The 47,894-nt window shown below is 36.6% G+C and carries 43 protein-coding genes and 1 pseudogene; 9 read left to right on the forward strand and 35 right to left on the reverse strand.

What is annotated here, in order from left to right; translation table 11 throughout:
- The 3 genes from FC46_RS10190 to FC46_RS05465 form a co-directional block, all read left to right on the forward strand.
- On the forward strand, positions 1-333 hold a 333-nt coding region (locus FC46_RS10190), incomplete at its 5' end, for a hypothetical protein (protein WP_162253138.1).
- A 145-nt stretch (positions 334-478) separates the two neighbouring features.
- Positions 479-919, forward strand: a complete 441-nt coding sequence (locus FC46_RS05460) for a hypothetical protein (RefSeq protein WP_057798637.1) — start codon at positions 479-481, stop codon at positions 917-919.
- A 162-nt stretch (positions 920-1,081) separates the two neighbouring features.
- The gene (locus FC46_RS05465; protein ID WP_057798639.1) at positions 1,082-3,097 is read left to right on the forward strand and encodes a KUP/HAK/KT family potassium transporter; all 2,016 of its coding nucleotides are present in this window, start codon (positions 1,082-1,084) and stop codon (positions 3,095-3,097) included.
- 71 nt (positions 3,098-3,168) lie between these two features.
- On the opposite strand, the gene FC46_RS05470 is transcribed toward FC46_RS05465, so the two are convergent.
- The 14 genes from FC46_RS05470 to FC46_RS05535 all read right to left on the reverse strand — a co-directional run bounded on the left by FC46_RS05470 (position 3,169) and on the right by FC46_RS05535 (position 19,666).
- Positions 3,169-3,417, reverse strand: a complete 249-nt coding sequence (locus FC46_RS05470; RefSeq protein WP_057798641.1) for a hypothetical protein — start codon at positions 3,415-3,417, stop codon at positions 3,169-3,171.
- A gap of 50 nt (positions 3,418-3,467) precedes the next feature.
- The gene (locus FC46_RS05475) at positions 3,468-3,665 is read right to left on the reverse strand and encodes a hypothetical protein (protein ID WP_057798642.1); all 198 of its coding nucleotides are present in this window, start codon (positions 3,663-3,665) and stop codon (positions 3,468-3,470) included.
- A gap of 131 nt (positions 3,666-3,796) precedes the next feature.
- Positions 3,797-4,627 (reverse strand): Rpn family recombination-promoting nuclease/putative transposase, encoded by an 831-nt coding sequence (locus tag FC46_RS05480; protein ID WP_057798644.1) that lies wholly within the window; start codon positions 4,625-4,627, stop codon positions 3,797-3,799.
- A 147-nt stretch (positions 4,628-4,774) separates the two neighbouring features.
- A complete protein-coding gene (locus tag FC46_RS05485) occupies positions 4,775-6,721 on the reverse strand; it encodes a M13 family metallopeptidase (RefSeq protein ID WP_057798646.1) in 1,947 nt (648 codons plus the stop codon).
- 65 nt (positions 6,722-6,786) lie between these two features.
- Positions 6,787-8,004 carry an MDR family MFS transporter gene (locus FC46_RS05490; protein WP_057798647.1) on the reverse strand — a complete coding sequence of 406 codons (1,218 nt, stop codon included), beginning with the start codon at positions 8,002-8,004 and terminating at the stop codon, positions 6,787-6,789.
- 92 nt (positions 8,005-8,096) lie between these two features.
- The gene (locus FC46_RS05495) at positions 8,097-9,362 is read right to left on the reverse strand and encodes a PAS domain-containing protein (protein ID WP_057798649.1); all 1,266 of its coding nucleotides are present in this window, start codon (positions 9,360-9,362) and stop codon (positions 8,097-8,099) included.
- A 44-nt stretch (positions 9,363-9,406) separates the two neighbouring features.
- Positions 9,407-10,609, reverse strand: a complete 1,203-nt coding sequence (locus tag FC46_RS05500; protein ID WP_057798651.1) for a DUF438 domain-containing protein — start codon at positions 10,607-10,609, stop codon at positions 9,407-9,409.
- An 8-nt stretch (positions 10,610-10,617) separates the two neighbouring features.
- Positions 10,618-11,199, reverse strand: coding sequence for an iron-sulfur cluster assembly protein (locus FC46_RS05505; RefSeq protein ID WP_057798654.1), 582 nt, complete (start codon positions 11,197-11,199; stop codon positions 10,618-10,620).
- Between the two features lie 61 nt (positions 11,200-11,260).
- Complete coding sequence (gene nrdG / locus FC46_RS05510) at positions 11,261-11,974, reverse strand: anaerobic ribonucleoside-triphosphate reductase activating protein (RefSeq protein WP_057798656.1); 714 nt, start codon at positions 11,972-11,974, stop codon at positions 11,261-11,263.
- Positions 11,958-14,168 (reverse strand): anaerobic ribonucleoside-triphosphate reductase, encoded by a 2,211-nt coding sequence (nrdD, locus tag FC46_RS05515; protein ID WP_057798658.1) that lies wholly within the window; start codon positions 14,166-14,168, stop codon positions 11,958-11,960. The genes nrdG and nrdD overlap by 17 nt, the downstream gene beginning before the upstream one ends.
- Positions 14,169-14,356: 188 nt before the next feature.
- Positions 14,357-15,664, reverse strand: a complete 1,308-nt coding sequence (locus FC46_RS05520) for a carboxylate--amine ligase (RefSeq protein WP_057798660.1) — start codon at positions 15,662-15,664, stop codon at positions 14,357-14,359.
- Positions 15,665-15,684: 20 nt separating this feature from the next.
- A complete protein-coding gene (asnB, locus tag FC46_RS05525; protein ID WP_057798662.1) occupies positions 15,685-17,634 on the reverse strand; it encodes an asparagine synthase (glutamine-hydrolyzing) in 1,950 nt (649 codons plus the stop codon).
- 130 nt (positions 17,635-17,764) lie between these two features.
- Complete coding sequence (locus FC46_RS05530; RefSeq protein WP_057798664.1) at positions 17,765-19,162, reverse strand: metallophosphoesterase family protein; 1,398 nt, start codon at positions 19,160-19,162, stop codon at positions 17,765-17,767.
- 18 nt (positions 19,163-19,180) lie between these two features.
- Positions 19,181-19,666: a hypothetical protein gene (locus FC46_RS05535; protein ID WP_057798666.1), complete on the reverse strand. Its 486-nt coding sequence runs from the start codon at positions 19,664-19,666 to the stop codon at positions 19,181-19,183.
- 171 nt (positions 19,667-19,837) lie between these two features.
- On the opposite strand from FC46_RS05535, the gene FC46_RS05540 reads away from it, so the two are divergent.
- Positions 19,838-20,416 (forward strand): DNA-3-methyladenine glycosylase I, encoded by a 579-nt coding sequence (locus tag FC46_RS05540; protein WP_057798668.1) that lies wholly within the window; start codon positions 19,838-19,840, stop codon positions 20,414-20,416.
- A gap of 54 nt (positions 20,417-20,470) precedes the next feature.
- Here the strand turns inward: FC46_RS05540 and phnE (FC46_RS05545) are convergent, their stop codons facing one another.
- The 6 genes and pseudogenes from phnE (FC46_RS05545) to FC46_RS05570 form a co-directional block, all read right to left on the reverse strand.
- On the reverse strand, positions 20,471-21,283 hold the full coding sequence (gene phnE, locus FC46_RS05545) for a phosphonate ABC transporter, permease protein PhnE (protein ID WP_057798670.1): 813 nt from the start codon (positions 21,281-21,283) through the stop codon (positions 20,471-20,473).
- Positions 21,283-22,083 (reverse strand): phosphonate ABC transporter, permease protein PhnE, encoded by an 801-nt coding sequence (gene phnE, locus FC46_RS05550; RefSeq protein ID WP_057798672.1) that lies wholly within the window; start codon positions 22,081-22,083, stop codon positions 21,283-21,285. Before phnE (FC46_RS05550) ends, phnE (FC46_RS05545) begins: the two co-directional genes overlap by 1 nt.
- A 1-nt stretch (position 22,084) precedes the next feature.
- Positions 22,085-22,859 (reverse strand): annotated as a pseudogene (gene phnC / locus FC46_RS05555) (phosphonate ABC transporter ATP-binding protein).
- Positions 22,860-22,887: 28 nt separating this feature from the next.
- Positions 22,888-23,817, reverse strand: a complete 930-nt coding sequence (locus tag FC46_RS05560) for a phosphate/phosphite/phosphonate ABC transporter substrate-binding protein (RefSeq protein WP_057798674.1) — start codon at positions 23,815-23,817, stop codon at positions 22,888-22,890.
- 20 nt (positions 23,818-23,837) lie between these two features.
- Positions 23,838-24,767 carry a phosphate/phosphite/phosphonate ABC transporter substrate-binding protein gene (locus FC46_RS05565; protein WP_057798676.1) on the reverse strand — a complete coding sequence of 310 codons (930 nt, stop codon included), beginning with the start codon at positions 24,765-24,767 and terminating at the stop codon, positions 23,838-23,840.
- A 351-nt stretch (positions 24,768-25,118) separates the two neighbouring features.
- Positions 25,119-25,610, reverse strand: a complete 492-nt coding sequence (locus tag FC46_RS05570) for a universal stress protein (RefSeq protein ID WP_157046785.1) — start codon at positions 25,608-25,610, stop codon at positions 25,119-25,121.
- A gap of 146 nt (positions 25,611-25,756) precedes the next feature.
- Here FC46_RS05570 and FC46_RS05575 point away from each other — a divergent pair, with 146 nt between their 5' ends.
- Positions 25,757-26,560, forward strand: coding sequence for a tyrosine-protein phosphatase (locus tag FC46_RS05575; RefSeq protein WP_057798679.1), 804 nt, complete (start codon positions 25,757-25,759; stop codon positions 26,558-26,560).
- 417 nt (positions 26,561-26,977) lie between these two features.
- Here the strand turns inward: FC46_RS05575 and FC46_RS05580 are convergent, their stop codons facing one another.
- Positions 26,978-27,460, reverse strand: coding sequence for a PTS sugar transporter subunit IIA (locus FC46_RS05580; protein ID WP_057798681.1), 483 nt, complete (start codon positions 27,458-27,460; stop codon positions 26,978-26,980).
- Between the two features lie 121 nt (positions 27,461-27,581).
- Here FC46_RS05580 and FC46_RS05585 point away from each other — a divergent pair, with 121 nt between their 5' ends.
- Positions 27,582-28,058 carry a nucleoside 2-deoxyribosyltransferase gene (locus FC46_RS05585; RefSeq protein ID WP_057798683.1) on the forward strand — a complete coding sequence of 159 codons (477 nt, stop codon included), beginning with the start codon at positions 27,582-27,584 and terminating at the stop codon, positions 28,056-28,058.
- A gap of 43 nt (positions 28,059-28,101) precedes the next feature.
- On the opposite strand, the gene FC46_RS05590 is transcribed toward FC46_RS05585, so the two are convergent.
- Both FC46_RS05590 and nagA read right to left on the reverse strand, forming a co-directional pair.
- The gene (locus FC46_RS05590) at positions 28,102-29,499 is read right to left on the reverse strand and encodes an ATP-binding protein (RefSeq protein WP_057798685.1); all 1,398 of its coding nucleotides are present in this window, start codon (positions 29,497-29,499) and stop codon (positions 28,102-28,104) included.
- A gap of 121 nt (positions 29,500-29,620) precedes the next feature.
- Entirely contained in the window at positions 29,621-30,775 is a 1,155-nt protein-coding gene (gene nagA / locus FC46_RS05595) for an N-acetylglucosamine-6-phosphate deacetylase (protein WP_057798687.1), read from the reverse strand.
- Positions 30,776-30,936: 161 nt separating this feature from the next.
- Here nagA and FC46_RS05600 point away from each other — a divergent pair, with 161 nt between their 5' ends.
- On the forward strand, positions 30,937-33,948 hold the full coding sequence (locus FC46_RS05600) for a TIM-barrel domain-containing protein (protein ID WP_057798690.1): 3,012 nt from the start codon (positions 30,937-30,939) through the stop codon (positions 33,946-33,948).
- A 65-nt stretch (positions 33,949-34,013) separates the two neighbouring features.
- On the opposite strand, the gene FC46_RS05605 is transcribed toward FC46_RS05600, so the two are convergent.
- The 5 genes from FC46_RS05605 to FC46_RS05625 all read right to left on the reverse strand — a co-directional run bounded on the left by FC46_RS05605 (position 34,014) and on the right by FC46_RS05625 (position 38,651).
- Positions 34,014-34,829 carry an alpha/beta hydrolase gene (locus FC46_RS05605; protein ID WP_057798692.1) on the reverse strand — a complete coding sequence of 272 codons (816 nt, stop codon included), beginning with the start codon at positions 34,827-34,829 and terminating at the stop codon, positions 34,014-34,016.
- Between the two features lies 1 nt (position 34,830).
- Positions 34,831-35,586 (reverse strand): YibE/F family protein, encoded by a 756-nt coding sequence (locus FC46_RS05610; RefSeq protein WP_057798694.1) that lies wholly within the window; start codon positions 35,584-35,586, stop codon positions 34,831-34,833.
- Positions 35,586-36,716: a YibE/F family protein gene (locus FC46_RS05615; RefSeq protein WP_057798696.1), complete on the reverse strand. Its 1,131-nt coding sequence runs from the start codon at positions 36,714-36,716 to the stop codon at positions 35,586-35,588. Before FC46_RS05615 ends, FC46_RS05610 begins: the two co-directional genes overlap by 1 nt.
- A gap of 77 nt (positions 36,717-36,793) precedes the next feature.
- Positions 36,794-37,543: a MerR family transcriptional regulator gene (locus FC46_RS05620; RefSeq protein WP_057798698.1), complete on the reverse strand. Its 750-nt coding sequence runs from the start codon at positions 37,541-37,543 to the stop codon at positions 36,794-36,796.
- Between the two features lie 25 nt (positions 37,544-37,568).
- A complete protein-coding gene (locus FC46_RS05625; RefSeq protein ID WP_057798700.1) occupies positions 37,569-38,651 on the reverse strand; it encodes a D-alanine--D-alanine ligase family protein in 1,083 nt (360 codons plus the stop codon).
- Between the two features lie 145 nt (positions 38,652-38,796).
- Here FC46_RS05625 and FC46_RS05630 point away from each other — a divergent pair, with 145 nt between their 5' ends.
- Complete coding sequence (locus tag FC46_RS05630; protein WP_057798703.1) at positions 38,797-40,023, forward strand: CAP domain-containing protein; 1,227 nt, start codon at positions 38,797-38,799, stop codon at positions 40,021-40,023.
- 69 nt (positions 40,024-40,092) lie between these two features.
- On the opposite strand, the gene FC46_RS05635 is transcribed toward FC46_RS05630, so the two are convergent.
- The 7 genes from FC46_RS05635 to FC46_RS05665 form a co-directional block, all read right to left on the reverse strand.
- Positions 40,093-40,833 carry an amino acid ABC transporter ATP-binding protein gene (locus FC46_RS05635; RefSeq protein ID WP_275452843.1) on the reverse strand — a complete coding sequence of 247 codons (741 nt, stop codon included), beginning with the start codon at positions 40,831-40,833 and terminating at the stop codon, positions 40,093-40,095.
- Positions 40,826-42,313, reverse strand: a complete 1,488-nt coding sequence (locus tag FC46_RS05640) for an ABC transporter substrate-binding protein/permease (protein ID WP_057798705.1) — start codon at positions 42,311-42,313, stop codon at positions 40,826-40,828. The genes FC46_RS05635 and FC46_RS05640 overlap by 8 nt, the downstream gene beginning before the upstream one ends.
- 113 nt (positions 42,314-42,426) lie before the next feature.
- Positions 42,427-43,260 (reverse strand): hypothetical protein, encoded by an 834-nt coding sequence (locus tag FC46_RS05645; RefSeq protein WP_057798707.1) that lies wholly within the window; start codon positions 43,258-43,260, stop codon positions 42,427-42,429.
- Positions 43,261-43,272: 12 nt separating this feature from the next.
- Positions 43,273-43,956 (reverse strand): TetR/AcrR family transcriptional regulator, encoded by a 684-nt coding sequence (locus FC46_RS05650; protein ID WP_057798709.1) that lies wholly within the window; start codon positions 43,954-43,956, stop codon positions 43,273-43,275.
- Between the two features lie 153 nt (positions 43,957-44,109).
- Positions 44,110-45,096 (reverse strand): ribose-phosphate diphosphokinase, encoded by a 987-nt coding sequence (locus FC46_RS05655; protein ID WP_057798722.1) that lies wholly within the window; start codon positions 45,094-45,096, stop codon positions 44,110-44,112.
- A gap of 142 nt (positions 45,097-45,238) precedes the next feature.
- Entirely contained in the window at positions 45,239-45,895 is a 657-nt protein-coding gene (locus FC46_RS05660; RefSeq protein WP_057798711.1) for an alpha/beta fold hydrolase, read from the reverse strand.
- Positions 45,879-46,736, reverse strand: coding sequence for a glycosyltransferase family 2 protein (locus FC46_RS05665; protein WP_057798713.1), 858 nt, complete (start codon positions 46,734-46,736; stop codon positions 45,879-45,881). Before FC46_RS05665 ends, FC46_RS05660 begins: the two co-directional genes overlap by 17 nt.
- Positions 46,737-46,897: 161 nt before the next feature.
- Between FC46_RS05665 and FC46_RS05670 the strand changes: the two genes are divergently transcribed.
- Complete coding sequence (locus tag FC46_RS05670) at positions 46,898-47,842, forward strand: DUF1002 domain-containing protein (protein WP_057798715.1); 945 nt, start codon at positions 46,898-46,900, stop codon at positions 47,840-47,842.
- The last annotated feature ends 52 nt before the right edge of the window (positions 47,843-47,894 follow it).

Consider the following 47,894-nt stretch of genomic DNA (forward strand, 5'->3'; position numbering starts at 1 on the left):
GGAACAAAAGGCGATGTTACGCCTGAGATGCAACAGTTTTTCGACCTGGAACTTGGCAATCTTAGTCAAAAAAATGATTATGCCATGCAGTTGCAGGAATCGATGATTGATTTTTCTAAAGATCCGGAGAGGGTGAAACAAATGATGACATTTGAAGACAAGCTTGAAGATGTACGATATGCAGACAGCGTTAAGAGATTGAAGAGTACTATCGTTATGCTTAAAGATTTAGGCATTAGCAATGAAAATATCAGGTCCAGGATGCATCAAGAATACAGTGATGTTTTATCCGACGAAGAAATCGATGAATACTTAGCTGTTTTAGATAAGTAGTACTAGATTATTAAAGTTAAATAGTCCTCTAGATGCACATCTTTTTAAGATGTGTTTTTTCTTATTAACTAATGTTTGCCTTTATTGGAGAAAGCCTGTAGAATTAGTATTGATTCTGTATTTTTATACAAAGGAGTGCCCTAAATTGACTGAAGAAGAAAAAAACACCAATCAAAAGGTCGAAGAAGAAGAAAAAGACGAAGAAAAGTCAGAATTTACTGTAGAAATGCCTGAAGCCAACCGTGTTGTCATGGAACCTGAAGTATTTAAGGAACAACCTGACTACCTTAAGGTGTTCGCTAACTTCTACATTGCTCAATTCGACCAAGATGACCTGGAAATCATCAACCTTTACGACAATAGCCACAATATGGTTGATATTAATAAGTACTTACTTAACAATATTCACTTCCCTCGTAAGACCTTGGTTGCTCATGCTCTTCAATACCATGACTACAACTTCAAGGCTATTCTTGATGAAATTGCTAAGGATGAAGATATCGATCCAACTACTATGAATACTTACGAAGATTGGGATTCATGGTACGAAAGACGTCGTAACAAGATCCAAAATTCTTTATCATAATACTTGATTTCAAAAAGCGGTCCAATTGGGTCGCTTTTTTTGATTATTAGGACTTGATTCCTAACTCCAAATAGACGAAAATATTATTGTTTATAGAATGTCGATTGGCATTCTTTTTTTATTAATAGATAGGAAAAATATTTTTCTTAAGGAAGTACTAGAATGACACAAAAATTGAAAAATAGAACATCCGCAGCAGGCTTGTTAATAGCCATTGGGATTGTCTACGGTGATATTGGTACTAGCCCTCTATATGTAATGAAATCAATCGTTGCTGGTAACGGCGGAATTGGTAATGTGAGCCGCGATTTTATCATCGGTTCTATTTCATTAGTATTGTGGACTGTGACACTGCTAACAACCTTGCAAACTGTTATCATCGCCTTGCGGGCAACCAACCACGGTGAAGGTGGTATCTTTGCTCTTTATGCTTTGATCAGAAAGCGGGCAAAATGGCTGGTCCTACCTGCCCTAATTGGTGGGGCTGCGATCTTAGCCGATGGTACCTTGACGCCAGCAGTTACTGTTACAACAGCAATTGAAGGACTGAAAGGCATGGAATTCGGTAAGGGTAACGTTCCTGTTAATACACAAACAGAAGTAATTATTATTACAGTAATAATTTTGCTGTTCCTGTTTGCAATTCAACGCATGGGGACCAGTATCATCGGTAAGGCTTTTGGACCAATCATGTTTATCTGGTTTACCTTCTTAGGTGTAATTGGCTTAATTAACATGAGCGGTGACTGGTCAATTTTGCAAGCAATTAATCCATACTATGCTTTTAAGTTATTGGTTAGCCCATACAACAAGCAAGGGATCTTTATTTTAGGTTCAATCTTCCTTGCTACTACTGGTGCCGAAGCACTTTATTCAGATGTCGGTCACGTTGGTAAGAGTAACATTGTTGGTTCTTGGCCATACGTTTTCGTATGTTTAGCTCTTAACTACTTTGGTCAAGGTGTTTGGATTTTACAAAATCCTAACTTCCATACGACTGGTGACTTCAACCCATTCTTTGAAATCATTCCAAACGATATCCGTTTGGCAGCCGTTGTTTTAGCAACAATTGCTGCCGTCATTGCTTCACAAGCTTTGATCACAGGTTCCTTTACTTTAGTTGCTGAAGCTAGTGGTCTTAAGTTCTTACCTAGAATGAACATTCACTATCCTTCAACTGAAAAAGGTCAAATTTACATCCCTGCCATCAACAAAATGCTCTGTATTGCAACTATTGCTTTGGTTTTATTCTTCCAAACTTCAGCTCATATGGAAGCAGCATATGGTTTGTCCATCACAATTTCAATGCTGATGACAACTATCATGCTTTATGAATGGCTCAGAAGTAGAAGTATCGCTTATCCTTGGTGCTTGATCTTCTTAGTATTCTTTGGTTTCTTGAATGTAATGTTCTTACTTTCAAGTTTGAGCAAGTTTACTCACGGTGGTTATGTATCATTAATCATCACTGGCTTCATCTTAGGTATTATGTACGTTTGGTTCTACGGTAATAAGATTCGTGATAAACGTGAAGCACGAAACGCTTATGTTCGTCTTGATGAATACACTGACATGCTTACTAATTTGAGTCACGATGAAGACTACCCAACTTACGCAACCAACTTGGTTTATATGGCTAAAGTTAAATACAATAAGTTCATCAAACGTGAAGTTCTGTATTCAATTCTAGACAAGCGACCTAAGCGTGCTAAAGCATATTGGTTCGTAACCGTTAACGTTACTAATGAACCATATACTGCAGAATACGCAGTTAATACTTATGGTACTAAGAACGTGATTAACGTTCAGCTCTATCTTGGATTCAAGAAGCAAACTAGCGTGAATGTCTACATCAGACAGATCGTTCATGACTTGATCAAGGATGGAACAATTGAGCCACAACCACAAGAATACACAACCACACCAGGTCGTAACGTTGGTGACTTCTCATTCGTTATTGTTAACGATGTAATTAGTCCACAAACACAATTGGTCGGTTGGGAGAAGTGGATGGTCGAAGCCAGAGTTGGTCTTCAGAACTTATCTTCAAACCCAGCTTCTTGGTTCGGTCTTGAATATGCCGATACGGTGGTTGAACGAGTTCCGCTTATCTTAGGTCAGGTAAACCCAGCTTATATTAAGCGAGTTGCTCCGAAGGACTATTCTAATTTGAAATAACTATTTAAGGCTGGATCGTAATGATCCGGTCTTTTTTTGTGCAAAAAAATAAGGTCCACATCTTGTGAATCTTACTTAGTCTCGGCAAACCATTTTTTTAAATCTGCATCTTTGATATCTGGGTATTCTTGTTTTATGAAAGTGAAGGCGACATCTTCTGCAATATTATTCATTTTAGTCATAGAGATCAATTTTTTGATGTTTTCAATTCTAGTCATTTTTAGGCCTTTTTTAAAGCCTTCTTCCCTAGCTCTATCAATTTTTTCTTGAATGAACACACTTCTTTGTGGCCATTCTGTTACATTTTTGAATTTTTCCATCTTTTGTCTCCTTGATTGCAATTAGAACTTTGTTGTGTCGGAAGTGTTTTTTATTTGGTTTCGGCAATAATGTGACTTAATTCTTCTTTAGAGAAATCATCACTATAAAATGTCATCAACTTACTTAGCACATCTGCTTCACTATTGCCATCTAAGCGAAGCATCTTAATTGATTTCTTAACATACTCAAGTCTAGTCTTCTTGATACCTTCTTCTCTTGCTTCATCAATTTTGTACTGAATTGACATACTTCTCTGCCTCCAACCTTCGGTTTTTCCAACATTTTTAGTTAAGTATATTATGGCAAATTTTCAATTGAAATGCTCGTAAGAAAAAAGAGCCACTTTGTAGCGGCTCTTTGTGTGATGAAAGGTAGTTATTATTTTGTTTCAGTGATAATATGACTTAATTCTTCTTTAGAAAAATCATCACCATAAAATGCTAGTGACTTATTCAGAATAACTGAATCATTGTTGCCATCTAAACGAAGCACTCTAATTAATTTTTTAATATCCTCAAGTCTAGTCTTTTCACTGCCTTGTTTGATACCTGCTTCTTTCGCGGCATCAATCTTGTACTGAATTGACATACTTCTCTGCCTCCAATCTTTTGTCTTTCCAACATTTTCCATTGTTTCTTGAATCTGCCTAATTGCTTTCCCATTAGACACTGGTTTATCTTCCATCAAGTTTAGGAAGTCCTGAAGATCAGTCGTGATCTTTCCCTTTGTACCTTGGGAATTTAAATATATTATGGCAGATTTTCCGTTGAAATGCGCTCTTTTTGATTCAACTACCGAATTTTTTATCGTGTATCGACGTAAATTTTCATCGAATGGATCAGAGGCAAAGATAAAAATCACATATGTACGCCTTAATTCATCATAATTTTCACCTTTGTACAATGCCTTCTGTACTAGTCTTGAAGAATAAAACTCTGCTCGCTCATCACGAAACGGCTGACTCTTCACCTGCATCTCAAGGTTGTACTGCACGCCCTTATCGTCTTTGGCCAAAATATCCATAATCGTTGGCTTCTCAATATCAAGCGGCCAAATTCTCTTTTGAGGATATGCATCAATCACCTTGAACTTTTTATCAGGGAAGAGACTGTCCAAGAACACCTGGCAATTTACCTTATCTTCCATCACGTTCTGAAACATGTAATCATCCATGATATCAGAACCCTTAACCGTATGATTGTTAGTCATAGGTTGCCTCCTTTTTAACGATTTAGAGAAGCGAATACCCCTCTATAGTTAAATACGCAAAAAAGGGCGATTTTTACTTAAAAATTTTGCCAAAATAAAAAAATCAAACCACTTTCGCAGTTTGATTCTTTATCTATATATTCTTTATTACCAAATAACTACACGCTTGTCAGGGTCAAGCCACATACCATCTTCAGGCTTTACATCAAATGCCTTATAGAATTCTTCCTGACATTGTGATTGTACATTGGCACGTTCTGGACCAGGTGCATGAACGTCTACAGAAACTTGCGTCTTAATTGATTCAGGCAATTGCTTATTAGCCCAAACTCGTGCAAAGTTTTCGAAGACTTCCTTCATATCGCCGTTTTCACCCTTATTAGCTTCAACAGCTGCTGTCAATCCACCTTGGTCGGCGATGTTTTCTGACACAATTTGCTTACCATTCAAAGTAACTGGGCCGTATTGAATACCATCAAACAAGTCAATTTCAGCTTGAGTACGTTTCTTGAATTCTTCAAAGTCTTGATCAGTCCACCAGTCCTTAAGGTTACCAAATTCATCAAACTTAGCGCCGTTGTTGTCGAATGCGTGAGAAATTTCGTGAGCAATAACAACCCCAATACCACCGTAGTTCAAACTACGTGATTGCTTCAAGTCGTAGAATGGCTTTTGTAAAATTGCAGCTGGGAAGGTGATGTCGTTACGTTGTGGATCGTAGCAAGCATTTACCAAGTTACCTGGCATAAGCCATACGGTGCGATCAACCGGCTTAGTCAATTTTTCCAAATTGTAATTCAACTTTTCGCAAGCGATTTTTGCAGCATTTTCGTACAAGCTAGCATTTTCGTCAATACTCAAACGGTTGTAAATTTCTTCAATCTTGTCAGGATAACCAATCTTTAAGATCAAAGCACGCAATTTAACAATCGCCTTCTTCTTGGTCTCTTCAGAAAGCCAGCTGTTGTCGTTGATTCTTTGTTCATAAACATCGATCATCTTATGAATCATGTCTTCAACGTCATCCTTAGCATCTTTCCCGAAATAAGTTTGACCGTAGTAAACACCAACCACCTCAGAGAAGATACCATTAGCAATTCTATAAGCTTGCTTAGTACCAGTTGCTAATTGAGGTTGACCTGATAAAGCTTGACTGAATGGGAATGCTGCTTCACGGAATTCTTGTGACAAGAAGCTTGCTACAGAATTGATGAACTTAGCTACCATCCAAGACTTGATTTCTTCAAAATTATCAGCATTCAATAATTCTTCTACATGATCTAAGAAGCGAGGCTCAGTAACAATAATTTTATCTGGTTTATCTTTGCCAAAGACTTCGTTTAAGAACTTGTCGATATCCAAACTCTTGAATTTATCTTCAAAGTCATTAAGTGAGGTTGGGTTATACATTGCTGGGTAATCTGCCCATTCTTCAGATGACTTAACAACTTCAGAAAGCTTCTTATCAAATTCCAAAGCTTTTTCAGTATAATTTTGTGCATCTTGCTCACTTACACCAGCCATAGTCAAAAGCTTTACTGTTTGATCATGGTAGACTTTAAGCAACTCCTTAGCTGCAGGTGTCTTATAAGTAGTAGTATCTGGCAAGATAGTTCCAGCACCACCAAATTGTAAAACATTCACCTTAGTATTCTTCATATCTGCATCAACATCGAAGCTAATTGGTAAAACATAATCTGATTTGAATAATTCGGCGAATTTTTCATTTAACTCAGAAAAGTTCTCTAAGTTAGTTATCTTCTTCAAATCTTCTTGAATTGGTGCAGCGCCTTCTTCATTTCTCTTATCAAAGTTATTAGCAATCTTGTATAATGCAACAGCTTTTTCAAAGTTAGGCACACTTGGTAAATCCTTCTTACCATCGCTAAAGTCAGCGAAATCTTGCATCAATTCTTTTTCAATATTTACGTCAATGCTATCAAAACTGGCAATTCTAGAACGATCAGAAGGGATTTCAGTTTTTTCTAACCATTCTGAGTTAACGGCAAGATAAAGGTTGTCTTGTGGACGAGCATTAAGGTTAGGTTTAGTAATATCGCCTGCTCCACCACGAACAGAGAGTGTATTCTTCATTCAAAAATCCTCTTTTCTACAGAAATTAAATCAATAGTAATTATATCATTTTTTTATAATTCAGCTTATTTGTAAATCTTCAATTTATTATGCAATCTGGAATAAAGTGGAACCATCAGCACAATCATTGCCAAAATCACAATTGCGGCTATCCAAAAGAAGGAAATATATCCAGCCCTATCAATAACTAGTCCTCCAAATAATGGACCAAAGGCACGACCAATTCCGGAAGCTACCATAGTGAAGCCTTGATACTTACCTTTACTTGATAAAGGTGACAAATCGTTAACAAAGGCAGGAATAGCCGGAAAAGCAGTTGATTCACCCAAAGTTAAGATAAACATCGATAAGGCAAAGTGGAAGAAGTCTTTAGCAAAGACCAAGGTAACGAAAGAAATTGAGAACATGATAATTCCAAAGATGATTTGATGGAAAAGGTTCTTAAATAATTTTGGAAATCGTGCCAAAATTCCTTGCATGACTACGATTACACTGGCATTCAAAGTCCACAATAAACTGTACAAGTGGAATGGGATTCCTAGAGAAACCATATAAACTGACAAGTTAGATTCCCAATTCATATACATTAACCAAGTAATACCAAGTGTAGTAAAGAAGGCCATAGTCATCATGAAGTTAGGTTTAATCATTGGCTCAGCTTTCTGAGCTCCGCCCTTGTGCACTTTAGCCATTCTTTCTTTATGAAAGGCGATAATTGGACGATAGTTGAAAATTGCATTCAAAAAGGCAATCACAAACAAACTAGCTGCAATCACAAATAAGAGTGTGATTGAAAAATCATACAAATACCCTACAATCAAAGTGCCTGTAACTACACCTAGATTTTGCGAGAAGTATAAAACATTAAAAACATAGCGACCCGGATATTTCTTTAAACTAGTTGCAATAGAATTAATCAACGTACCATTCCAACCACCTAAAAAGCCGGTGATTATCAGCCAAATCCAGTATTCTGGCCAGCCATGAAAAGCAGCCATCAAAAAAAGGACGACTGCATCAAGGCCCAACCCCCATAAAACTAATGGATATGGATTCATACGATCATACAAGCGGCCAGAAATAATTGAGCCGATAATATTACCAAGGCAATTGCAGAATAGAACTACCCCAATCATCGATAGACTGATGTGTAACTGCTTATTTAAGTAAACAGATGTCAGCGGCCAAATAAAGCTGGCACCAATCCAAGTAGCGAGCTCACCGACAATTAACCAGATTAACTTGATTTCATCATTTTTAATAGCTCCATGATCTTTTTTCATATTTCCTTCCTCCTCGTATTTTTCTAATCTCTAGCATATCAAATTAATAAAAAAAAGACAGCCGGTGCTAATTACACCAGATGTCTCAATTATTAATCTTTAAATTCGTCCTGATTTTCGAGTGTCTTTTCCTTTTCCATCGTCTTGAATTTTGTGACATCTTGAACCGTTTCAAGACAGCCCAAGTAATTATCATCATTATCACGCACAGCAAAAAATGCTAAATAAATATTGCGCCCATGGAAGTTGACCCAGAAATCATTCATATCAGACAAGCCATTATGAAAATCATCCAAGATCTTCATAACTTTATCAATACTCTTAGGTGGATGACAGCGAATTACTGGACGACCAATTACACTTCTAGTCCGTGGAAAAATCCGATCAGTATTCGAGAACCATTTTACTCGATCGTACTTATCAACGAAGGTACAATCAACTGGTAAAACATTGAAAATAGCCGTAATTTCTTTTAGGCTTAATGAACCAATCTCAAGTTTAACAACAGTATTTTCTATATTGTTAAAAACCAAATCTGGGCTATTGGCTTCATCCCCAACTATATATTCTTTATTTCCATACAATGGCTGAATTTCGTCAAACTTTTCTTTAGATGATCTCATCCAAGAAGAAACCATCTTATCGATCGCACTTACAAGCTCAGTGGATAATCGATAATTATCTCCATGTTCAGCTAGTCCCTGATTAATCTCCTCATCAGTTGGTACCCAAACCTGCGGATAATCAATTAAGCTGTATCCTGTTTCAACTTCGTCTTGCTTAACTACATACCAATCATTTGGCGTTAATTTCATTGCCAGTAGCGGAAATAGGATCGTATTTTCAAAGAAAATCATATTTAAACAAGAATTGGCAGCTTGTTCTACTTGAGCTTCAACGACATATTTATCCGGCAGCGGCTTACTATTAAGCATCCCTTGCGCCTTATAGATATTAGACAAAACATTATCATCAAAACTCCAAAGAACAGTTGATACCTGCTCTTCAATCAAGCGATATTTTGTCAAAAAAGAATAGAGTGAATTTTGTTTTCTTTGATAATGGTGCTTGATAGTTCTTAACTCTTCAAGCTCCCTCTTCATTCTTGCTAACAACTTATCATTTTTGCCATCTTGTTGCCACTTTTTCAGGTCAGGTAATAACCTATTTTCAATCAAATCAGTTGCAGCATCATTTTCTTCATACAAGGTATAAAGTGGGTGGCCCTTAACGCTTGCTTCTTCAATTTGATCTTCACGCGAACTTTTAAGTAAAGTTTGATCACGGCTAGGTTTATTTTGGGTTATTAAAAAGTTGACTGAATCTAAAAAATCTTGTTCTTGCTTTTCTTTTTCCATATCTATAACCTCACTAATCCACCACAATTATATAAGAAAATTAATTAGTTTTGGTTACCAGAATTAAAATTTTTTTCAAAGTTTGTCAAATTTTGAACAACCTCTAAACAGCCAAGATACTCGCTTTCAGAATTACGCACAGCTAAATATCTTACCCAAATAAGGTTTTTATTATCTTTTCTAAAAGAAAACTCGAATTCATCTTTTTTACCTTCGTGAAATGCTGTCATAATTGCCTTTACCTTGCCAATCACTTCTTGTGGATGACAAGTATAGACATCGTTACCTAAAGCATTCTTGGAGTGAGAAAAAATATGCTCGCTGCCACCGAAAAAGACAACCTTGTCATTTTTATCCACAAAGGTTAACTCCATCGGCAGAATATCAACAATTGCTCTCATTTGCTCAATATTTAAGCTACCTTCAGTAAAGTTCACTACAAGAGAGGCTAAATTATTTAAGGCAATATCACCCGTAGCTTGTTTAAGGAGTTTAGGCTGCCAATTAAGCGGCTTTTGAATCAAAGTGTAACCAAACTGTTCTTCCTCTTTTTTCACATTGCCCCATTCCTCAGCACTAGCCACTTCGCCGATCATTGGAAGCATGATATCTTCTTCCTTAATAATCATTTCAAGAACTTCATGAGCCAAATTTTTGACAAGGTCATCCAACTTACTTTGATCAGGATTTTCTACATTCACTAATTCATTAGCTTGTTTAATCAAAGCCAAAATTTCATCATCAACTCCCCACATCACTTTAGGCGGAGCAGTGATACCATGACGTGTCATAATCGGAAACATTGAAGTTTCTTTTCGAGAGTAATGTTTCTTAAGCTGACTCAAGTCCTTTAATTCCTGACGCATTCTGCCTAGCGCTTTGTCATCGCCATCTTCCCATCTTTTAAGATCTGGTAAAAGGGCATCATTAATCAATGATTTAATAACCACATTTTCCATCTTAAAAGTATGAACAGGATGCCCTGGCGTCTCAAATTCTGGATTTTCCTTTGGCTCATCAATATTGCCTTTAAATAAGTCAACGTGGACATTACACAGATATTGAATCTCTCGCGGATCAAGTCCCTTAGCGATTAATTGTCGTTCAGCTTCAGTAATTTCAGCTACATCCACCTTGTCAAATGATTGCTTAAACATCTTCTTAGCTGTTTCTAAATCCCCACCATTTTGTAAAAATTCGAGGATCTGTAAGATTGCAGCTTGTCTTTCTTTACTCATTTTTGCCATTTTTTCACCTATTCAATTACCTTATAGCCTTTATCCTCAAATGCCTTTTTAATTTTCTCCAGGTCAAGCTTCATTGCTTGTGCACCTAGTGGTATCGTCATCACTCGCCCAACGGTTGAAAGTAGTCCCGGAATCTTAATCCGCGTAAAACCGCAGTCATACATAATTTGAATAAAGTCAGGATATTCTTCAGCTAGCTTTTTAATTGGCACAGAAAAATCAATAATCTTTTGCTCTTTTTCTATTTGCTCAATTTTATCTTTTTGATCAGGATCATCTAGCATCCCTAACTGCCTTTTAGCGGCCTCAGTCATTCTCTCAGGCGTCCAAACCGGATACCAGACCAACTTAACTTGGCAGTGATTAATCCCGTCAACTGACAAAACTGCGCGCTCAATATTATCTTGCAGATAAGTTGATAAAGGACAACCTGAGATCGTTAGTGTCATCTTCACAATTGCTATATCATCATCAATATCAATCCCATAGATCAAACCCAAGTTAACCACATCAACTAAAAGTTCTGGGTCTTCTACCTTCTGCAAGGCCGTCATAATTTGATCAACTAATTCTAATTGTTTTTCTTTCATCGTTTTTTACCTAACAAAAAAATTGGAAATATCGCTACTTCCAATTTTCTCACATCTTCTTTTATCTTACTAAATCTTTCCAAATTACAACCTTATTTTGTTTCAAAGATTCTTGTACATCAATAATTCTCTGGTTACTTGAACCTCTGAATTGTAAGGTTAAGTCCTTTTCAGCTTCCAAAAAGCGACCATCAACTAAAATGTCGATCTTTGATAACATTTCTTTTTTATCGTCAGTTTCCTTCTGTAATTCATCCCAAGTATAACCCGACCAGGACCAGATATCCTTACTATGGCCGAATTCTTTACGCACCCGGTTGATAATTTTTAGACAAACCCAGGTGTTAAGAAAGGGTTCACCGCCAAGCAGGGTTAAGCCTTGAACGTAAGATTGTGACATATCTTCAATAATCTTGTCTTCCAATTCTTGCGTATAAGGATAACCATAATTAAAGTTCTGAGCAGCTAAGTTATAGCAACCTGGACAATCGAATAAACACCCAGAAACATAAAGACTGCAGCGAACCCCTTCACCGTCAACGAAGTTAAAAGGCTTATAGTCAGCAACTTTATGCAAACTATAATCTTCTGTCTTCCATTCTTGCGGCTTGGGATTTTTAGGTAATTTTTTCATCCTTAAATCGCGCTTAGCCTTCCGCATTTGCGGTTTATATTGATTAGCATCGATAAACATCGTATCACCATCAATATTGATCTTAACTAAGTTATTGCGCAGGTCTGGTCCTTCTTGATTATTTTTATCTTTCTCCGGCATTCTTCTCAGTTTCCTCTTCAGCTTCTTCTCTTACAAGGCCAAGTGACATGTGCTTTACTCTATGAGCAATTTCTTCATGACGACCGTGAACCATAGGACGCTTCAATGGGTTACCTAAGTAGCCGCAAGTTCTCTTAACACAATCACAGGTCTTAGGATCGTGATTGCCGCAGACAGGGCATTGGAAGCCTTTTGCAGTAGCCTTGAATTCGCCAGCAAAGCCGCACTTGTAACACTTATCAATTGGAGTGTTAGTACCAAGGTAGCCAACTTTATCATATGCCCAGTCCCAGACAGCTTCCAATGCTGCAGGATTTTGCTTCAAGTTAGGGTATTCGCAGTAGTGAATGAAACCACCAGCTGCGTATTGTGGGTAATCCTTTTCAAATTCAAGCTTTTCAAATGGAGTTGGGTGTTTTCTAACATCGTAGTGGAATGAGTTAGTGTAGTATTCCTTATCAGTGATGTCCTTCACCTTACCAAACTTTTCAATATCCAAGCGGCAGAAGCGGTCAGTTAAACTTTCACTCGGAGTTGAGTAAAGGCTGTAGTGGTAGTGGTTAGGGTCTTGCTTTTCCCACTTAGCACACAAGTCATGCATCTTTTTCACGATTTCAATAGTAAAATCATGCGCTTCCTTGTTGTGTTCCCAGTTTGGACCAAAGAAGACAGTCCCTACTTCGTACAAACCAATGTAGCCAAGTGAAATAGTAGCACGGCCGTTCTTGAACAATTCATTAACGTTGCCATCTTCCTTAAGACGCTTACCAAAAGCACCGAATTGGTAAAGAATTGGTGCATTGACTGGTTCAGCTTCAGTAACGCGATGAGCCTTAAATTCCAAAGCTTCATGGCAAGTTTGCATTCTGATATTGAAAATCTTCCAGAACAAGTCCATATCGCCGTGGCTTTCCATTGCGATTCTTGGCAAGTTAACTGTTACTACACCGAGGTTCATTCTACCTGAGTTAACTTCCTTGCCATTTTCATCTTTCCAGCCTTGTAAAAATGAGCGACAACCCATTGGGCATTTGAATGAGCCAGTGATTTCAACAATCTTGTCGTAGTTCAAGATATCTGGATACATCCGCTTAGTTGAACATTGAACAGCCAATTGCTTTACATCATAGTTAGGATCACCTGGGTGTAAATTCAAGCCTTTTTTCAAAGTAAATAAGAGCTTAGGGAAAATTGCAGTTCTGTGTTCCTTGCCAAGACCAGCAATTCTAATTCTCAAGATATCTTTTTGGATTTCTCTTTCAATCCAAGAAGTACCAAGACCAAAGCCAAGGGAAGTAAACGGTGTCTGACCTTGACTTGAGAACATCGTGTTAATTTCGTATTCCAAGCTTTGCATTGCATCGTAGATGTCTTTTTTGGTGCGCTTCTTTGCGAATTCATCGGCCTTTTCGTCATCATCAATTAATTCATGTGCATCTTTTAAGTGTTTTTCGTAATTCTTTTGGGCAAATGGCGCTAAAACTTGGTCAGCTCTATCAAATGAACAACCGCCATATTGACTTGATGCAACGTTAGTAATAATTTGAGCAACTTGACTAGTAGCTACACCAATTGAGTTAGGACTTTCCATGAAGGCATTACCAATTTTAAAGCCATTAGTAAGCATTTCTTTAAAATCGATCAAGCAGCAGTTGGACATTGGAGAAAGAGGAGTGTAGTCAAGATCATGCCAGTGAATATCGCCGCGGAGGTGTGCCTTAGCAATATGTTGTGGCATCATGGTTAAACCAACCGTCTTACCTACTGTTCCAGCAGTCAAGTCACGCTGAGTACTGAAAACTTCACTATCTTTATTGGCATTTTCGTTCACGATTGTCGGATCGCCACTAACCATTCTCTTCAAACGTTGCTTAGTGTCAGTTTGCTTGAGCCACTCTTGCTCATCTTCTTTGCGATAATTTTCATAACTCTTAGCAGCATCAAGATAGCCTAGTTCATTAAGACTATCGCGAAAGGCATTCGCAACATCTTGGGCCTTGACAGTAATTTTCTCGCCGAGTTTAGCCATGATTTTTGCTAAAACAGCATTTTGGGCATCATCCAAATCAAGAGCATGCAAAACCATTTGCAACTTGAATAATTCAAATGGATACTTACTACCATCACGCTTAATCAAAGTTTTTGGTATTACTAATTTTTCTTCTATTTCTTGATTGAATTCTTGCTTTAACATGATCTGCTCTCCTTCTTGTGATGGTTTAATAATATCACAAAACACAATATCTTGTATTCTATACACTCTCGTTAATCAATGGATTGTATCTAGCAAGAAGTTAGAGCGACGTACACTTGTTAACGCTCAGAAAAAATTTCAATTTTTTTGCAAAAAAATACTGGACCAAAGTCCAGTGTTTTTAGTAATTATTTATCGTTGTCGCTTGCTGCCTTTTCACCAAGCTTCTTTGCTTCTTCTTCGAAGTATTGACCCTTGTTAACTTGGTAGAATTGCTTGTAGCGGCCAACGTAGTTATGGAACATGTACTTCATCAAAAGCCAGCGCTTAAAGTTACGGTCCTTATCGTAAAAGACAGTTGTACCATAGCGCCCTTCATGAATAAGCTCTTCAGCGACACGTTTTGACTCATTGTCGTAAGCATATTCCTTGAAGATCTTAACTGGGACACCAAGCCACAAAATATGCTTAGATTTGAGCTTGTTACCATAAACAGTTTCTTTATCCTTCAAATTGTCTTCAACGTAGTCATCAATGTACCACTTAGCTAAGTTATAACCGTTTAAAGTTACGTAGAAGCTTGAGCGGCCTTGACGCAAGTTGATTTCGAAGAACTTGTATTGACCATCACGCACATCGTATTTAATGTCGAAGTTAGCCATACCAGTGTAGTTCAAGTTTTCAAGGAAAGTTTGAACTTGTTCGTATAACTTTTCATCATATTCTGGCAAGATCGTCATGTAGTTACCAATTGATTGTGGAGTTGGATCTTCCAAAAGTGGGTGCCCCAAGCACATCAGCTTAACTTGGTGATTCTTATCAACATAAGCATTCAAAGTTCTCATGTTGGAATCATCCCCTGGGATAAAGTCTTGCAAGATCAAGTCTTCAGTATAACCGTGAGTGTAAATTTTACCCACAATATCAGCAAGTTCAGCTTCATCGTGAATAGTAAAAGTCTTTTTATGGCCTTCAAATTGGCAGTTAAGCCATGAAACAGGATCTTCTGGCTTAAGTTCTACTGGGTAATCAAATGGAATTGTCAAGTAGTTTTCTGCCTTGTAATCATCCATAGTGATGATCTTGGTCTTAGGATAAGGTAAGCCGTACTTTTCAGCAGTCTTATAGAAGCCTTCCTTTGAAATCAAAACTTCAAGCAAGTCATAATCGATATAAGGAACAACAAAGACCTTGCTCAATTCTTCCTTGTGCTTGGCAAGAAGTTCAGCATAGCCATCCCCACAAGCAATTAAAATAACTGGTTCTTCATGATCCTTGTAGATCTCCATTTCCTTGTGCATTACATCCATAAAAGTTGGATCAGCGCTAAAGCCGTGGTGCAAGTGCACATCTACGATCTTAGAATAGCGTGTAGCTGCTAATTGAACATCAGCTAACGCTTTAACTTTAATTCCGTAGGCTTCATTAAATGAACGAGCCATCCCATAAACATTAATATCACTACCCAATAAAATTGGCGTAAATTTTTTAGTCATTTTAACCCAAAACTTCCTAACTAAACTAACTTGCCTTGTTCAATCAAACTAGCAACTTCCGGCTGTACGTGCTGGTACTTCTTAACAGTGCCACTATAATCAACAAAGAATAACTTGTACCAAACAAGGAAAGTATAAATTGCCCAGATTTGACGACGGTGTGAGCCATCACCGTTGAAGTTATCATCTAATAACTTCAAAATCTTTTCTTGATCAAAGATATCATTTACAAAATCAGCTTCAAATAGTTCACGAACTTGCTTGTAGAAGCGTGGTTCTTGGAGCCATTGTTTAATTGGAGTTGGGAAGCCTAACTTAGGACGCTTAGCCCATTCTTCAGGTAAGACCTTTTCTGAAGCTTTACGAAGTGCATACTTAGTATCATGGCAATTAACCAAGTACTTGGTTGGAATTGAATTAGCTAATTCCGCAATTTTCTTATCAAGATATGGCACACGTAATTCAAGTGAGTGGGCCATTGATATCTTATCAGCTTTTTGTTCAATATCGTTAAGCATAAAGTGATGCAAATCAATATATTGCATTTGCTTAACTTCATCAATGTCCTTAACCTTCTTGAAGTCCTTTTGGTAAATTCCGTTAACAGTTAACTTGTTACGATAAGTTGGTTGAAGGACTGCGTTAGCATCTTGTGAAGTAAAGATAGTTGGGTAATCCATATCGTAGATTACTGATTGACCAACATAGAATTCACTTGGTTCAGCTAAGTTAGTGTACATGTGAACCTTACCTGGGAAGTTAGGCATCTTCTTGATCTTATGAGCAAGCTTAATGCGTTTATTCTTAGGTAACTTCTTAAGTTCAGACGTAAAGACTTTGATAACATCGTTATGCGTATGCATTCCATAGTTAACGTAGCCGGCAAATAATTCATCTGCACCTTCACCAGACAAAGCAACAGTAACGTGCTTACGAGCTAATTTACATAAGTACCATAATGGAATAATTGATGGATTAGCATCAGGTTCATCCATGTGGTATTGCATTTCTGCGAAGTCTCTCATTGCTTCATCAGCATCAACCTTGTCACTGAAGAAGTGCCAGCCATTGATATCTGATAATGCCTTAGCCTTTGAAGCTTCATCATAAGTTGAATCGTCAAAGGAAATTGAGAAAACATCATCTGGATCAAGTAATGAAGTTAAAAAACTTGAGTCCACACCTTCTGATAAGAAAGCACCAACTGGCACATCAGCGTTTCTGTACAAATCAACAGTTTCTTTTAAGTCTTCGTTGATCTTTTGAACAGTTTCTTCGAAGCTTAAGTTATTTTCTTTGTATTCAGCGTCCCAGTATTGGTGAGTTTTCATTTCACCATCCTTGTATTCGAACCAGTGACCTGGCTTGAAGCGATAAACTCCCTTAAAGAAAGTCTCCTCAAGATCGTTATATTGGTTCATTAAATATGGCTTAACTGCTTCAACGTTTAATTCACGCTTGAAGCTTGGATATTCTAAGAAACTCTTCAATTCTGAGCCAACTAACAGATGACCATCTTGATTGCTGTAGTACATTGGCTTGATTCCGAAGAAGTCACGCGCACCATAAAGAGTCTTGTTATTGTCATCCCAGATTAAGAAGGCGAACATCCCGCGAACTCGCTTAAGAAGACCATCCATACCCCATTCTTCATACCCGTGAAGAAGCACTTCAGTATCAGCTTTAGTGGTAAAAGTATGTCCTGCTTCAATTAATTCTTTTCTTAATGGTTTAAAGTTATAAATTTCACCGTTGAAGATAATTGCTCTAGTTTTATCTTCATTGTAAATTGGTTGACTACCACCACGAAGGTCAATGATTGAAAGTCTTCTAAAACCAAGTGCAACTTGATCATTAGTGTAATAACCATCAGAACTTGGGCCACGGTGTTTAATAGTTGCCATCATCTTACCGATGACAGCTTGTTTGTCATTTATTTTTGGATCATAAAAGGCAACAATTCCACACATAATAACTTCCCTTACTTTATAATCTCGATTGTTTTAATTTCGTTTTCTAATAAGTTCATCCGTATTTTATATGAACTTTTCTATTATAAGCTATAGACTTGCAATAGCCAAATAGCTGATCGATTCTTAACTAAATGAAAAAGATTTTACGTTTACTTGCAGCACCGTAGCCGAAAACTTGTAAACGATTGCGCTTAATATCAACGTTAACAATATAACCAGCATATTCAGTTGGCGTATCAATCTTGCGATTCCAATTCTTATTATATTTTGTCGTCAAAGAATGATTTTGTCCCATTAGTGCTGAACAATTGAACAAGATGTATTGAATGCCATTAATACGATATTGATCTTCACGATGACGGTGACCACAGAAGTAAGCAACGATTCTCGCATCTTCAATATTAGTAAAATCAAAATCGTTAGATAAGCGAAATTCCGGTGGCACATCCAAGCTAGTATGCATCCGCCCCTTTTCCTTTTGGTTAAAAGCAACCAATAATTCGTGAAGTGAGCGGCCATTGTACTTCAAAGCATTTGAGCCTTTGCGATTAATCGGATTAGCATGGCTCATAAAGATAATCCGCTTGCCTGAAGAATGTGACAAAATTTCGATGATTTCTTCGATTTGATCTTCACGAACTGCTAAAGTAATCTTTTCATCATACTTCTTTTGTTCTTTATTGTTTAACACATACGGCACATCTGATGTATTAACAGAAATCACACGAACACGGTCAATATCAAAGTATGAAACACCATGCTGTTTAGAAACATAATTAATCTTGGCTTGGCGGTACATTTCTGGCCACATAATATTTTCAAATTCGTTTTCTGGAAAAGATGCTCTCAGATCATGATGCTCATCGAACTTATCGTTTTCATCATGGTTACCCTTAATTGTTAAGTAAGGCACTCTGTCGGACTTAAATGCATCACGCAATTTAATTAGTTCACCTTCACTAACTAATCCAGCATCTGAGCCATCGATCCAGTCACCTAAGTGTGCCTTCAAATCAACAATTCCTGATTGATCGAGATATGAAAACTCGCGAACATGAGTCAACCCATTCCACCCGTAGAAGTCGATACTGTTTTTATCCTTAAAGTGTGTATCAGTAATAACACTGATATTAACGGAATCTTTGCCATCTCTAATGTGATTTTTGACAAATTTAAGGTAACTATCTAAATATTCTTCCACTTGGTAGCGGCGGCCAGTTTTTTCATTTTTAAAAGCGAGATATCTCCCCAAATCTTCGTTAAACTTACGAACATATTCTGGAGCTAATTTTTGTGTGCTTTCTGGACTAAGTGCCTGGCGTAAATTACCTTTATCATCGCGGTATACTGTTAAAACATAATTTTTCTTACCAGGTGTTTCATCATCAGCACCCACATTATATTCACCGATTGTTGTATATCTTTGCATCGGATCAAATTCTATGCCATTTTTACGAACTGCGGATTGCTTACGCATTCCAGCAGCCTTATCAATCAATCCTTTGCCAAATTTAAAAATCCCCATACTTCGCCTCAAAAACTCTTATACGTTTTTTGACAAACTATAAGCAGCAAGTCCCAATGACAAGACAGCGTCCTTAGATAATACTTCTTGCAAGTCCTTAGCAGCAATCGCTTGAACTGCGCCAATAACTTTAAGACTGTAAGTTAAGACGTGGTAGTCAACTTCTGCATTATAAAGATCATCTTCATATGGATCTTCGTGGTTGTAAGTCAAATTAATTTCATCTTTATCAACATAACCATCAACGTGGTTAGTCAAGATACGGTCGTGCAAATCAACCAATTTATCTGACAGGTTAAGTAAAGTGAGCTTGTGGTCACTTTCTGCTTGATAGTATTGTTCTTCTGTCATGTCTAAGTAATCCTTAATTGGATTATTAAGAACGCCCAAACTATCAATAACCTTGTAAACAGCTTCTGCATCAAAGTTTTGTTCGCCGCTTAAGATTTTGTCTTGTGATAAGGCCAAATCATCAGCGAGCATCATGGTATCTAGCTTTTCCATACTTGCCCTCCTAAAATTCACCCTATATTATAACAAAAATAGCCAGAGATTCTCAGTACTCTTGCTTAAATTTGTATTTTTTAAACTTTTTTAGAAAAAAATCACCCTTTTTTGCGAATTTAATTATAGAGGGGTTTTTACCTACTTATTTTTCTTAAAGGAGTTTTTGAAATGAATCAAACAAATATCGCTAACTTACGTTGCCCATGGGGACAAACTCGTGACGAAATTATTCAAGAATTTCACGATCATGAATGGGGCAAGTTAAAGCTCGATGACAATTATTTGTATGAAATGCTGGTTTTGCAGCTGTTTCAATCAGGCCTTAACTGGCGCGTGATTTTGCATAAACGTGAAAATTTCCGCAAAGCTTTTAAGGATTTCGATCCAGTAAAAGTCGCAGCACTAACTGATAAGGAAATTAATGACATGTGCAATGACAGCTCCATCATCCGTAATCGCCGCAAGATTGAAGCGGCAGTGAAAAATGCTAAATCCGTTATAATTGTTTCTGCAAAATACGGCAGCTTCGCCAAGTATTTGCAAAACATTATTCCAGTGCAAATTGTGCATGATCCTGAGATTTACGAAGATGTGCCCTATTCCAGTGATCTTTCAACGAAATTATCATTGCAGATGAAAGCTGACGGCTTTTTCTTCGTAGGACCAATTGTCATCTATTCTTACTTACAAAGTATCGGCTTGATCAATGATCATATTGAATGTTGTCCATTTAAGTATGAGGGCTAAATAAAAGGAGACTGGAAAACCAGCCTCCTTTTTTAGGAATTAATAGTCTTATAGTTATACTAACTTCTTACGGATCATACCTGAAATCCAGTCAATCATAACCACCATGATAATGATTCCAAGCAAGATGATACCAACACGATTCCATTGACGATATTGAAGTGCAATGATCAATGGGTAACCAATACCACCGGCACCAACCAAACCAAGGATGGATGCTGAACGAATTGAAACATCGAAACGGTAAAGTGTATTAGAAATCAAAGCTGGCATCAAGTTAGGCATCGTTGAAAACATAACAATATTGAACTTAGAGCCACCAACTGAAGTAACAGCTTCATTTGGACCATCTTCCAAGTTTTCAATTGCTTCTGAGAACAGCTTAGCAAGCATCCCCACTGAATGGAAACCTAAAGCCAAAACACCAGCTGCAGAACCAGGTCCAACTGCCTTAATGAACATCAATGCTAAAACAATTTCTGGAAATGAACGGATAATTGCCAAAACAATCTTACCAATTCTTGAATTGTACCATTTCTTATGACGTGTATTTGCTGCCCAGAAGGCAAATGGCAATGAAATAATTGCAGAAATAAATGTACCTAAGAAAGCAATACAAATAGTTTCCCATAATTGTGAGATTAAATCTTCACCAGTTCCGTTATAAACATATGACCAATCTGGGTGGAAAATCCCACTAATAATTGCTCCAGCAATCTGACCTGCAGTAGCTTTAATCCCACCAAAGTCAATACCAGTACATGACCAAATAATGATCAAAATTGTAGCAATCGCAAGTGCCCAGTGCGTGATTTGTTTCTTTCGATCAACAGGCTTTGAAGGTAATTTCTTATATGTAGTATCCATTATCTCATCAACGCCTCCCGTGATTTAGATGAAACATAGTCAATGATGACAACGACAACGATAATAACAATGATGATCGTACCAGTCTTGGCGTAGTCGAAGACCTGCAAAGTTTGTTGCAAGTAAAGACCAATACCACCGGCACCAATATAACCAAGAACTGTTGAAGCTCTGACATTAATTTCAAATGCATACAAGCAGTATGAAATGAAGTAAGTCATAATTTGTGGCAAAACTGCAAACCAAATAATTTGGAGTTTATTAGCACCTACAGCTGTTAAAGCTTCAATTGGACCCGGATCAATTGTTTCAATTGCTTCATAGAACAACTTAACAACAACACCAAAGGTAAAAACTGATAAAGCTAAAATACCGGCTACAGGTCCAATACCCACAATCGCTACGAAGACAGCACCTAAGAGCAAGTCTGGAATTGTTCTAATGATGTTCATAATGAAACGAAGAACACCAGTAACTACTTTGTTCTTAACAATATTGCGGGCAATAAGTAGTGAATAGATAAAAGCTACAACAGAACCGATAACAGTACCTAAAACTGCCATCTTAATAGTTTCTAAAACTAAAGGAACAACTGCACTAAAGTAGCTCCAATCTGGGTGAGCCATTTGGATGAAAATATCCGCAAATTGACTGAAGTTTTCAAACAAGACACTGATATGAGTATTAGTGACATTGATTGAAATGAACAAACCAGCAATCATAATAATAGCCCAGACCAGATTCATGATATGAAATTTCTTCTTAGGTAATTCCATTAAATCTTGATCTCGATTACTCATACTACTCCTCCTTGTTTCCGTCTCCACCGTTATAAATATCGGTAAAGACTGATTCAGAGGTTTCACTCATCTTGCCGTCATAAACAACTTGACCTGCTCGAATACCGATTACGCGCTTACCAAATTGACGTGCTAATTCAACACTGTGCAAGTTGGCAACAACGGTCATGCCATACTTTTCATTAAGCATTTTCAAGTCATTCATAACCTTAAGTGATGTTTGAGGATCCAAAGATGCAGTTGGTTCATCAGCTAAGATAATCTTAGGATCTTGAGTTAACACACGTGCAATTGCGACACGTTGTTGTTGACCACCAGATAATTTCTGCACGTGCATATACCTTATCTGCCAAGTCAACTTGTTGCAAAGCTTCATATGCCTTTTGTTTATCTTCTTTAGAAAACATATTGAATGTAGTCTTCCAAGTTGGATAATAAGCAACTCGACCAGTTAAAACGTTACGTAAAACGCTTGAACGCTTAACTAAGTTGAAATTCTGGAAAATCATTCCGATATTACGGCGAATCAGGCGTAAATTCTTTCCTTTAGCTTTAGTAATTGATTGACCATCAATTGAAATATCACCTTCAGAAATATCATGAAGACGGTTGATTGAGCGCAATAATGTTGACTTACCGGCACCAGATAAACCTACAATAACGACGAATTCACCTTTATTGATGGTTAAATTGATATCCTTCAAACCGACAGTCCCGTTATCATAAACTTTGGTAACGTCTTTTAATTTGATCATTGGCTTTATGGAATCTGCCATTATAACTATTAACTCCCTATTCTATAAATTATTTTTTGTCATTAACAAGTTTTTGGTAATGACGAACCACATTGAAGTCTGAGTCCTTAGCACGGACATAACCTTCATGGGTATAAACTTGTTCAATTACCTTACGGCCCTTCTTAGACTTACCGATTTCAATAAAGGCCTTAGCCAATTTATTTCTGAAAGCCTTAGACATATCACTTCTTACAGAGATAGTGTCATTGGGAATAGAGCGAGTGAAGTAGATTGGAACAACTTCTTTCATAATATTTGGCTTATCTTTAATTACAGCGTTTCTTGCATCTTCAAAGACGAAGGCTGCATCAGTGTCGCCGTTTAAAACATTTAAGACAGCTTGATCATGACCAGTTACAGTAACTAACTTAGAATCTTTAGTTACGTCTAAGCCCTTTTCCTTTAATTCTGCAACTGGGAATAAGTAGCCGGAGCTTGAAGTTGGATCTTGAATTGAAATACTCTTACCCTTTAAATCTTTCCAAGATTTGATCTTTGAGCCCTTCTTAACCAAGATTTCTGCTCGGTATGATCTAACCAACTTATTTGTTTGTCGACCATTTGGTTGTTTAATGCCATAGCGTTCAGCTTGCAAAAGCACATCAGCAACACCGCGCTTATGAGCTAAAACATAACCATCTGGTGGTAAAAAGGCCACATCAATTTTCTTAGATGACATAGCTTCAATTGGAGCATTGAAACTAGTTGATGTAGTTACATGAACTGGAATACCTAATCGCTTTGAAAGCATCTTTTCAAGAGGCTTTGCACGCGCTTCTAAAGTCGTTGCATTTTGACTTGGCACAAATTGCACTTGCAAAGACTTAGGGGTGTATTCTTTAGCTGAACTTGACTTTTTATTAGAAGAACAAGCAGCTAATGAAACAGCAGCAAGTAATGCCGCTGCAGCAACTAAGGCCTTTTTAAATTTTTTCATTTTTGAATTAAACTCCCAAATTACTTCTTAGCACTTTCAACAATCTTGTCATACTTACGGATAACGTTGAAGTCACTATCTTTAGCGTAGTCGTAACCTTCGTGGCTGTATACACTTTCGATAACTTTCTTACCTTCTTTAGATTTACCAACAGCGATGAAGGCCTTAGCAAGCTTCTTTTCAAATGACTTATTCATATCTGGACGAACAGTGATAGTGTCATTTGGAATAGGCTTAGTAAAGTAAATTGGAACAACTTGCTTCATAATATTAGGGTTATCTGCTTTAACAATGTTACGTGCATCTTCAAAAACAAAAGCTGCATCAGTATCACCGTTTAAAACGTTTAAAACAGCTTGATCGTGACCTGTTACAGTAACAAGCTTACAATCCTTAACAACGTCCAAGCCCTTTTCCTTTAATTCTGCAACTGGGAATACGTAACCAGCTGATGAAGTTGGATTTTGAACGGAAATGCTCTTACCTTTCAAATCTTTCCATGACTTGATCTTTGAGCCTTTTTTAACCAAGATTTCTGCTCGGTAGCTCTTAACTAAATTCTTAGTAGCTTGACCATTTGGTTGCTTAACGCCATAACGTTCAGCTTGTAAAAGAAGGTTAGCAGCACCTTGTTTGTGAGCTAAAACGTAACCATCTGGTGGTAAGAAACCAACATCAACTTTCTTTGACTTCATTGCTTCAACAACAGTGTTGTAGTCAGTTGACATTGAAACTTTAACTGGAATACCCAAACGCTTTGAAAGCATCTTTTCAAGTGGCTTAGCACGAGCTTCCAATTTAGTTGCAGCTTGACTTGGTACAAATTGAATGGTTAAAGTCTTTGGTGTATAACCATTCTTGCTTGAAGAATTATTGCTTGAACAAGCAGTTGCAACTACAGCTACGAGCATAGCAACTACAGCTACCAAAACTTTTTTAAATTTAGACATGTCGTCCTCCCTATGAACGATGAAACATTAACAACGCACCGAACAAAATAAAAAGACTTAACACAGGTCACCAAAAAAGACGATCGTATTAAGTCTATTTCTTCTTGCTCTCGATTAAAAAACGAACGAAATTAACAGCCCCTAAAAAAGGGAATACGGCACCTACAGGAAAAATAACATCTGAAGCTGTGTAATCCTGCACTTGCACAATTCATTCCCCCTCTTACAAGTCTCTCACGTTTGTTCGTAAAAATGATACCAGAAACATTCGGATTTGATCAAGTAAATCTGAAAAAAAGTCAAAAAAATAATGGATTTGTAACAATCCATCATTTTTCATACTTCTATATTTTAAGCTTTTGGCTTAAGCGGATTATTGTTAATATCGGTTCTAACGATCAAAACATCTGCCAAAGCGTGTTGGTTAACGTATTCAGTAACTGAACCCATTAACATTCTTTCGACTGCATTCAAACCAGTAGCGCCCATCACGATCAAAGTATTCTCATGATCCTTGATGAAGTCGTAAGAAATAATTCTCTTAGGACTGCCGTAACGAATATGGTAATCAATATCATCGAAATCGAAATTATCGTGCGCCCATTTCTTCAAGCTCTTCAAATATTCTTCAGCATCTTGCGTCATTTGGTAAATTGTATCGCCAGAAATAAGGGTATCTTGCATTTCGCCCATAAATTGACGCGTATCAATTACGTTTAATACATCAACATGTGCATGATCAGTCATCGCAATTTTTACAGCCTTGTCAAAAGCTCTTTCAGCAGTTTCTGAACCATCAACTGGTACCAAAATACTTTCTTTTTCTTTAGCCAAAATTCTCATCTCCTAGGAACTATTCTTTTATTTTTAGTATTATAAGTTTATTTTAGCATAATTTTGTAAGCTGTTACTTCTTTAATAATTGTTTGCTAGCGTTTTTGTTGTTAGAATAATGTGCATAGCAAAAATGACAGAAGGGAGAGAATTTTTTGACTAAAAATTTAACTAATCAATTAATTGGTGTTACTAGCGGACGCAATTTTCGCGAACTTGGAGGATACAAGACTAATTCCGGTAAAACAATCAAAATGCATAAATTGCTTAGAACTGGTAATTTAGCAGACCTATCGCCTTTTGATAAGCAGTTTTTAACAGATTACGGTGTAAAATACGACGTTGACTTCAGAAGTAAAGAAGAAGTTCAAAATCAGCCTGACCGCGTTCCAGATGGTGTGGAATATATTTTTGATCCAGTTTTTAGTGAAGACTTAACCAACTCATCTAAGAGCTTGAACGATTTAAATAAGCAAGCAAGTGCGGACGCAGATTTTGGCTTTGATCACATGTTATTTGCTTATGAAGATATGATCGAAAGTGATTCTGCACAAAAAGCTTACCGCAAATTCTTTGACGTATTACTAAAAAACAATGTTGATGGTGAAAGTGTAATTTTCCACTGTACAGCAGGTAAAGATAGAACTGGCTTCGGTGCTATCCTTATTCTTAGTGCTTTAGGTGTCCCATTTAGTACAATTAAAAAAGACTATCTTTTAACGAATATTACAACCAAAGACTTCGTTGACAGTATGGTTGAACATGCCCGCCAAAATGGCCGTAACGATAATGTTTTACAATCAATCCGTGACATTCAGAGTGTACGTGCTGAATATATTGACCATGCAATCAAAGTCCTTAATGACAAATACGGTAGTATTAATAACTATTTACGTGATGTTATGAAGCTATCAAGTGCAGATATTATGAAGTTACGTAATATTTATTTAGAGGACTAGAGCAAATTAAATGACCCTTCACTTTTCTTGGTGAAGGGTCATTTGTTATAAAAATTATTCATATGAAAATTAACTTTCCAAAAAAATCTAGACGATTATATCTTAGGTTATTATTCTATGCCCACTTAACAAGTTTCGGGCCACTTATGTAAATTATTATCGTCTGTTGTTAATTGAATCACAATATAAATTGCTTAACTTACGATGCCCATTGGTATCACAAACTTTCTAAAAAATATAACTACTTACTTTTCTAGGTCATTGGACTCACCTTTTCTTTTGTATGCTTGATTTATATTTATTACTTATTTTCTTTACACCCATAATATACCATAGCTTATCTAAAAAATTAAAGCGCTTTCATTCAATTACTTAAAAAAAGAAATCAGCGTGTTTAAACCGATTCCTTCCATTCGATTATTCAAAATTCTGAAGCAAATATTCATAGATACTATCAGGATCTTTAAAATTCAAAAAATTGCGCAAGTCTTCTTCTGGAGTCTTTGCCAGGAAGTTCATTACTTGACTGAGCAGTTTGGCCTGTCCATCTGGATTAGTTTCTAAAAGCATGAACAAGAACTTAACTGAAAGCTCCTCATCTGGCCTAATCATATTATGAAAAACCACCGGATTTTCTAAAGCCACTGGAACAATCAGGCGCTTATTAACAAATTCTCCCTCTGTATGTGGAATAGCAATATTGGGCAAATTCTCACCTAAAGTTGATGTATCAAGGCCAGTTGGAAAATTGTGTTCTCTTTCAATAATATGAGCCAAAAAATCTCCTTTAACATAACCGAGATCTAGTAATTTATCATAAATTTCTTTTAACAGTTGATCCTGATTACTTTGAAAGCTAGTAAAAACCGCATCACGACTAAAGATTGCTGACTTGTTCATAAGATTACCTTCCTCAATTACTTACATCCTTGACTGTAAATAATCAAGACGTTTTTTTCAAGTAAATTCATGATAAAGTGAAAGAGAATTATAATTGTTTAAATATTACGAGGAGATAAAAATGGCAAAAACTAAGACACTTTACTTCGGTGCTGGCTGGTTCAATGATAAGCAAAACAAGGCTTACAAAGAAGCAATGGATGCTTTGAAAGAAAACCCTACTGTTGATTTGGAAAACAGTTACGTTCCCCTTCAAAATCAATACAAGGGCATTCGCGTTGATGAACATCCTGAATACCTTCACGATATTGAATGGGCATCAGCTACTTACCACAACGACTTAGTTGGGATTAAGACTAGTGATGTTATGCTTGGCGTTTATCTTCCAGACGAAGAAGATGTTGGCCTTGGTATGGAACTTGGTTATGCCTTGTCACGCGGTAAGTTCATCTTGTTGGTTATCCCAGATGAATATTATGGTAAGCCAATTAACTTAATGAGTTGGGGCGTAGCTGACAATGTTATTAAGATTAGTGAATTGAAGGATTACGACTTCAACAATCCACGTTTCGGCTTCTACGACGGCGCTGTATATTAGAGAAAAAGCAGGCAAAAATTTGCCTGCTTTTGGTTTATTTTTATTACATTTCATTAAAAGTAATCAACTTGCAATCTATTCTCTGAGCTAATTCCTTACATGAATCGGAAAAGCCGGTCTTTGAAAACAAAAAATACTTCTTACTTGCATAAGGGAAAAGTTCACTTTCTCTTATCAATTTTTCCAATATTTGTTTCGAGATTACCTCGTTTTTCCACTTGCACTCACCAAAGTACCCAACAATTTTATCTGGTGTAATCCCTACAATATCTAATTCAACTTGTTTCTTTGTCCTCTTATCTGATCCCCACCAATTATCCAAATAGATAAATGGTTCAGGGAACATTGTCTGATCCATCACGTGATCCCACATATAATCTTGCGATAACTTTTCAAATTCTGGTCCCATAAAATCATTGATATTCTTCTTAATTATTTCCAGAACCAATTCACTATTGCCACGTAAGATCATATTCATATATTTGCTGACAAAAGTATGCCAGAACCTAAACAAACCATCTTTAATTCGATAGATCGTCTTTTTAGAACGAGATTTACTCTCTTCAGTTACCGGTACTTTCTTCTCAATAATCCCTAAATCAATCAGATTTTTTAGACATGTTGTAACGGCCGAACTCTCCAAATGCGTCTTGGTTGCAATATCGTTTAATCTAGAAGCACCATCTGCAATGGCATTAATCACAGAATTATAGTTAGCCAGATTGCGCAATTCCTGTTTCAATAAATTATCTGTTTCTTGAAATAGTGGTGAATTAATTTCTAAAACATTGTCCTGAATATTCTGCCAAAGTGTCCTTTGATCTGACATATATGAAAGATACATTGGAACTCCACCAGTTATGGTGTTTAAGACAAAAACATCTTCTTTGTTCATAGCTGGAAAATATTCTTCAGCTTCATGCAAAGTAAACAGTAGCAATTTAAATTGGGCTGTTCTTCTTCCGTAAAGTGGACTTTTATATGCCAAAACTTGATTTTCCATAAATGACATTGACGAACCACAAAGGATCAAAAATAAGTTAGTATCTTTAAATTCTTGATCAATATATGACTGAAGCATTGAGCTAACAACAGGTGCTGATTGAGCCAAATATGGATATTCATCAATTACAAGCACTACTCTTCTTTGCCGAGCAATCCGGCTGATTTCTTGAAAGCACGCTTCAAGACTGCCATAGTTAAAGTTTGTCACATTATCATCACGATCAAAGTTAGCAATTGCCGTTGAAAAACGGACCAGGTTGTCATGAATATTTTCTTCTAATCCTACATAGTAAATTGCAGGTTTATCTTTAATGAACTCTCTAATCAAAGCAGTTTTCCCGATTCTTCTACGACCGTAAATAACTGCAAATTGAAACTTGTTTGTTTCATACAAAGATTCTAATTTTGCTAATTCTTTTTTTCTACCAATAAACATTTTTCTCGCACTTACTAAATTACGATTTAGTAAAATACGATTTACTAAAATATACTTTACTAAATTATACTTTAGTAAATTGCATAGGCGAAATAAAAAAGCTTATACAAGCTTTTTTCATTTATGCTTTATATCTAGACACACCGTTCAAGTATGTTTCGCTAAGTGTCATGTCTGGATTCAAGATTAAGAAGTCCGCATCTTTATCTGGCTTAATTGAACCACACTTGTCCAAAATATGACTACTCTTAGCAGCGGTGTAACTGGCCATCATCACTGCCTTTTCAGCAGTAACAATGTTCCAATCAACGACATTCTTCACACCGTCTTTCAATTGCAAAATTGAACCCGCTAGATTATCGCCATCTTTCAAACGAGCCATGCCGTCTTTTACATAAACAGGCAATTCACCAAGCATATAATCTCCGTCTGGCATCATTCCTGCTTCCATACAGTCCGTAATCAAAGCAATATGTTCTGGACCAACAGCATTAATCAAAGCCTTAGCCATTGATGGTTGAACGTGGTGACCATCACAGATTAATTCATCAGTTATATTATTTAAAGTCATTGCTGCATTTGAAATTGATGATGCATGATGACTTGGATCAGGCATCCCGTTGAAAGTATGTGTAAACATAGTTGCTCCTGCTTCAACACCTTCAACCGCTTCTTCAAAAGTTGCACTTGAGTGACCTAAAGAAATAACGATTCCTTCTTTAACAGCTTCACGGATGAATTCTTTAGAACCTTTACGCTCTGGTGCCATTGAAATCTTCTTAAGCATTCCATCTGATGCTTCAAGCCATTTATTAAATTCATTAATATCTGGATCCATCATATACTTTGGATTTTCAGCACCAGCGTGTTCTTCAGTAAAGAATGGACCTTCAAAGTGAATACCTTGAATCTTAGCACCAGTTTCTTCACCCTTGTGCTCTGCAAACATCTTACAGATCTTAGTTAAAGTATCACTACTTGCAGTAATTGTTGTTGGTAGCCAGGAAGTTACCCCTGCACTAAGAAGACCTTCAGAGAGCTTATTAATTCCCTTCCAATCACTCTTCATCACATCTTCTTTCAAAGAACCATGAATGTGTGTATCAACTAAGCCTGGTGCGACCCACTTACCAGAATAATCAACAATTTTACCTTCTGGTTTTTTACTTTCTGGATAGAAGAAGCCAAACTTGCCATCATCTTGAATTTCAAGATAGCCACCGTTTTCTGTCTTATTTTCTAAAAAGAATTTATCTGCGTGAATGTAATAAGTCATAATCTTCGCCTTTTTTAACCTAATCAATCTACTTTTTTAATATTTTATATCTTCTATTCTACACGGAAAAATTGGTCTTTACCAGTTATGAAACAATTAGCGAAAAAACTTTAACTTTTTCCGCTATAATAGAAAATAAAGAATATTTAGGAAGAAGAACTATGACACAAGATACGCAAATTAACAGACACCAATTAGGGCAACTCACTGGTGCAAACAAGCGTGATAATTACTATGAATTGCATTATGCAACAGGCGAAATTGCCCGCTTATATATTTTAGCTGATGGTGTTTTTCGTTTCTTTATTGATCCTACTAAGAATTTTAACGAAAATAACTCACCATTAGTTGATCTCAGTAAATTTAACAATCACTTTTTTGAAAAATCTGAACCAAGAGCAACTAGTGACTCACTTATTATCAGATCCGGAAATTATCAACTAATCTTCCAACAAAAACCAGCTTTAATGAGCATTTTTGATGAAAGACTTCACCGGATGCGCATGAGTCAAGCTAATCCAATTGAACTTGGAAGTGATCAAACCATTGAAATTCTGAAGCAAAATAAGAATGAATTTTACTTCGGTGGTGGTTTACAAAACGGCTCTTTCAGTCATAAAGGCAAGCACATTTCAATTAAATGCGATAACTTAACTGGTGACGGCGGTGTACTTAGTCAAGTGCCGTTTTTCTGGTCAAATGCTGGTTTTGGAGAGCTCAGAAACACTTTGAAGTTTGGAGAATATGATTTTGGTAAGTTGAACAAAGACGCTGCCATTATTAAGCATGAATCACCAATTTTTGATAATTTCTACATTATCGGCAATTCTCCAAGCGATATTTTGAGTAAATATTACTTGCTTACTGGTAAGCCAATGATGCTACCAAAGTATGCTCTAGATTTAGGGTATATGGGCAACTTCTTAACTACTCTGTGGCAGCCAAGCCAAGCTTCTGTTAGAAACGCTAGTCAATATGAAGATGGCACTTATTATGCAAGAACCACTAATCCAGAAGATGCCAGTGGTAAGGCTTCATTAAATGGTGAAGAAGAATATCAATTCTCTGCCCGTGCAATGATTGATCGCTATACCAAGCTGCACTTCCCATTAGGTTGGATCGTGCCAAATTATGGTATTAAAGATGTTAACCAAGATGCGATGAGCGTTTTCAATGATTATGCCAATACTCAGGGTGTTGAAAGTGGAATTTGGACCAACGATGCTAGTTCTGCTTTACCTAAGAACACTTCACTCATTGCAACTGATAATTCTCGAAGTAACGTCTTAGATCAGGACAATCGTAATTTAAAGGCTAATTTAAATCGTAAGCGTCCACTTGTCCTGAGTAGTAATGGCCAAACTGGTTCACAATCAAAAGCCGCTTTATTCTTCGGTGATACTGGCGGTAATTGGGAAAATATCGGAACACAGGTAGCCGGATTTTTAGGAGCAAGCTTATCAGGTGAACCACTAGTTGGTAGTGGTATTGATGGTAAAATTGGCGGGGGCAATGCTCAAATTGCCATTCGTGATTTTGAATGGAAAACTTTCACCCCATTATTATTTAGCATTAACGATCAAGGTCTCTATGACAAGACACCGTTTGCTTTCAATAACAAAATGACTCGCATTAATCGAGCATATCTTGCACTGCGTAGTCATTTAAAAAATTATCTTTACACTTTGATCTACCAAACTCGAAGCGGTGGCAGTATAATGCAACCTCTTTTCATGGAATTTCCTCATGAGCAAATTAATTACACTGAACAAGTTGGTCATGAATTCATGCTTGGTTCTAATTTGTTAATAGCGCCAATTACTAGCGGTCGTGAAGACAATAATGGCAATTCATGTAAGGATAACTTATATTTACCAAATCATCGAACAATGTGGATCGACCTTTTCACTGGTGAAAAGTACTTGGGTGGCCGCGTTTATAACAGAATGTCCTACCCAATCTGGCACTTACCAGTCTTTGTTCGCGGCGGTGCGATTTTTGATCTTGGTAAACGCAACTATGTCTTATATCCACAAGCTAAGAGTCAAGTAACCTTCTATGATGATAATGGTTTTACTGATTTTGCTCATAATCATACCGAAACAACTGTGACAAGCGAGCTCGATTCAAGTAAGTTGACCGTTACAATTGATCCCGTTAAGGGCGATTACACTGGTATGGAAACAAATAGCACTACAACTATCAACATTGTATGTGATACCTACCCTGACCGTGTGACTGTCAAAATTAACGATCAAATTGTCAACTTACCAGAGTCTGGAACAATTGATGCTTTCGCTCATATTAAAGAAGGTCTCTACTACAACACTAACTACAGTTGGTTACCTGAATTTGATCAATATCGCGAAGCTAAACAAAATGCTTTACAAATCAAATTGGCCAGTCGCGATATTACAGACAGCAAAATTGAAGTTATTATTCAAAACTTCAATTACGGTAGTCAAACTTTGGTTCACTCGATCACTGACTCTGTTTTATGTTCACCAAAATTGCCAATTGTTGATCCTGACAAGATTACTGCTCACTCATTGAGTGTTTCATGGCCAGAATCTACCGATAGCGTTCAATTCGAAATTAATGGTATTTTGTATGACGGTATTAGCGGGGGCAACTTCACCTTCCACGAATTAGAACCTAATACTCGCTACATTATGCGTATGCGCTACGTTGCCGGTAATAAAGTTTCTGAGTGGTCAGATCCATTTGGAGCAATTACCAAAAAAGCAGCAATTGATTATGCTGTTCATGATATTAATGTTGATTCTAACTATAAAGCAAATCCTGAGCACCCATTGTCCTACTTAACGGACTTGAAGCTCGCTTCTGAATGGCAAACTCAAAATGCTTTAACAGAGGATAACCCATTGACCTTAACTTTCAACTTCAATCAAGTTGAAGACTTAAGTCGAATGGTCTTTGTCCCTCGCAGCATTGATCGCGACGCTAACCCACTTGAAGTTAGTCTTGAGATTTCAACTGACGGCATCAGCTTCAAGCCATATGGTGACCGCATTAATTGGAAGAGCGATAGCAAGAATAAGGTTATCGGTTTGCGTAATATTTCTGCTAAAGCAATTCGTTTAACAGTTTACAAGGCAACAGGTCCAATCGTTGCTGCTCGTGAAGTAATGTTCTTTAGAGAAAAAGATTAATTAAATGAAAACAAACTAAAAGAAGTTATTCTCTTCGATTTAACGAATTGAATAACTTCTTTTTTCTAGATATTTTGTTTTAACCATTCAAGACTCAGTTTAAACCAACGTGCAGCATGCGGATTATTTTGCCATTCGCGTCCTTTTTCTACAACTTCAGGGCGCGCAATTGAAAAGCCATGCCCACCTTTTTCAAAAAGGTGAACTTCACAATTAACTTGATTATCATATAAAGCTTGAATATACTCAAGTGAATTGGAAATCAAAACCACTGGATCATCCCATGCCTGGAAAATAAATGTTGCGGGCGTTTCACGTGTAACACCAAGTGCACTATCTTTCAAATCTAGCTCTTGAGGAATATCATTTTCGGCTGCTTTAGGAATTGGAAAACCAATTTTTTCGATATTGATAAGTGGATAACCTAAAATTGTGGCATTTGAAATAACATTTTCTTTCTCAAAATGATATTTAGTTTGATACTTTTCACTAACTGCCATATTGTTGGCAACACTCACAACGTGACCACCAGCTGAAAAACCAATTGTCACAATCTTACTTGGATCAATATTATATTCTTCTGCATGATTTCTAAAATATTTGATTGTGCTTAACACGTCTAATCCAGCATCTGGATAAATAGCTCCTTCATCTTGAATTAGATTGTATTCCATTACCACACTATTAAAACCGTGTGCACAGTAACTTAAGGCTACTGGCTCACCCTCGCGTAAAGATAAATGATCAAAACTTCCACCTGGCACTACAATTATCAACGGCCTTTTTTGCAAAATAGTATTTGGGTTATCATTCAAGATATAAGTATGTATCTTAAATTGTCTATCATTAAAATTGGTGAGGGTTAGATTCTCTGTTTTCATATTAAGCCTCTTCTTTGCTCATTCCGCGAGCTAATAAAAATGTTGAAAGTGGTACTGTTAATAAAACACCAATTAATGAATAAAGAATTATCAAAGCTTCATTAACAAATAGCTTCTCATTAACAACTTCTCCAAAAGTATAGCCTAAACGGAAATACCATAAAAATAGCGATAAAAAACTACCAAACATCCCAAATAAAATCGTGTTCATTGCCGTGCCCAAAACATCATTACCAATAGCTGTCCCGCTCACTTCTAACTCTTTACGTGAAATATCAGGATGATGCTTCTTAAGTTCAAGCAAGCCCGAACTCATCGCTACTGCGGCCTCTGCAATTGCCCCTAAAGTTGAAAATATAGCAACTGTCACCGCAATCATAGGATAGCTCAAGCCCGGCATTTGTGACAATCCTACTAATACTTCTCCAGCTTTTGGACCAAGCCCTGCTGCTTGAGCCAGCCACTGACAGCCAATGATTAATACACTGATAATTAAACACACAACAAAAGCCGCATAGAAAGAATTTTTAGCAACAGTATAATCATGTGTCCCTAAGAAAATAATTGTAACTAATTTAAGCGGAATAAAAATTAATGTAATAATCGGAATGCTCAATCCCCATGATATCAGCATTGCCACCAAAATCAAAAGTAATGTGTTTATTAAAACACTGAAAAAGCTGCGAATCCCAGTTTCTCCACCAACTAAGGTCATCAAAACTGCCAAAACAATAATTAAGACCATCAAGGTACTCATTATTCTTCACCCCTCTTCCAGAATTTCAAGTCCGCTAGTGTTGGTTTATTTTTCAAGAAAAACAAACTGCAACCCGTTGCGAAGATAACTGTCAACACAATACTAATTGCTGAGATCACGCTTTGAGTTGCACCAAGCGACAGAGTAAAGCCAAAGGCAGAACCTAATGAATTGTTATCACGCAAATAAAGAATAGTCATTGGCAATTCTTCCGCAATAAAAATCAAAACCAAAACATTGATTAATGGCCCCATAATTTCCTGACCCATTGTTCGACCACTCTTAATTAATTGAGCAGCAGTAATGTCTTTTTTGACTTGAACAACTTCATACAAACTAGAAATAATATCAGTAGCCTCATCCATGACCGCACCAAGCACACCAAGTAAAGTCTGTGCTAAAAATATCCCCCGTGGATCTTGAGTTGCGTAGTCACCTGTCTCATACTTCATTTCTGTTTCACCAGTAAGCTTCATGATCAAATAACATAAGGCAAATGAAACAAATACTCCGAGTAGTGTAGCTAGCCACGTTGCTAACATTTTTTTGTTAAAACCTTGCACGATCAGCAAACTAAAGAATGAAAAGACTACATCTGCTAAGCCAAAAAGTAAGATGATGTATGTTCCGTTTAACTTTACATCTAACAAAATCACGCCGTAAAAGATTACCCAGCTAAGTGCCATTGAAACAGTTAACGCTAAAGCATGCCGTCCTGATATTGCGACCATCAATGCAAGGGTAATGGTTAAGACCAATACTAATACCCAATCACGCTTAGGATTGCCTAGAGCAACATTGCCTTTTTTGATACTGACGAAAATCCGTTGCCCTGCGCGATATTTTTGCGTTACTAATTGTGAAGGATAATAAACATTCTTCTCAGTGAAAGTCTGTCCACGATATTTTCCTGATAAAACCTTAAGGTGAATAGTCTGCTCTCTTGTTTCATCCTCATTAGCATAGACATCTTTATTTTTTTCGACTAGCCGATCCTTAATATGGGTATCGGTAATCACTGCCACATCGTCTTTTTGATAAACTCCAGTTAGAAAATACACTCCAGCTGTTAAAGCTAGGCCCAAAGTTAGAATAATCAAAGCGATCCAATATCGTTTTTTCAATTTCATGCTTCTCCCTAAATTAATTACGTTATGCTTCTAATTTAAAACAAAAAACGACTTTTGAGAAAGTCGTTTTCATAATCTTAATAATTTAGAAACCTTTGCCACCAGTGCTTCTTCTCTTTTGGCAATTGCATATCAGCAAGAGTACGATGACTATTTTCAATAGCACGCTTTTCAGCATTTTCTTTTGCTTTTTGAAGAATTTCAGAATGAACCTCGGTCTTAGACTTATGAGCATCTGCTTCAATTTCTTTACGCTTTTCCTCACGCGTCTGAGTCTTAGGCTCATTTACTGAAACAATTCCAGAGATATCCGGCATAGCTGCAATCTTTGGATCAACTTCAATCTCTGTATCATTCTTTGGTGCAGATAATTGTTTTTGTTGTTCAATTAAATCCTTATTTTGCTTTTCAATCCGATCCAATTGCTTTTGTAACTCTAAAATTGCATTATTTTGGTGAGCAATCGTCTGCTGTAAGGCACCCAATAATTTAACCATTTGGGCGGTATCAACGAGTTGATCATTTTTTTCAGTTTCTTTTTCTTCCACTTTTTCTTTAGCTTGATCAACTGCATAAATTTGACGAGCAGCTTCTTGCAAGGTTAAGCCACTATTTTTGGCTAAATTATAAAAAGCATCTAAATCTTCGATATCTTTTTTGGTATATAAGCGCGCCTTTTGTTTTGTTCTTTCAAAATAATTGCTATTGCCGGTAACTTTTTCAACAATTAGCGAATATTTTCTTAATGTAGCAACACTAATTCCCAGTTTTTTAGAAGCTGCTGCTGGTGCATCTAATTCTTCAAAATTGTGCTTGTTACTAGTCATTTTACTCCTACTCCTCAGCTACTAATTAATCGTGCTTGTGAAGCAAATTTTTCTTATGATCATATCGTGCTTGACCAGCTTCGATTAACTTAGTAATCAATTCAGTATAAGGGATCCCAGCTTCTTCAAAGAGCTTTGGATACATACTGATATTGGTAAAACCAGGCAAAGCATTGACTTCTGTTAAAACAACTTTGCCATCTGGGGTAAGCATTGAGTCAATTCTAGCTAAACCTGAACATTCAGTTACTTGGTAAACCTTTAATGCATTTGAACGAACAGTTTCAACAATATCAGCTGGCAAATCAGCTGGAATTTGTAATTCAGAAGTTGAATTATCAGCATATTTATTTTCGTAAGTGTAGAATGAACCTGCCTGATTAGTAATTTGACCAACACCAGCAACAAGTGGCTTGTCATTACCTAATACTGCAGTTTCCACTTCAGTACCTGGAACTGTTTCTTCAACTAAAACTTTGTCGTCATATTTGAACGCTTCGTCTAAAGCCTTCTTGTATTCTTCAGCGTTAGTAACGTGGTTTACACCAACTGAAGAGCCTTGGTTTGAAGGCTTAACAAACATGTCATGACCTAATTTTTCAGCAACTTTGTCGTAATTTAATTTATCACTATTCTTATCATCGTAATCAGTACGCTTAATTGCAATCCAGTCAGAAACAGGAACACCTACGCGTTGAGCCAAGATCTTAGTGAATTCCTTGTCCATAGTAACAGCTGCTGAGAGAATATCATCACCAACAAATGGCTTATCAAGAATTCTGAATAAACCTTGAAGCCCACCGTCTTCACCCAAGTTACCATGAACGATTGGGAAGAAAATATCAATTTCTGGCAAGTTAGCCAATTCAATCAAATTAGAAATATTAGTTACCTTATGAGGGTTCTTAACTTGATATTTAGGATCTTTCAAAACTTTAAAAGATTCTTCTTCATTAGCAAAGTAGCCATCGTTAGTAACCCAAATTGGGTGTACATCAAACTTCTCTTTATCAATTGCGTTGTAAATGTTGTGACCTGAAACGATAGAAACTTCATATTCAGAAGAATTTCCACCAAAAATCAAACCGACTTGTATTTTTTTAACCATTTATTTTTACCTCTTAATAATTGTTACCAAACTTTAATTATACGCAATTATTTTAAAAAAAACGTAAATTCCTAAAACATTTTTCTCTAAAGCATTTTCACTATGGAGTATAATTACAGTATCAGTAATAGAAAGGAGTTACTGCATGTTTTTTAAGAAAATTTCAATTGCTGTAATTAGCAGTGTATTGTTATTAATGCCTGTTAGCAGCGTAGTTAATGCCGCAACTTTTACAAGTGGTGAAATTAACCAAATACAGCATCTTCAAAAAGAATATACTGAGCTAGATAAAACTAAATACAGCATTGAGAATATCTATCAAACTAAGCCACGTTTGAAAGAAAAATTTTCAGCTGGTAGTTTGAAAGATAGCTATATTAACAGCCAAATTGCTTACATCAACTATTACCGCAGTCTGTTTGGACTTTATCCAGTAACAGCTGATTCTACTGCTAATAATAGTGCTCAAAAAACAGCTGCAGTAATGGCAGCAATTAACGCTAATCCGTTTGTGAACCAACATGGCTTGCCTGCTGACACGCGCCCTAATTATGTCAGTAAGTCAACCTGGAAATTGGCACAAAGCACATCGCAAACTTCTAATTTAAACTTTAATGTTACTAATCAATCAGCTGGCGATGTCATTACCGACCTACTTACTGATCATTATAACTTAACCGGTTCAGATACAGGACACAGAGCATGGCTACTTTCAACTAGACTTTCAACAACAGGAGTAGGTGCAGTTTATGGCAACAATGGTTATCGTTATTCTGTGCAAAAGGTCTTAAATGTTAATGACATTTTTAGAACCGCCAGCCAACCAGTTGTTACTTATCCTAACTCTGGTGTCTTTCCGATTGAATTAATCAAAGGAAAAAATATTGCCTGGTCAATCTATTTTTCAAATAAAACTTACAGTGGAACGCCAATAATTGAAATTACTGATAATGATACAGGCAAAACTTATTCAGCAACCAACGTAACTAATTATAGTAAAGCTGGTTACGGCAACTTCAAGACAGTTATTACTTATTCACCGGGAAAGATGCCGATTATTGAGGGGCATGAATACACTGTTAATATTCACGGGCTTTACAAATACACCTTTAAGTTATTCAAGCAAGATATCAGCGGACAAACTCAAACAGCTACTACCAGTTCCAACTCTGATTCAGCTGCTAGTTATGAGAAAGCTGCCGTTCAACAAGATACTCACGCTGATTCTTCAATGGCAAAAGTAAGTGGAAAGATTTGGGCTATTTTCAATCCAAAAATTAAAGACTTCAGAAATATCAATTATTTTGAAGTGCTCAAGAACGGAAAATGGCATAACAATTTTTTTCTAAAACGCGTTCTACAACTCAAATAATCAATAAGAGTATTATTAACTAACAAAAAAAACTGAAGCGAAATGCTTCAGTTTTTTTGTATCTTAACTTTATAAAACTTTTGATAAAAAGTCCTTAGCACGCTCGCTAGTTGGATGATCGAAGACTTCATCCGGTGTGCCCTGCTCTTTTAAATAGCCATCGGCCATAAACCAAATTTCATCAGCTACTTCACGGGCAAAGCCCATTTCGTGAGTAACAACCACCATTGTCATCCCTGAATCGGCTAATTTTTGCATAGTTTTTAAAACTTCGCCAACCATTTCAGGGTCAAGCGCACTAGTCGGCTCGTCAAACAACATCACTTCTGGATCCATTGCTAAGGCTCTTGCAATAGCCACACGCTGTTGTTGACCACCAGAAAGGCTAGTTGGAAATTGCTTTGCATGATCCTTTAAGCCAACTTGATCAAGCAACTCTAAGGCTCTTTTTTCGGCATCAGCGTCACTTACGCCTTTAACTTTCATTGGAGCTAATTTGATATTTTCCAAAACATTCATATTAGGAAATAAGTTGAAATTTTGGAAAACCATTCCCATTTTTTCTCTTAACTGGTCCAATTCCTTACCATCTTTTAAGCTAGCTAGGTCTGTTCCATCAAACACAATCTTACCTGAAGTTGGCGTTTCCAACATGTTTAAGCAACGCAAGAATGTACTTTTACCTGAACCAGATGGGCCAATAATACAAATAACTTGTCCTTTTTTAACTTCAGCAGAGATATCTTTTAATACCTCATTGTGGCCGAAGTTTTTCTTTAGATGTTCAATTTCAATCATTTCATTAGCCATTGTGTTTCATCCGTTTCTCAAAGATATTCAAAATTCTTGTTAAAGTAAAGGTCATAATGAAGTAAATAATCATCGCAATAAAGAGTGGCAAAACGCCCCGGTAAGTTGAAGTCTGAATTAACTGTGTCTGATACATCAATTCAGAAACACCGATTACAGAAACTAGTGAACTATCCTTTAACAAAGTAATAAATTCGTTACCCAAAGCTGGCCAAATATTCTTAATCGCTTGTGGAATAACGACATAGCGGTAAGTTTTCTTCTGGCTCAAACCCAGTGAACGAGCAGCTTCAGTTTGACCTTTAGCAACTGAATTAATTCCTGATCGAATATCTTCAGCAACATAGGCACCTGAGTTAAGACCAATCGCAATAATACCGGCCATTACAGCTGAAAGCCCAGGAATAATGTAACCAACACCGAAGTAAACAAATAAGATCTGTACCATCTGTGGAGTACCACGAATGAATTCGATATAGGCAATTGCAAGCCAGCGGAAGATCTTCACATCTGACAATCTCATTAATGCCAAGATCATTCCAAGAACAATCCCGATCAAGACGGAAAAGATAGTAATGACAATTGTGTACCAAATACCTTTAACAAAATATGGTGCATATTTAGCCATTGTATTATTTTTATTAGCAGTCTTCATGTATTTAGCTGCTGCTGGCAAGTAATCTTTATCGATTAAATTATCTTTTTTAACATGATCAATCGTCTTATTAACTTGAGCAACTAAATCACTTTGTCCCTTAGCAATCGCAATCGCATTACCTGCTTGTGGTTCTTTTAAGTCAGACTTAACAGCGTAAAGGCTAGAATTATTCTGAGCATATGCCTTAGCAATCAATTCTTCAACAACCACACCAGCAACCTTGCCTGATTGAAGTGCCAAAACTAAGTTGTTAATTTTGCCTAAGCCCTTAACTTTTGATTGCTTCATTTGCTTTTGCACTAAGTTGTACTGGATACTACCAGTTTGTGCACCTAATGTTTGGCCTTTAAATGATTTAATATTGGTGTATTTACTTCTATCTCTTTTATTGATTAAGAAATATTCACCACTTGGACGGTAGTAAATTTTGGAAAAATCAACGCTCTTTTTACGTTCTGGAGTTGGTGACATTGCGGAAATAACCATATCAATCTTTCCAGTTTCAAGAGCCACTAATAATGAGTCAAAGCTCATGTTTTTAATTACCAATTTGGCATTAAGATCTTTAGCTATATCTTTAGCTAATTCAATATCAACTCCAACATATTTTGTCTTACCATTTTCACTGGCAGTAAATTCAAGTGGTGGATAGTCAGCTGACGTACCCACGACTAATTGTTTTGTCTTTTTAATACGTTTTAAAACTGTCCCTTCTTCTACCTTCTTATTACTTGCTGCAGAAACAGGCTGCGCAAAGGAAATAAAGGTGGAAAGGAGCATGATTAGCGACATTAAGAGCGCTATAATTTTTGACTTTTTCATAATTGACTCCCGTATAAATTAAAAAATAATTAAATATTATTCAGTATACCATTTTTCATTACAAAAACAACAAAAAAGAGAAGCAGAAGTAAAATTTCCGTTTCTCTTCAATCCTAATTAGCAGTAGTGATCTGCCAAGGAATTGCACATAAGATATAGATAATTACACCGATAATAACGAAGTCCAGAAATACTCCGCTACTAATCTCAAGCAAGTATCCGACTCCAGCTAATGGTAAAGCTTCCACATTAAAGAAAACTGGAATTATCGCAAGCAATCCACTGATCAAAATAATCCAAAAACCAGCCCACATCCCTGAAGCAGTTATGTCATGAATTAAAGCCTTAATACTGCTGCGCTCTTTCATTTCACGAATTAATGAAACTAACGCAATAATTGTCACAATTACAATAATAATATTTACTACAAAGAGTAATACCGCAATATTGGCTCCTAAAGTTACAACATTTAAATTAAAGGCACGATTAACAAAATAGATTGCATTATTTTTTTGTCTAAGTAGTTTCTTGCGAACGACTTGAGCATCACTAGATGCACCTTTATCAATACTTTCATCAATATCGTTAAGAATCTGCTCAGCTAGACTCGTACTATTAAATCTGACCATATGAATACCCAATGAATAATCAATAATATGATCAGCAATTGGTTGAGCCTGCTGAATAGTTAATAAATTAGAGTCTGATTCATGTTTGGCTCCAATTAAATCTGCTAGCGTATCAAAATGGCTATCTACTTGCCGCACAATGACTGCTTTATTGTTACTAGTTCGGATTTGCCCTTTCATAAATATCGGGTTTAAAAAAGTAACTGTGATCATTGTTAGCATCACGATAATCAACATCATAAATGCTAGTGTTTGTTTATATTTGCTATTCTGCTCTTGATCCATGCGTCGTAAATCAGCACGTGAGCCATCAACCATAAAACTTCCCCTTTAGCTGATAATGTCTTTGCCCTCGTCGAACATCGTGTCAATTGCTTTATGAACACTTTCCATATCAGCTGATTCAATAATATCTTGTCCTTCTTGCAAGGCTTGATCAATTTCTTCAGGCTTGCAGTGACAGAAGCTAAACATTAATGCACTGGTAGCATAATCAGCTAAATTAGTTGCAGTTAAATGATACTTCTTACGTTCATGATAGAGCCGGCCAACGCCGATTGTAACGAAGCTAATTCCGCTTTCTATTTCATCTTGACTAGCGTCAATATCATCAAACAAGTGAATGCTATTAACCCAGCTGAATAACATTGATGACCAGTTATCTAATGTTTCATCATTAGTAAAGGCTTGTGAAATAATTCGGTCAAGTCCTTCATCATGCATCCCTAAAACACCAATTGTATAAATGAATGCCTTCATGTGAGCATATGGTGAGAAATGTTCAATCTTGTCATAGCAGTCAACTTGAGTGCCCAAAGTTGTAAATAAGTTGCGGACAATATCGCTGATCAGCTTAGACTTATGTGGATAATATGATTGCAAAAGTGATTTAGAGATGCCAGATTTTTCTGCAATCATTTGCAAAGAAACATTATCCATACCATTTTCTCTAATTAAGCGAAAAGTATTCCCAAGAATAACTCTTCTTCTTTGCATATTTTTTCGTCTTGCCATTAGTAAAACTCCCGTACTTATATTTTCACCAATATGTTTTTTATGTTTAATTATATCAACCTCATCGCTTGATGAATAGAAAAAACTATCATGTGTTAAGAAAAAGCAATCCCAACCGAGGTAAGGATTGCTTTTTTGGGATAATATTCCTAATTATTTCAAACGATTTTGTTCATCAAAGATTTGGTGAATTGAACGATCGTTGTATACATAATCAATACCACGAGCAAGTAATTGATCAACAGAAATTCTAACCATTCTGTCTGGGTAATGACTGTGTTTGATAGTATCAGTCACAACAATTTGCTCAACTGGCAATTGGTTAAGAACCTCAATTGCATCTTTAGAAAGGAGTGCGTGAGTTGCAGCTACATAAACCTTAGTAGCACCAGCTGCTAAAACAGATTTAGTTGAAGCAGCAATTCGGGAACCAGTATCAATCAAGTCATCAACAATAATACATTTCTTTCCCTTAACATCTCCGATCATGTCATGAACTTCAGTATCATAACGTGCACCGCGTTGATCAACAATTGCAATTGGTGCATCGAAGTATTGACCAAAGTTACGAGCAAGCTTAGCGCCTGAGTGGTCTGGTGATACAACAACAACATCGTCTTCACCCTTGTCAGCAATCCCGTTGTCTAAGAAATATTGGGCAAGAAGTGGCATTGCATGAAGATGATCGACTGGAACATTGTAGAAACCTTGAATTTGAGAAGCATGAAGGTCAACTGCAATTAAACGATCCATTCCAGTCAATTGCAATAAGTTAGCGATCAGCTTAGCAGTGATTGGTTCACGTGAGCGAGTCTTAGTATCAGAACGTGAATATGCCAAGTATGGAATGACAACATTAACCTTATTAGCTGAAGCACGGTGTAAAGCATCTAAGACGATTTCAAGTTCCATGAAGTTTTCATTAACTGGGTCTTGAATTGATTGGATGACAAAAACATCACAACCTCTGACAGTTTCACCAATGTTAACTTGAATTTCACCATCACTAAAATGATGTACGGCTGTTTCAATTAATGGTTGGTTTAGAATTGCCGCAATCTTTTCATTCAATGCAGGATTACCGCCTAACCCAATAACTTTCATTGGGTGAAGCATTTCGTGAAGTTGTTCTTTATTAATGTCCATAGCTACCTCTTTTTAATAAAAAATCATATACAAGTTCATTATAACCAAAAAGTGTCCTAATTGCTTGAAAAACAATAAAACTAACAAAAAATCCAAAATTCTTTTTCAGAATCTTGGACCAAATCTTTGTCTTTAATTATTTACAAAAATCTTTAATTAGATCTAATAATTTCAAGCTCTTAACAGCATAACTATTATGCGTTTGACGCGGCATTAAAATCAAGCGACCATTTGGGATCAACTGGCTGTACCAGCGAACATGCTCTACTTTTACCCAATCTTTTTCACCAACCACACACAAAGTTGGAGTTTGAATCTCTTTAAGCTTATCTTCTGAAATAAAACTTTCAGTTAATTCTACGCGGCTATCGCGATCAAGCTTTAAGAAACGATGAAAACCTTCAGTTAAGTAATGATATGGTCGAATTCCAGCGCCATTAACAAAGACGCCAGCTACAACCATTTTTTTAAACAAATGCGGATAATCACTTGCAAGCATCATCGCTACTAAGCCACCAGCATCAAAGCCAAAACAGTAGCATCCTTCAATGCCAACCTGCTTAATAAAAGAATAGACATCTTCCGCTTCAGTCTGGTAGTGCTCTGCAATTTCACCTTCGCTTAATCCATGTCCACGCATGTCTAAAATATAGACGGTGTAATATAGCGATAGCGGTGATACTAACTTATCAAACATCCCACCATCTAAGTGATGCCCGTGAAGTAAAAGTAGCGGCTCGCCTTTACCTAATTTGTGGTAATAAAGCTTAACCCCATTAACCTTTTCGATCATTGCTGCTCCCTTCACTTGCACTATAGATTTGCTTAGATTCTGATTTTTCTTTTCTACGCTCAGCAATCAAGCTTTTGATAATAATCTTCCAAACAAACCAATTAGCCTTAAAGTTATCTGGAACCATCTTTAAATTAAAGTTGTGCACCATACTATCATCTCGCTGCCAGTAGTGGTATAACGGCTGAGTATCACGATAAAAGCCATCGCTGATTGCAATATACTTTACATTGAAAATTTGATCTTCCATAAAGGCTAGCTTCTTTACAAATTCCATACCATGCTTCTTAACAATAGTAGACTTGTAACCTTTATTCCAAGTGTAACCTTTAACTGATGAGGTGAAGGCATGATTGAAAAACATTGAGCCTAAGAAATTTACAATTTCACGATACGTCTGTACCTTAGTAAGCATTTTAGCAGGCTTGAACTTAGCCGCAGGAATAGACTTATCGCCATGTTCATAATCAATATAAAAGCCACAACAAACCATTGCAGCCTCTGGATGCTCGTGAAAAGCTCGCACAAAATAAGCGGTATAATCAGGTTCTACCCAATCATCACCGTCATGGAAGGTAAAATAAGGCGTGTCAACATTTTCCATGCCGACATTACGAGCATCGGATAAACCACCGTTAGGTTTATTAATAATGCGGAAATATTTGAATTTATCGCGATATCCTTCCGCAATTTCTCTCGTTTTATCTTTAGAACCATCATTGACAATTAGCAATTTAAAATTTGGATCGGTTTGATCAGCTAAGTGGTCAAGCGCTCTAGCCAGATACTTTTCCATATTGTAAACTGGCATAATTACTGTAAGTTCTGGTTGCTCTAACATAAATTGTCCCCCATATTGGACTTATTATACCATCAACCTTACCTACTTTGTAATTTTGCCATTATTAAGCTTTTAATAAGGCGGATTAAGATTACTTAAACTTGACGAATCTGGAAAATAATTTAGTATAATGATTCGTAACTTAAAGGAGAAATAACAAAATGAAAAAAATAATCACATTCCTAGCAGTTTTACTTGCTAGCTCAGTCGCGTTATTTGGTTTCAAAAATAATTCTGTAAAAGCTGATACCGATGACACTCCCATTGTAACTTTAGGAACATCCTTAACTGATAGTCAAAAACAAGGAACAATCAAAACCTTAACTGCTCCATTAAACGGCAGTAACTATCAAGTAATTACTGTTACAGGGGACGATTTAGTTAAGTATTTGAATCCATCAGGTGACAACTTCACCACTTCTTCTGGTGTCTGGTCTAGTGCTATGATCCAAAAGACTAGTTCTGGTTCAGGAATCAATGTTAAGATCTTGTCTTACAACGGTAAAAATAATATTACAACGATCACTGCTAACCAATACAAGAATGCTGCCTTAACTGCCGGAATTACAGACGCTAACATCTATGTAACTAGTGCTGTTCCAATTGATGGTTCAGGCGCTTTAGCTGGTGTCTACGCAGCTTACGCTAAAAATGGCAATGCTTTGAACCAAAAACAAGTTAATGCAGCACAAGACGAAATGAATACATTGAGCGGCATTACGCAAGAAAATAAAAATAAGGATGGCTACAGCGACTCACAATTAAACAACGCTGTTGCTGGCGCAAAACAAGATATGGCAAAGATTGGTAATAACATTTCTGACAGCCAAATTCGTGATATTGTTAATAATCAAATCAAAATTAACCACTTAGGTGACACAATTAACAACAATCAAAAAAATCAAATCATCAATGTTTTGATTGGTGTTCGTGATTCCGGTGCTTTAAAGAGCAGCAACTTCAAGCAACAAGCCGCTGCTTTATCAAGCAATATCAAAAATGGAGCTAAGAATATTTTTGATAAGTTCAATACCCAAGAAAACCGCAATTTCTTGCAACAACTTTGGGACAACATTGTTAACTTTATAAGCAATTTATTCAAATAAAAACATTCTAAGCTTAATAGTGAATTAATTATCCGACGGGATAATTGATTCA

Origin of the sequence: Lactobacillus kalixensis DSM 16043 (assembly GCF_001434335.1) — a bacterium.
GTDB classification, from domain to species: domain Bacteria; phylum Bacillota; class Bacilli; order Lactobacillales; family Lactobacillaceae; genus Lactobacillus; species Lactobacillus kalixensis.

Bases quoted from the DNA above. Each gene is read 5' to 3' on its own strand.
- FC46_RS05465 (WP_057798639.1), top strand. From the start codon at position 1,082: ATGACACAAAAATTGAAAAATAGAACATCCGCAGCAGGCTTGTTAATA.
- FC46_RS05470 (WP_057798641.1), bottom strand. From the start codon at position 3,417: ATGGAAAAATTCAAAAATGTAACAGAATGGCCACAAAGAAGTGTGTTC.
- FC46_RS05475 (WP_057798642.1), bottom strand. From the start codon at position 3,665: ATGTCAATTCAGTACAAAATTGATGAAGCAAGAGAAGAAGGTATCAAG.
- FC46_RS05480 (WP_057798644.1), bottom strand. From the start codon at position 4,627: ATGACTAACAATCATACGGTTAAGGGTTCTGATATCATGGATGATTAC.
- FC46_RS05485 (WP_057798646.1), bottom strand. From the start codon at position 6,721: ATGAAGAATACACTCTCTGTTCGTGGTGGAGCAGGCGATATTACTAAA.
- FC46_RS05490 (WP_057798647.1), bottom strand. From the start codon at position 8,004: ATGAAAAAAGATCATGGAGCTATTAAAAATGATGAAATCAAGTTAATC.
- FC46_RS05495 (WP_057798649.1), bottom strand. From the start codon at position 9,362: ATGGAAAAAGAAAAGCAAGAACAAGATTTTTTAGATTCAGTCAACTTT.
- FC46_RS05500 (WP_057798651.1), bottom strand. From the start codon at position 10,609: ATGGCAAAAATGAGTAAAGAAAGACAAGCTGCAATCTTACAGATCCTC.
- FC46_RS05505 (WP_057798654.1), bottom strand. From the start codon at position 11,199: ATGAAAGAAAAACAATTAGAATTAGTTGATCAAATTATGACGGCCTTG.
- nrdG (WP_057798656.1), bottom strand. From the start codon at position 11,974: ATGCCGGAGAAAGATAAAAATAATCAAGAAGGACCAGACCTGCGCAAT.
- nrdD (WP_057798658.1), bottom strand. From the start codon at position 14,168: ATGTTAAAGCAAGAATTCAATCAAGAAATAGAAGAAAAATTAGTAATA.
- FC46_RS05520 (WP_057798660.1), bottom strand. From the start codon at position 15,664: ATGACTAAAAAATTTACGCCAATTTTATTGGGTAGTGATATTAATGTT.
- asnB (WP_057798662.1), bottom strand. From the start codon at position 17,634: ATGTGTGGAATTGTTGCCTTTTATGATCCAAAAATAAATGACAAACAA.
- FC46_RS05530 (WP_057798664.1), bottom strand. From the start codon at position 19,162: ATGGGGATTTTTAAATTTGGCAAAGGATTGATTGATAAGGCTGCTGGA.
- FC46_RS05535 (WP_057798666.1), bottom strand. From the start codon at position 19,666: ATGGAAAAGCTAGATACCATGATGCTCGCTGATGATTTGGCCTTATCA.
- FC46_RS05540 (WP_057798668.1), top strand. From the start codon at position 19,838: ATGAATCAAACAAATATCGCTAACTTACGTTGCCCATGGGGACAAACT.
- phnE (WP_057798670.1), bottom strand. From the start codon at position 21,283: ATGGATACTACATATAAGAAATTACCTTCAAAGCCTGTTGATCGAAAG.
- phnE (WP_057798672.1), bottom strand. From the start codon at position 22,083: ATGAGTAATCGAGATCAAGATTTAATGGAATTACCTAAGAAGAAATTT.
- FC46_RS05560 (WP_057798674.1), bottom strand. From the start codon at position 23,817: ATGAAAAAATTTAAAAAGGCCTTAGTTGCTGCAGCGGCATTACTTGCT.
- FC46_RS05565 (WP_057798676.1), bottom strand. From the start codon at position 24,767: ATGTCTAAATTTAAAAAAGTTTTGGTAGCTGTAGTTGCTATGCTCGTA.
- FC46_RS05570 (WP_157046785.1), bottom strand. From the start codon at position 25,610: ATGAGAATTTTGGCTAAAGAAAAAGAAAGTATTTTGGTACCAGTTGAT.
- FC46_RS05580 (WP_057798681.1), bottom strand. From the start codon at position 27,460: ATGAACAAGTCAGCAATCTTTAGTCGTGATGCGGTTTTTACTAGCTTT.
- FC46_RS05585 (WP_057798683.1), top strand. From the start codon at position 27,582: ATGGCAAAAACTAAGACACTTTACTTCGGTGCTGGCTGGTTCAATGAT.
- FC46_RS05590 (WP_057798685.1), bottom strand. From the start codon at position 29,499: ATGTTTATTGGTAGAAAAAAAGAATTAGCAAAATTAGAATCTTTGTAT.
- nagA (WP_057798687.1), bottom strand. From the start codon at position 30,775: ATGACTTATTACATTCACGCAGATAAATTCTTTTTAGAAAATAAGACA.
- FC46_RS05600 (WP_057798690.1), top strand. From the start codon at position 30,937: ATGACACAAGATACGCAAATTAACAGACACCAATTAGGGCAACTCACT.
- FC46_RS05605 (WP_057798692.1), bottom strand. From the start codon at position 34,829: ATGAAAACAGAGAATCTAACCCTCACCAATTTTAATGATAGACAATTT.
- FC46_RS05610 (WP_057798694.1), bottom strand. From the start codon at position 35,586: ATGAGTACCTTGATGGTCTTAATTATTGTTTTGGCAGTTTTGATGACC.
- FC46_RS05615 (WP_057798696.1), bottom strand. From the start codon at position 36,716: ATGAAATTGAAAAAACGATATTGGATCGCTTTGATTATTCTAACTTTG.
- FC46_RS05620 (WP_057798698.1), bottom strand. From the start codon at position 37,543: ATGACTAGTAACAAGCACAATTTTGAAGAATTAGATGCACCAGCAGCA.
- FC46_RS05625 (WP_057798700.1), bottom strand. From the start codon at position 38,651: ATGGTTAAAAAAATACAAGTCGGTTTGATTTTTGGTGGAAATTCTTCT.
- FC46_RS05630 (WP_057798703.1), top strand. From the start codon at position 38,797: ATGTTTTTTAAGAAAATTTCAATTGCTGTAATTAGCAGTGTATTGTTA.
- FC46_RS05635 (WP_275452843.1), bottom strand. From the start codon at position 40,833: ATGGCTAATGAAATGATTGAAATTGAACATCTAAAGAAAAACTTCGGC.
- FC46_RS05640 (WP_057798705.1), bottom strand. From the start codon at position 42,313: ATGAAAAAGTCAAAAATTATAGCGCTCTTAATGTCGCTAATCATGCTC.
- FC46_RS05645 (WP_057798707.1), bottom strand. From the start codon at position 43,260: ATGGTTGATGGCTCACGTGCTGATTTACGACGCATGGATCAAGAGCAG.
- FC46_RS05650 (WP_057798709.1), bottom strand. From the start codon at position 43,956: ATGGCAAGACGAAAAAATATGCAAAGAAGAAGAGTTATTCTTGGGAAT.
- FC46_RS05660 (WP_057798711.1), bottom strand. From the start codon at position 45,895: ATGATCGAAAAGGTTAATGGGGTTAAGCTTTATTACCACAAATTAGGT.
- FC46_RS05665 (WP_057798713.1), bottom strand. From the start codon at position 46,736: ATGTTAGAGCAACCAGAACTTACAGTAATTATGCCAGTTTACAATATG.
- FC46_RS05670 (WP_057798715.1), top strand. From the start codon at position 46,898: ATGAAAAAAATAATCACATTCCTAGCAGTTTTACTTGCTAGCTCAGTC.